Below are 56,738 nucleotides of genomic sequence, written 5' to 3'. Positions count from 1 at the left end.
TGATCGTAAGATGTACACCGTTACGGACAAAAACAGTAAGACCGCGGTAACGCATTTCGTCGTTATTGAACGGTTTGGTGATTTTACATTAGTGGAGTTAAAGTTAGAAACAGGCCGCACCCATCAAATTCGTGTGCACATGAAGTTCATCGGGCATCCGTTGGTTGGAGATCCGATGTACGGTAAAAGTAAAGGCATGCTGATGGATGGCCAGGCATTGCATGCGGCGATTCTAGGCTTTAAGCATCCGAGAACGGGAGAATGGATGCAGTTTGAAGCACCTATTCCACCTGATATGGAAAATCTAATACAAACGATACGGACAACATAGTTCTTGTTCAAGGGAGGGGAGAGCTACTTATGTTGGAGCATTTGGTAAACCCACAAGTAAAAGATATTCAAATTTCCGGTATTCGCAAAATATCCAATCTGGTCAGCACGATTCCTGGTGCATTGACTTTAACGATTGGACAGCCTGACTTCCCGACGCCGCGGCATATTATTGAAGCGGGCCAAAGGGCATTGGATCACAACAAAACCGTTTACACTCAAAACCCTGGCTTAATTGAGCTTAGAGAAGCTGTCTCCAATTTCGTAAAGGTCAAATATGGCCAAGAATATCGCGCGGCAGATGAGATTATCGTCACAGCTGGTGCTAGTCAAGCTGTGGATATCACGCTACGAACGATCCTAACGCCAGGTGCTGAGGTTATCATCCCAGCTCCGATCTATCCGGGTTATGAGCCGTTAATTCAGCTAGCAGGTGGAGTACCTGTGTACGTAGATACGCGTGAGAATGGCTTGAAACTAACAGCAGAGCTGTTGAAGCCTTATCTTACTGAGAAGACACGCTGTGTTATTCTATGTTACCCATCGAATCCCACAGGTCAAGTGCTTACGGAGCAGGAAATCGCAGATTTGGCTGCATTATTGGCGGATCGAGAGCTTTTTATTTTATCCGATGAAATCTATAGTGAGCTGGTTTATGGTGTTCATCATCATTCTATTGCTACTGTTGGCAACTTGCGTGAGAAGACAATTGTGATAAACGGTTTGTCCAAATCACATGCCATGACAGGCTGGCGCATTGGTTTCACATTGGCGCCTGCGTACCTCACCGCGCACATGGTGAAGGTTCACCAGTACAATGTGACCTGCGCGAGCTCCGTGAGCCAATATGCGGCATTAGAAGCTTTGACAGTAGGCATCGATGACGCGCTTCCAATGCGTGAAGCTTATGTAGCACGTAGGGATTATGTCTACGATCGCTTGATTGCAATGGGATTTGAGCTTGAAAAGCCGGATGGCGCCTTCTACTTGTTCCCTTCCATTACGAAGTTCGGTTTATCCTCGCAAGAGTTCGCGATGCGACTGTTGCAGGAGGAACATGTAGCCGTCGTGCCGGGGGATGCCTTCACTTCCTATGGCGAAGGGTATATTCGTATTTCATACGCCTATGCACAGGAAGTGCTGGAGCAATCGTTGGATCGGTTGCAGCGGTTCGTGAGCAAGCTTTAATACAAACAAAACGCACCTAATCGGTAATCGATAGGTGCGTTTTTTATTTATTTTATAACCAGCTTGAAAAAGGAAGGTAAATAGTTTGTTTATGTCGAAAAGTGTATGAAATATCTCGAAAAATGTCGATTATTATTGCATCATCTAAGAAGAGGGAAGGGGAAATATAAACATGAAAATTCGCATGAAGCTATTTTTGTCTTTTACGGTTATCGTAATATTGTTAATTGCACTTTCCCTGTTCACGACAAATTACTTGAATAAGACATTATCTTCTTACGAGGAAATGTTGCAGGATGGTGATTTTCATTACGATTTACGAACGATACAGTTTAGTCTCACTGGTAGGTCTAACGATGAGCGTGCTTATTTGTTGAATAAGGACGAACAATTCCCACTAGCAATGGGAGATAAAGATAAGCAAATCAGACAGCTATTTACAAAAATAAAATCATATCCGACACTCGACTCTGAAGATATTGACCAAGTAAATACCATTATTAAGCTCTATGAAGATTACTTTGGCTTGAGCCAGCAGGTGATTGCAGCTGTAAAGGCAGGGAAAGCGGATGTTGCCTTGAAGCTTCACTTCAATGAAGAAAGAGGCGTCCGTAATCAGCTTGATACCTTAACCCTGCAGGTGCTTCAGAAGCTGGAAGATGAGATACATAGTGACAAGGTTGACCGAAAAGTAGAAGCAGGAGATCAAAATATGCTTATGCTAATGATCGTCATAGCTGCGGTCATTATCGCGGTGGTGATTGGGATGGTGCTCATTCGTTCCATTACTCGTCCACTTAAAGCTATTCATCGACAGATGCAGGAGATTGCCAAAGGTGACGGTGATTTAAGCCGCGAAATCGTTATTACCTCTCGAGATGAAATAGCTGAGGTAGCGACTTCATTTAATCAAATGGTAAGCAAGCTGCGCCAGATTCTTTCACAGGCGATGGATACGGCGGTTCAAGTGGCAGCATCTTCTGAACAGCTCAGCGCAAGCAGCGAACAGACGACGAAGGCAACAGAGCAAATTGTTGAGGCCACATTGGTTATTTCGGCAAGTGCAGAAAAAGAACAACAGCATATGGAGGAAGCGATTGAGGCTATCCAGCAGATGACAGCAGGCATCGAGCAAGTAACTGTTGGCAATGAGGAAGTATCTAGACTCACGCAATCGGCTGCTGATGCATCAAAGCAAGGCGCTATCGCGGTAAATGCCGTTCTGGGCGAGATGAACGAGATAAACGAAACGGTACAGCACGCGTCTGCGAACATTCAATCGCTTGGTGAACAGTCCCAGCAAATAAGCGGTATTATTAGCATGATTAAAGACTTGGCGAGCCGTACGAACATGCTTGCGCTTAACGCTTCCATTGAAGCAGCGCGGGCAGGTGAACACGGCAGAGGATTCGCTGTCGTTGCGCAGGAAGTACGTAAACTGGCGGAACAATCGGGGCAATCCGCGCTTCAAATTGCTGAATTAATTGAAGAGATTGTATTAAGAACGAATAATGCTGTAGTTTCGATGGATACAGTATCCAATAAAGTGAGTACAGGTTTGGTGAAAACAACACAGGTTGACGAAGTCTTTCACACGATCGAAGCTACGGTTTCTGCTGTCTTCTCGCAAGTAAAGCAAACTACGATTACGACCGAGGAGCTTGCTTCTTCCAGTAAACAAGTGGTTGCACTAGCCGAAACGGTATCCGTAGCAAGCGATCAAGTTGTGGCATTCTGTCAGAACAATGCAGCTTCGACAGAAGAGCAATTGGCGACAATGGAGGAGATTACTTCTTCTTCCGTCGCATTGTCCAGATTAGCTGATGATCTGCATAGTGTGTTGAGTCGGTTTAAATTGAATTAGACGTTGTCCTTTAGAGCTTGAACCCCGCAGCGTGTTGCTGCGGGGTTCTTTTGTATATGACAAGAAAAAACCTCATCTCCAACTACAAGAAGTAGTGGATAAGAGGTTCATTTCATTAATTGGATTTATATCGTAGGTATGCCGTGATCGTATCAATGGCTACATCAATGGCACCCTCATCTGGATCAAGCTTGGCATTATGCAGTCCATGAGGGGTATCCACCCCTAACCAGAACATAAAGCCAGGTATTTTCTCTAAAAAGTAACCAAAGTCTTCGCCAGTCATGGCTTCTGTACACTCGAACAGCGTAACATTATCGCGTCCACGAAGCCAGTCCATGAATTCTACGGTCAAAGCAGGATCGTTATACACTTGTCGATAATTCGAGCCCCAGTCTATAGTGACTTGGCATTCGAAGGAAGCTTCAATACCCGCGGCAACCGCTTCAATACGACCTTTGATCTTGTTCATAGATGCAGCAGATAAAGTGCGAATGGTACCCTCTAAGCGAGCCTTCTCCGCGATAATATTCTGCTTCGTCCCAGCTTCCATTTTGCCAATCGTAATCACTGCGGAATCCAGCGGGTTCACGTTACGGGATACGATGGTTTGAAGCTGACCAACCATCTGCGTTGCTGCAATGATCATATCATTGGCTTGATGCGGGTAGGCCGCATGACCACCTTTACCAAGCAGATCAATGAACAGCTCTGACGTGTTGGCGAACAAGATTTCAGGTCTGACAGCAATCGTACCAACAGGATACTCTGGCGCAATATGGAGCGCGACCATTTGGTCAGGCATCCAATCTTGCAATTCCTCGGCAGCCAACATCGGTAACGCGCCGCCAGGACCTTCTTCCGCCGGTTGGAAGAGCACGACAAGATCATCCTGCATTGGATTTTCTGTGAAGTGCGTTACTACCCCCATGCCAATCGACATGTGAAAATCATGCCCGCATGCGTGCATATAGCCCGGATGCTGAGAAGGGAAGGGGAGAGTGGTCTCCTCCGTAATCGGAAGCCCATCCATATCTGCGCGATAACCAAATCGTTTAGATGGATTTAAGCCTTTGATATAGACCAGAATGCCTGTACGCCATGTGCGGATCGTGAGACGATCTTGCGGCAGCTTGGCCAATTGCTCGAGCAAGAGCTGCTGCGTTTTGAATTCTTGGAATCCCGGCTCAGGGATTTGATGAAGCTGACGTCGCAGCTCTACGAAAGGACTAAGCATAAGGATTCCTCCAGATCAGATCTAGATTACCTTATAGGGTACGTAGGTCTGCTAGAATTTCGGTTTTGGATTTCGTTTTGTCGTCTACTTTTTTGATAACACGTGCTGGTGCACCTGCTACAACAGTGTACTCTTCAACATCTTGAGTTACGATAGCTCCCGCTGCAACAACGGAACCTTTACCAATGCGTACGCCTTCTAGGATAACCGCGTTAGCGCCTACTAGAACGTCATCTTCGATCACACATGGTTGTGCAGAAGGTGGCTCGATAACGCCTGCTACAACGGCACCAGCACCGATGTGACACATTTTACCTACTTGAGCACGACCGCCTAGTACTGCGTTCATGTCGATCATTGTGCCATCACCTACGGAAGCGCCAATGTTGATTAGTGCACCCATCATGATAATCGCGTTATCGCCGATATGTACTTTATCGCGAATAACTGCGCCTGGCTCGATACGAGCATTAATGTGTTTCAAATCTAGCATTGGAATAGCAGAGTTGCGACGATCGTTTTCAACGACGAAGTCAACAACTTTATCTTTGTTCGCTTCTAGAATAGGTTGAAGAACACTCCACTCACCGAAAACAACACCGCTCCCACCAGTAATAAAGGATTGGCTGCCTTCGCCGAATTCAAGACCATCAAGGTTTCCTTTTACATATACTTTCACCGGAGTTTTCTTTTTGCTTTCTTTAATAAACTGGATAATTTCTAGGGTATTCATTTCTGACATGGTGACATCTCCTTCAAATTTATGATTGACTCTCCTATATTAGCAGAAAGGAGGCGATTGAGCCAATCTGTTTTAGACAGCTTTTTGTGCAAATTGACTCTGATAGAGGTCAGCATAGAAGCCTTGCAGTTCAAGCAACTCGCTATGAGTACCTTGTTCAATGACACTACCTTGATTCATAACTAGAATTATATCTGCTTCTCGGATCGTAGATAACCGATGAGCAATGACGAAACTTGTACGATTCGCCATCAAATTGTTCATTGCACGTTGGATAGAAACTTCTGTCCGTGTATCCACACTGCTCGTCGCTTCATCCAGAATCAAGATAGCTGGGTCTGCTAGAATCGCACGCGCAATGGTAAGCAATTGTTTTTGACCATGGGACAGGTTGGAGGCTTCTTCATTCAAAATCGTATCATACCCATCCGGGAGTGTTCGTATGAAATGATCTGCGTATGCCGCACGCGCTGCATCAACAATTTCATCTTCCGTGACACCATGGCGTCCGTAGGCAATATTGTCGCGAATTGTACCATTAAAGAGCCAAGTATCCTGCAACACCATACCGAATAATCCACGAAGATGACTTCTCGACATCTCGCGTGAATCCACGCCATCAATCGAGATTCGGCCGTTTTTTAATTCGTAAAAGCGCATGAGCAAATTGACGATGGTTGTTTTGCCTGCACCAGTTGGCCCTACGATAGCTACGGTCTGTCCTGGCTTTACATCAATATTCATATGCTCAATAAGAGTAGTATCTGATTTGTAAGCGAAAGAGACATCTTCAAATTGCACGTGCCCATGCACCTTTGGTACGAACTGTGACTCTTTTTTCTCCAAAACTTCTTCTGTTTCATCCAATAATTCGAAAATACGCTCCGCCGCTGCGATTGTAGATTGAATGACATTCGCGATATTTGCCACTTGTGTAATCGGCATGCCGAATTGTCCAGAGTATTGAATAAACGCGAGAATATCCCCAATTTTAATAGCGTTATGCGTAACCATGATACCACCGATGACACTCACGAGCACATAACCAATATTCCCGATAAAAGACATCAGAGGAAAGATAAGCCCCGAGATAAACTGTGCTTTCCAACCCGAATGATACAAGCGATCATTAATCTCATTGAACTTCTCAACCGAATGTCTTTCTCGGCCAAAAGCTTTTACAATGGCATGACCTGTATACATTTCCTCAACATGTCCGTTGAGCTCGCCTAAAGTACGTTGCTGCCCTTTGAAATATTTTTGGGAGCGGGAAGCGATCATTTTCGTTCCCCAAATACTAAGCGGCAGCGTAACAATGGTTGCAAGTGTTAACAAAGGTGAGATGGTCAGCATCATAATAATGATTCCGAGTAATGTAACAACGGAAGTAATGAGCTGTGTTAAGCTTTGCTGCATCGTGGAACTAATCGTATCCACATCATTCGTTGCTCGGCTCATCGTGTCGCCATGGCTTCTTGCATCAAAGAAGGAGAGAGGCACGCGCGTTAGTTTCTCACTGATATCTCTTCGTAAGTTGAAGACGATACGTTGCGTAACGCCAACCATGATCTTTTGCTGAATATACAAAAGAACTGCGCTGAAGATGTAGAGTAAAGCCAATGTAAGTACAATTTTTAAAATAGCATCAAAATCAATTGCGGCACCTGCGACGCCTTTAAGTTTAGCCATAGAGCCTTCGAAAAGAATCGTTGTCGCATTTCCCATTAGTTTGGGACTAACAATACTAAATACTGTGCTTAATATTGAGGCTAACAGTACGCCAAAGATTCGGACGCGAAATGGCTGCATATACGCAAGTAGTCGTTTTAATGTGCCTTTAAAATCTTTGGCTTTCTGGACAGGCATCCCCATGCCAGCCATCCCGCCACGGCCAAAATGTCCTGGGTTAATACCAGCTGCGGGACGCCCCGGTTCTTTAGGTTTCTCACTCATGCACTTTCCTCCTCTGATAGCTGAGAAGCAACAATTTCTTGATAGACGTCACACGTTCTCATAAGTTCAGTATGCGTACCGATTCCAGCGATTCTGCCTTCGTCCAAAACGATAATTTGGTTCGCGTCCATAATTGTACTCACACGCTGTGCGACGATGATCATGGTTGCTCGTGCGGTTTCTGATTGGAGAGCGGCGCGAAGCTTGGCATCAGTTTTGAAATCAAGCGCTGAGAAACTGTCATCGAACACATAAATACTTGGCTTACGTGCGAGTGCCCGCCCAATGGCAAGCCGTTGCTTTTGACCGCCGGATAGGTTGGTGCCGCCTTGTGCAAGTGATGCTTGGAAGTTATCTTTCATGCCGCTGATAAAGTCAGCTGCTTGGGCTGTAGAAGCAGCCGAGTTCAGTTCCTCATCGGTTGCTTGATCGTTGCCGAATCGCAGGTTATCTGCAACTGTACCTGAGAAGAGGATAGCTTTCTGTGGAACATAGCCGATGCGATTCCGCACGCTTTCCAATGAAAGAGAAGGTAACGACTGACCATTCAACGTAATCGAACCGGAATCCACATCATAAAACCGCAGTAACAAATTGATGAGTGTCGTTTTGCCTGAACCTGTGCCTCCAATAATCGCAGTAACTTCGCCAGGCTTAGCACGGAAGGAGATATCTTGAATAGCAGGCTGTTCGGCACCTGGATAACTGAAGCTCACCTGATTAAAGGCCACAATGGTTTGATCATCTTGATAAGTTTGGGCGTTAGCTGAGTTGTGAATGTTGGACTGAATGTCAAATACTTCATTAATACGCACGGCAGAAGCGGATGCACGAGGAATCATCATGAAGATCATGGTCATCATGAACATGCTGAACATAATTTGCATCGCATATTGTATGAAAGCCATCAAATCGCCAATTTGCATTTGGTTGCTGTCAATCCGAATACCGCCATACCAAAGGATGACGACGATCCCAAGATTGAAGACAAGCATCATGATCGGCATCATTGTCGCCATAATCGTATTGACTTTGATCGCAGTTTGCGTAAAATCGTGATTCGCACTTTCGAATTTCAGCTTCTCATGGTTCGAGCGGTTGAAAGCACGGATTACGCGAATACCCGTCAAATTCTCCCGCAAAACAAGATTGATGCCATCGATTTTCAATTGTAAGGTTTTAAAGAGAGGAAGACTTTTGCGCATAATAACGGCAATGACAAGTACGAGGATAGGAATGACAGCATATAGCACAGTTGCGAGATGAGTATCCTTGTAAGAGGCCATGATGACGCCGCCTACGAGCATAGTTGGAACACCGATAAACATGCGCATCATCACAATCAATTGTTGAACTTGTGCAATATCATTCGTCGTTCTAGTAATGAGGGAAGAAGTTCCGAGTTTATCAAATTCATGCAACGAAAAGCTCTCAACATGCGTAAAGAGGTTACGGCGTAAATCACGCCCGAAGCCAGTAGCTGTCTTTGCGAGCAAGTAACTTGCCACCATGACACAAGCCATCGCTCCCATTGCGACGATGAGCATATAAGCCCCATATCGGATAATGTAACCAACGTCCCCCTTCACAACGCCGACATCCACAATGTCAGAGAGAAGAGTTGGCAAATACAATTGAGCTAGTGATTGCAGGAGCATCAACGTAATGATGACAACCACTGAAGCTCGGTAGGGCTTCAAAAACCTAAACAATTTGAACATAGTTTCCTCCTTAACCTTTTGGCCACAACGATACTAAATAATTGGAAATAAAGATAGTTTTATATGTAAATTATAACACATGGTTCAAATCTTGCCCAAAGAATGATGCATGTAAGATGCCAAAAAAACATTGACATATCATGTCGAAAGTGGCATAATTCTTTTAATTACATATGTGCCTTTAAAAACAGTCCAGAGAGGCTGGCAAGGTAAAACGATAAGAAAAGTCGGGTAATACTGAATCGAGTATTCAGTAAGCTTACGGATGTGCGCATCCAACAGCCCCGCTCTATCTCTTTATGCACTCGTAAACTCCTTGCCAAGAATTGGGCAAGGAGTTTTTTGGTTTTACCACCAGAAAACGTATGTGAATGCTGACGAAGATAGTTTTGCCAGGAGGCGAAAACGATGAATGAGACCACCGAACACACCATTATTGATGAAATGGGAATTCGTAGAGCACTTACGCGGATTGCACACGAGATACTGGAAAAGAATAAAGGTGTAGAGAATTGTACCTTGATTGGTATTCGGACCCGAGGCATTTACTTAGCGAAGCGAGTAGCAGAACGGATTTTAGAAATTGAAGGCGTACCGATTCCAGTAGGAGAGATTGACATTACGTCGTATCGCGATGATCGCGTGAAAGTCAGATCGGTAGAGAACGTGCAAGAAGGCGGCAAAATGCAAATTCAAGATCGCAAAATCATCCTTTTCGATGATGTGCTCTATACCGGAAGAACGGTAAGGGCCGCGATGGATGCGCTCATTGATTTAGGCAGACCGCAAATGATTCAACTGGCTGTACTTGTGGACAGAGGGCATCGGGAGCTTCCCATTCGGCCTGATTATGTGGGCAAAAATGTGCCGACGTCCAAGAGTGAGAGCATTGAAGTGATGTTAACGGAAATTGATGATAAGGATGAAGTTATTATCCAAAGGGGGAAACAGGAGTGAGTAGCGTGAGTACATATACAACTAGACATTTCTTGGGACTGAAAGGCGTAAGTGCAGAGGAGATCACAAGCATTCTTGATCGTGCAGCCTATTGGGAACAAAGCCCTAACAAAGTAAATAACCAATTCAATGGGAAATTCGTATCTAACTTATTTTTTGAAAATAGTACAAGAACCCGGTTCTCCTTCGAGCTAGCGCAAAAGCGCTTAGGTGCAGATGTGCTGAACTTCTCGTCAGCTGAATCCAGTGTGCAAAAAGGCGAGTCCATCTACGATACAGTTCGCACGCTTGAATCCATGGGGATTGACGCAGGTGTGATTCGACTAAAGCCTAATGGCGTGCTGCAAGAGCTCGCTGAGAAAATCAAAATCCCGCTCATCAACGCAGGGGATGGCAACAACGAGCATCCAACGCAAGCGCTGCTTGATTTCTATACGATGCGCAAGCAGTTCGGCGCTATCAAAGGTTTGACTGTCTCCATTATCGGAGACATCCTGCACAGCCGAGTAGCACGCTCGAACCTATGGGGTCTCATCGCGCTAGGAGCGAAAGTTCAATTCTGTGCTCCTGCTAGTATGCAAGCTCCTGAGTTGGCACAATTCGCACCTTATGTATCTTTCGAAGAGGCATTGAAAGCTGATGTCGTAATGATGCTTCGTGTGCAGTTAGAGCGCCATGACACAGGATTGTTGAACTCAGCCGAAGAATACCGCGCACAATATGGATTAACTGTAGAACGTGCAAGCCGCATGGCACCACATGCGATTATCATGCATCCTGCACCTGTTAATCGCAACGTTGAATTGGATGATGAGCTTGTTGAACATGAGAAGTCTAAAATCTTCACCCAAATCGCTCACGGTGTGCCGATTCGCATGGCTGTCATCGAACGAGCATTATCATAAAACCTGAGGAGGATTTTCACAGCATGGGAATTTGGATTCTGAACGGACTTACCGTTGATGTTAATAATGTAGAGACGAAGAAACACATTTTAGTAGAGAATGATAAAATCGCACAGGTTATAGATGCTACGAACGGCGAGACACTACAAACAGACCATCATGAAGTCATTGATGCTGGAGGTAAGCTTGTATCACCGGGATTCGTTGATATGCACGTACATTTGAGAGAGCCTGGCTTTGAACATAAAGAAAACATTGCTACGGGTACTCGTTCTGCTGCAAGAGGTGGTTTTACAACAATCGCTTGTATGCCGAATACACGCCCGGTTATTGATACGGTAGACACCGTTAACTACATATTGGATAAAGCGGCTACAGAAGGTGTCGTTCGTGTCATTCCTTACGGAACGATCACGAAAAACGAGCTGGGCCGTGAATTAACTGACTTCGCAGCATTGAAAGAAGCAGGCGTTATCGGTTATACCGATGATGGCGTAGGCGTTCAAAGCGCGCAAATGATGAAAGATGCGATGGCACTAGCTGCATCACTCGGCATGCCGATTATCGCACATTGCGAAGATGACACGTTGGTTGTAGGAGCTCCGGTGAACGAAGGGACTTTCGCGACAAAGCATGGTCTGAAAGGTATCCCGAATGAATCCGAAGCGATTCATGTTGGCCGCGACGTACTTCTTGCGGAAGCAACTGGGGTACACTACCACGTTTGTCACGTCAGCACAGAGCAATCCGTTCGCTTGATCCGTCACGCCAAACAGTTCGGCATTAAAGTTACTGCTGAAGTGTGCCCGCATCATCTGCTTCTCTCTGAAGAAGACATCCCGGGGATGGACGCAAACTGGAAGATGAACCCGCCACTTCGTACACCACGTGACGTACAGGCTGTTATTGAAGCGCTAGAAGATGGCACCATCGACATTATCGTGACAGATCATGCGCCGCATACCGAAGAAGAGAAGGCGAAAGGCATGTTGTTGGCGCCATTCGGAATCCTCGGTTTCGAAACAGCATTCTCCTTGCTTTATACAAAATTCGTGCTTACAGGCAAATGGACACTTGGGTTCCTTGTAGATCGTATGACGAAAAAGCCAGCTGATGTATTCGGACTTCCGTACGGGACTTTGGAAGTGGGCAGCGCGGCTGACATTACGATCGTTGATTTGGATACAACACGCGCGGTTGTGAAGGAAGAAATCGTTTCTCGCAGTAAGAACACCCCGTTCATCGGTTGGGAGCTGCAAGGTTGGCCGGTTGTCACGATTGCTTCGGGTAAAGTTGTTTACTCCTAAGTTCAAGAAATAGCCTTAAATTTAAAGCCCAAATCATGAGAAGCATCTATACGATGAATGAAAAATCGTGTATATTTATACAAGAAGATTTATGTTTATGCAAGTCCGTGACATGTAGTATCGTAAACATGACATCTGCGGTTCGTGAGAACCGCCTGACAATAGCGAAGGAGTTGAAAGAACATGCAGGCAAGATTGTTGCTGGAAGACGGCACTCTTTTTACAGGAAAATCGTTCGGTAGTGAAGGTGAATCCGTCGGCGAGGTTGTATTCAATACAGGGATGACAGGTTATCAAGAGGTACTTTCGGATCCTTCATACTGTGGACAAATCGTCACGATGACTTATCCACTACAAGGGAACTACGGTGTCATTCGTGATGACTTCGAGTCCGTACGTCCATTCATCCACGGTTTCGTTGTACGTGAGCATGAAGAGATTCCAAGTAACTGGAGAGCGCAATACACACTAGGCAGCCTGTTGAAAGAATACGGCATCGTTGGTATCAGCGGCATCGATACGCGTATGTTGACTCGCAAAATCCGTCACTATGGCGTAATGAAAAGTATCATTACAACTTCCAATAAATCCGTAGAAGAATTGATGGCTACACTTAAAAATACACCGCTTATGACGGATCAAGTTTCCCGTGTTTCAACGAAAAGCGTGTTCGGTGCACCTGGCCACAAAGAGCGCATTGTCCTTGTTGACTTCGGCGCAAAAAGCGGTATTATCCGCGATCTAAGCAAGCGCGATTGTGATGTTGTGGTTGTTCCTCAAAACGCAACAGCTGAACAAATTCGTCGCTTAGCTCCAGACGGCGTATTGCTTTCCAACGGCCCTGGGGATCCGAAAGATGTTCCTCATGCAGTTGAAATGATTAAAGGCTTGCTTGGCGACATTCCACTATTCGGAATTTGCTTAGGACACCAATTGTTCGCACTCGCTTGCGGCGCTGATACAGATAAATTGAAATTCGGTCACCGCGGCGGTAACCACCCGGTTAAAGATTTGATCTCCGGACGTTGCTACATTACATCGCAAAACCATGGCTACACGGTGAAGGAAGATTCCGTTCAAGGAACTAACCTTGAAGTGACGCACATTAACAATAACGATCGCACGATCGAAGGCTTACGCCATAAGCAATACCCAGCATTCTCGGTTCAATATCACCCAGAGGCAGCACCTGGACCATTCGACTCCAGCTACTTGTTCGATGATTTCATCTCGCTGATTCGTCAGCACAAACTAGATAACCCACAGCAGCCGCGCCAAGCGCAAATGCTTGCTCAGTGGAATGCTTCCACGGCATCGACATCTGTGAAGGAGGAACTGCAAAATGCCTAAAAATAATACACTCAAAAAGATTCTCGTTATCGGTTCCGGACCGATCGTTATTGGTCAAGCGGCGGAGTTCGACTACGCGGGAACACAAGCTTGCCAAGCGTTGAAAGAAGAAGGCATGGAAGTTATCTTGATCAACAGCAACCCAGCTACGATCATGACAGATACGAACATGGCTGACAAAGTATACATCGAACCCATTACGCTTGAGTTTGTGACGCAAATCATTCGTCAAGAACGTCCAGACGGATTGCTTCCTACCCTTGGTGGTCAAACGGGTCTGAACATGGCTGTTGAGCTTGCACGTGCAGGCGTACTAGAGAGCGAGAACGTTAAACTACTAGGTACACAGCTGACAGCGATTGAGAAAGCGGAAGATCGTGATCTTTTCAGAGACTTGATGAGAGAACTAGAGCAACCGGTACCAGATAGTGTTATCGTAACGACAGTAGCACAAGCGGTTGATTTTGCTAATGAAATCGGCTTCCCAATCATTATTCGTCCTGCTTACACACTAGGTGGTACAGGCGGCGGTATCTGTAACACAATGGAAGAGCTAGTGGAAATCGTTGCTTCCGGTATTCGTTACAGCCCAATCGGTCAGTGTCTCGTAGAGCGCAGTATCGCGGGTATGAAAGAAGTCGAGTATGAAGTTATGCGTGATGCGAACGATAACTGTATCGTTGTGTGTAACATGGAGAACTTTGACCCAGTTGGCGTACATACAGGCGATAGCATCGTTGTAGCACCTAGCCAAACGTTGTCAGACCGTGAGTACCAAATGCTGCGTTCCGCGTCCTTGAAAATCATTCGTGCCTTGAACATCGAAGGCGGTTGTAACGTACAGTACGCGCTTGATCCGCACAGCTTCCAATATTACGTAATCGAAGTTAACCCGCGTGTTAGCCGTTCATCCGCGCTTGCTTCCAAAGCAACAGGATATCCGATTGCGAAAATGGCTGCGAAAATTGCGATTGGCTACACGCTTGATGAGCTTGTCAATCCAGTAACAGGTCAAACGTATGCTTGTTTCGAGCCTGCGCTAGATTACATCGTATCCAAAATCCCACGCTGGCCGTTTGATAAATTCACTGCGGCTAACCGTAAACTAGGTACACAAATGAAAGCGACTGGCGAAGTGATGGCGATTGGCCGTACGTTCGAAGAGTCCATTCAAAAAGCTGTTCGTTCCCTTGAAATCGGTGTTCACCGCCTGTTCTTGAAAGAAACGGACTTACTGGATACAGCAACATTAGAGCTTCGTCTTCAAAAACCAGATGATGAGCGTCTGTTCTTACTAGCAGAAGCGTTCCGCAGAGGTTATACTGTGGAGCAACTGCAAAATTTGACGAAAATTGACTGGTGGTTCCTAAACAAATTAAGTGGACTTATTGCCTATGAAACTGAAATTGCAGCGAAAGAGTTGACAGCTGAGCTTATTTTCGAAATTAAGCGTAAAGGCTTCACAGACCGTGCTGTAGCAGAAATTCGTACATTGGCAGGTTGCACGACCTATACGAAAGAAGCCGATGTAAGAACATTCCGTTTGCAAAACAACATTAAACCTGTTTACAAAATGGTTGATACTTGCGCAGCTGAGTTCGAAGCTTCAACACCTTACTACTACTCAACTTACGAGCAAGAAGATGAAGTGACTGAAACGACGAAACAGAAAGTTGTTGTTCTAGGATCGGGTCCAATTCGTATCGGTCAAGGGATCGAGTTCGATTACTCCACCGTTCACGCGGTATGGGCGATCCAAGCTGCTGGCTATGAAGCGGTTATTATCAACAACAATCCAGAGACAGTATCCACGGACTTCAATACATCGGATCGCTTGTACTTCGAGCCATTGTTCTTCGAAGATGTTATGAACGTAATCGAGCGTGAGCAACCGATCGGTGTTATCGTTCAGTTCGGTGGACAAACAGCAATCAACTTGGCTGCACCACTACACAAAGCTGGCGTTCGCATCCTTGGTTCTGACCTTGAAAGTATCGATACAGCGGAAGATCGTAAGAAATTCGAAGCTTTGCTTAGCAAAATTTCGGTTGCACAACCTCCAGGCGGTACAGTAACTTCTGTTGATCAAGCGGTAGGTACAGCAGCGAAATTCGGTTATCCGGTTATCGTTCGTCCTTCTTACGTACTTGGTGGACGTGCTATGGAAATCGTCTACTCGGATGAAGAGCTTTTGAGCTACATGGAGTATGCGGTGAAAATTAACCCAGAACATCCGGTTCTAATTGACCGCTACATGCTTGGTAAAGAGGTAGAGGTTGACGCGATTTGCGATAGAGAAACGGTTCTAATCCCAGGGATCATGGAACACGTGGAACGCGCAGGGGTTCACTCTGGTGACTCCATTGCGGTATATCCACCACAATCCATCTCGGATGAGATTAAGCAACAAATCATTGATATCACGACGAAAATCGGTCTTGAGCTGAATGTCGTTGGTCTTGTGAACATCCAGTTCGTTATTCATAACGATCAAGTGTATGTGATCGAGGTTAACCCACGTTCATCCAGAACAGTACCTTTCTTGAGCAAAGTGACGAACATCCCGATGGCGAACGTGGCAACACGCGTAATCATGGGTCAATCGCTTGCTGATATGGGTTACCAAAGTGGTCTATGGCCAGAAGATAAATACGTTTCTGTCAAAGTTCCTGTATTCTCCTTCGCGAAGCTGCGCCGTGTAGATACAACACTCGGACCTGAAATGAAATCAACTGGTGAAGTGATGGGCCGTGATGTTAACTTTGCAAAAGCGCTATACAAAGGTCTAATCGGCGCTGGTATGAAGATCCCTGCTGCAGGTTCCGTCGTGGTAACCGTAGCGGATAAAGATAAAGATGAAGCGATTGAAATCTTGAAAGGCTTCTACCGCCTGGGCTACAAAATTATCGCAACAGGTGGAACTGCTGAGGCGATTGCTCAAGCTGGCCTTCCAGTTACAACCGTCAACAAACTTAGTGAAGGTTCACCAAACATTCTTGACCTCATCCGCAGCGGTGATGCTCAGTTCGTGGTGAATACGTTGACTAAGGGCAAAACGCCTGAGCGTGACGGCTTCCGTATTCGTCGTGAAGCAGTAGAGAACGGTGTTGTGTGTATGACATCCCTTGATACTGTAAGAGCGCTAGTGAATATGCTTGAAGCCATTAACTTCTCCTCACGTGCAATGCCAATACATGTCTAAAGGACGGTGCCAAAGATGAGTACGTTAACTTGCAACGATGTTACCGGACGCATTATGGTCGCCTTGGACTACGCGAACGCGGAAAGTGCTGAAGGGCTGCTTAAGCAGCTCGAAGGCATTCCGTGTTATGTAAAGGTAGGAATGCAGCTGTTTTATGCTGCAGGTCCTACCTTTGTCGCGAGTCTGAAGGATCGCGGCTATAAGGTGTTCCTCGACGTGAAGATGCATGACATTCCGAACACGGTCAAGGGCGGCGCGGAGAGCGTGACGCGCCTTGGGGTTGATGTGTTCAATGTGCATGCAGCCGGAGGCAAGTACATGATGGAAGCCGCCTTGGAGGGTGTCGACAAGGGGCTGGCTGTTGGGGCAACACGCCCGATCGTGATCGGCGTGACGCAATTGACCAGCACCTCGCAGCAGGTGCTGAATGACGAGATCGGCCTTGCCGGTACAACCGAGCAGGCCGTCATTCGGTATGCCCGCTTGGCGCAAGCCGCGGGACTGCAAGGGGTCGTCGCGTCACCGCTTGAGGTGACGGCGATTAAGGCGGCGTGCGGTGACGGCTTCGTCACCGTGACGCCAGGCATCCGCCCGGCGGGAGCGGACGTGGGCGACCAGTCGCGCATCATGACGCCGGCTGAGGCGTTCGCGCAGGGGACGGACTACGTCGTGATCGGGCGTCCGATCACAGGCGCAGCGGACCCGAGAGCAGCGATTGAAGCGATTATCGCTTCCGTCGTGTAGTAGTGAAGTGGAAGCTAGTTGAATTGAACATCGAAAGGAACGGTGAGGTATGAGTAAGCTCGAAACCATCGCGCAGCATATTGCAGCGTCGTTATTAGATATTGAAGCGGTAGCGCTTCGTCCGCAACAACCTTTTACATGGACATCTGGCTTGAAATCACCGATTTATTGTGATAACCGTTTGACGATGTCCCACCCAGCGATTCGCGAAGCGATTGCTGATGGCTTCGTCGCGTTGATCAAAGAGAAGTTTCCAGAGACTGAAGTTGTTGCAGGAACAGCTACGGCTGGTATCCCTCACGCCGCTTGGGTAGCTCAAAAGCTAGGCCTTCCGATGATCTACATTCGCGATAAAGCGAAAGGGCATGGCAAAGAGAACTTGATCGAAGGTTCTGTGAAACCAGGTCAAAAAGTCATCGTCATCGAAGATCTGATTTCTACAGGCGGAAGCTCGTTGAAAGCAGCAGTTGCGGTAAAAGATGCAGGAGCTGAGGCACTCGGTGTCCTTGCGATTTTCTCCTATCAGCTGGATAAAGCGACAGATGCTTTCGCGGCAGCAGATATGCCACTTCAGACGCTTTCCAACTATTCGACTTTGCTTGAGGTTGCTTTGGAAAAAGGAGCCATCCAGCAATCCGATATGGAGCTTTTGCGTTCGTGGCGAGTTAATCCATCTGCTTACGGTGCTTAATTAGGCAGATCTGTGACGCGAATTGACGAAGTGTACGGATTCACCTATACTAGAAGAGTCTTAAACCAGACGACAAGATCTTGCCGAAACCAAGTTAAGTTACCGTTCCAGCGGCGCCGCACTTGGGGCTAATCTGGCAACTTGCGTTTATACATTAGAAGAAGCTCTACCTTTTCGCAAAGGAGAGCTTCTTTTTTTACGTTTATTTCGACAGTTGTGATTTCGTAAGCAATTGGAGGAATGTGTGCAGGGGTTGTGACATCCATTTTTTCGGATGAAGAATGACCTGTAAGTCCACAGAAAGCTGTGTATGGGAGAAAGGGAGCTGTACGAGTGTGCCGCTAGCCAGCTCACTCGCAACGGTGATATGGGGTAATAGCGCGAGCCCTAAGCCGCTCATGACACAGTGTTTGATTGTTTCGATATTGCCTAACTCAAAGCCGATCTGTAAAGCGACGGCGTTGTCCTTCAGCAACCGTTCGAACCTCCCACGATAGATACAACCATTTTCAGTAACGATAAATTCGGTATGACCAAGATCCGCAAGTTCGATCTGCGGTTGTTTCGCCAAAGGGTGATCCAGAGGCGCTATAATTACGAGTTGTTCTTCTCGGATGCGTGTACACGCGAGTGCAGGGTCTGCAGGATATTGATCCAATAGAAGTCCAATATCATAGTCTCCTTCTTTTACCTTGGTGAGGATAGAGGATTCACTGTCAGGGAATAGCTGGATATTCAGTCCAGGGTAGAGTTGTTTAAGCTCATGTAAAAAAGGAGGCAAATAATACGCAGCTAACGAGTTAATCGTCCCGATCGTCAAAGTTCCACTGACTTGATTGGCTATCATTTCTTTGGATTGATCATAAAGCTCCAGCATTTGTTGGGTTAGCACAAGTAAGCTTTCACCAGGAGGCGTAAGGCGCAACTGTCGGCCATACCTTTCGAATAAAGGGACACCATATTCACGTTCTAGCTTTTGAATTTGCATCGTTATGCTTGATTGCGCATAGCCCAATTCCTCTGCAGCACGTGTAAAGCTTTTCCTGCGGGCAACTTCCCGAAAGGTGCGGAAATAGGTCAGATCCATGATTGGCCTCACTTTATTATCAATATTTTTGATGAGTTCTATCATTTATTATAGCTAACTGTGATGGTAAGTTCCATGCTAAAGTAAATGTACAAACAAACGATGCAGGGAGATGGTTATTTTGCTAAAAGAAAAAAAACTACAGGGGATTTACGTACCCATCGTTACCCCCTTTGATGAAGAATTTGAAGTGGATGCCGCATCCTTTTATAATCAAGCGTATAACTTGTTTCAAGATGAAATAGATGGGTTGGTAGTCAACGGGACAACAGGAGAATCACCGACCATTTCGCAAGACGAGTTGGGTGTTCTATTTGCTACCGCACAAGCCGCTCGTGATGCCGCTCATGCTGATGTGCCTATCGTCGTAGGAACAGGAACGAACGATACACGTTCAACGGTTCGAAAAACAGAGGAAGCAGGCAAACTAGGTGCGGAAGCCGTATTAGTTGTGGTTCCATATTATAACAAGCCAAGTCAGCAGGGGATTATTGAACATTTTCGCCGGGTAGCGGAGGTTGGTGTACCTGTGATTTTGTATGAAGTGCCGCATCGCACAGGTGTGACACTTGAGCTTGATACCGTGCGTTCTATCCTGGATATCAATGGTGTCATTGGGATGAAGGATAGCACACCGAACATTGGGCTTGTCACGGAGTTGACTAGACTAGGGTCAAAACCAGTTCTGTGCGGCGAAGACACCTTGCTATATGCTGCGCTACAAGCTGGTGCCAAGGGTGTAATGAGTGCGTCAGCGAATGTGGAGACAGAGAAGTTTGTATCTTTTATCCGCAGCTTTGTGGAGGGGGCACATGCCCAGAGCCATCGGGAATTTGCGGAGTTGTTACCGCTGATTCGTCTTCTCTTTCAAGAGCCGAATCCAGCTCCGATCAAATGGTTGCTTCAACAACAAGGCGTCATCGCGTCTGGCGCGTTACGGTTACCCCTTTTGCCTGTGACAGAGGGTTTACAAGCGAAATTAGCAGCTTACTTATAACGTAGGGGGCATCACAAGAGATGAATCGAACTAGAGTGTTTACGGGCTCGCCTTGGGAACCTGTGGTCGGCTATTGCCGGGCCATTCGTGTAGGTGAACGAATTGAAGTAGCGGGCACAACGGCGATGAAGGATGGCGAGGTAGTTGGTGTAGGCAACCCCTATGAGCAAGCTCGATTCATTCTTCAAACGATTGAACAGGCGTTGCAGGAGTTAGGTGGTCAGCTTTCCGATGTGGTGCGTACCCGGATGTTCGTAACGGATATTTCGTTATGGGAAGAGTTCGGCAAGGCGCATGGGGAATATTTCCGCGAAGTGCAGCCAGTGGCCACGATGGTTGAAGTGAAGGCGCTGATTGACCCACAATTGTTGATTGAGATCGAGGTAGAGGCGATTGTGACGAAAGGATAGATGGATTTCCTCCATTTAATTTCGCTGAATTCATGTGTTTGAATTGAATAGATGGAAAATGTACAGGTAATTTCGATTGATTTGAGTAAATTCCTCGTTTTCGACTAGATTAGCTGTAGAAAATCCATTTATTTCAAATCATGAAGAAGAAAAGCTCGTATTAGCTGTAGTTTTTACATCAAAATGGAAACAGAACTCTGGATTAGAGCAAGTTTTCCCTGAGGATCAGCAAATAAGCGCCACAACTCCCCATCACCGAAATGTTTTTCGCATTTCGCAGGTAGGGAGGAGTAGCGCTTCTTATCATAAACGCTCCCGTCCCCGAAGGACGGTGTAGGCGTTTATTTATTTTGTTTACGAGTATCGTTTAACCTACGCGCTTACCGAGAATAATCAGATCCCGCTCAACGCCATCTAACTCAGCGACGCCAGGCAAATGCGCCCAATTGGTGAAGCCGAATTTGCGGAAAAGCTGGAGGCTTGGCTCATTGTGCCCGAAAATAAAACCAAGCAAGGATTTGAGCCCAAGTCTTGGACTAGCTTCAAGCGCATGCTCCATCAAGTAACGACCAATACCTTGACCACGAGAGGCTTCGTCTACGTAAATGCTTACTTCCGCTGTTGCGTTATAGGCGGGACGCCCATAGAAGGACTGAAAACTCAGCCAGCCACAGATGCCTTTCTCATTTTCAAGTACCCATAGTGGGCGGAAGTCAGCAGAGTGTTCATGAAACCAGTGCTCACGTGAAGCTGTTGTAACAGGCTCTGTATCTGCAGTAACCATGCGTCCCGCAATCGTTGAATTGTAGATACGTACGATTTCTTCTAAATCATCTAATTGTGCATCACGCAAATGTAATTGCTTCCCCATAGAGTTACTCCTTTGCCCCTGGCTTTGTTGGCGTTAGTTAGATTCTGTTGTAGTTGCAGCCAAACCAGCAAGCTTCAACCAGTAACGACTAATCGTCTCTGTCCCATTGTCCCAATTCATGAGATGGAAATGCTCATTCGGCGCATGCAGATTTTCCCCTGGCAACCCGAAGCCCATAAGCACCACAGGTGCATCTAATACACGTCCTAACACTTCAACAATCGGAATCGACCCTCCACTACGTGTATACACTGGCCATTCACCGAACGTCTCTTGATAAGCTTCCGCTGCGGCTACCATTACTGGCTCATCAATAGGTGTAATGAAAGGATTTCCTCGCAATTGGCGATCTAATGTAATGGTCACACCTGGAAGCGTTTGGGCATGAATATGAGATTCGACCAAATCCATGATTTCCTCTGGAACCTGTGCAGCGACTAAGCGACAGGCAATTTTAGCTGTTGCACGATTAGGGATGATGGGTTTAATTCCCTCGCCCTGAAAGCCGCCGCTCACGGATGTGATTTCAAGCGTAGGTCGGGAGGTCGTTTGTTCGTAAAAGGAGAAGCCTTGCTCCCCATAGAGTTCTGTAACGCTCAAATTCGACTTAACCTTGTTCTCATCAGGCTCAACCAGCTTGAACGCTTCACGTTCTTTATCCGAAAGTTCAATGACTCGGTCATAAAAACCTTCTACAGCCACACGGCCATTCTCGTCATGAAAAGAACTGAGAAGCTTGGACATAGCATGAATCGGGTTTTGTACCGCACCGCCGAAAAGGCCGGAATGTAAATCACTGTTGGCACCATCCATCGTGATTTCGAATCCCGCTAAGCCGCGAAGTCCATACATCAGGGCTGGTTTGCCAGGGCCGTGCATTTGTGTGTCCGAAAGTACAATGGAGTCAGCTTGCAATTTGGCGGCATGTTCTTCTACAAATGCAGGAAGATTCTTACTCGCAATTTCCTCTTCACCTTCGATGCAGAATTTCACGTTAACCGGAAGTGAGCCATGTGTTTGTAAGAAGGCTTCAACAACTTTTACATAGAGGAGAAGTTGGCCTTTGTCGTCTGTACTGCCACGACCGAACAATTTATTATCACGGATAATCGGTTCAAAAGGAGGTGTTTCCCACAGCTCTAATGGCTCAGCGGGTTGTACATCATAATGCCCATAGATTAAAACCGTCGGTTTGCCTGGGGCATGCAACCAATCTGCATAAACGACAGGGTGACCTTTTGTCGGCATAATTTCAATATTTTCAAGGCCTGCTTTTTTCAAGGAGTCAGCGGTCCATTCCGCGCAACGGACGATATCTGGTTGGTGCTGGGCAACTGCACTAATGCTTGGAATACGCAAAAACGCCAAGAGTTGATCTATATGTTCGTCCCTATGCGTTTGTAGGTAGCTTTTGATTGTTTCGATCATGGGTGTCTTCTCCTTTTTCTAATGCCAAATAGTCTACATCACTTAACTTCCCCAAAAACAAGGAAATTCCTGCTATTCCAGCAAACCGTCACATTTTATTTATCAACTGGTCAAATAAGTTGGCTTTTCGTTCTTCAAGATCATGTCTAAACATTGAATGCTAATAAGAGAACCTTTTTATGGATAAGCTAAATGTAACGAACTGACTACAATGGAGTGATGAAGATGAACTGGATCTATTGGGCAAAATTATACGATTCGAAGTTTCAAGCAGGTTGTTTAGCGAAACGAATGGAAGAAGATTGGTGGATTTATGGGTACGAATGCCCGCAAGAAGTAGAGGTGTATAAGTCGAAAAAAGGACGCTTTGGCGTCAGATACAATACCTAAATGAATTTGAATATGCATAAAATTAACGCTTGACTAAGTCTGCGCCGTTAGTGTATATTTATTTTTGTCGCTGTTGAGCGGCATACATGACGCGGGGTGGAGCAGCTCGGTAGCTCGTCGGGCTCATAACCCGAAGGCCGCAGGTTCAAATCCTGCCCCCGCAACCAAATTTCATTAGGGCCTATAGCTCAGTTGGTTAGAGCGGTCGGCTCATAACCGATTGGTCGGGGGTTCGAGTCCCTCTGGGCCCATAGTACGGAAACCCTTGGTAGATAAGGGTTTTTATTTATTTAAAAACATAACAAGCCTCTCGTTTTCATCATGCTGTTGATGGGAATGAGGGGCTTGTTTCTTTTTGTGCATACGAGTGTACACACGGCGTTACTCCTTATTGCTTCAACTTTTTTACCGTAGTTACCCAGATTCTAACCCCTGTAACCCATAAGGTCACTGCAGACCCGAAACCGATAAAAGTAGACATCACAACAATAGATACGCTGCCGATCGTGGCGTCGAGGGGGAGGAAGAAAGAAATAATGCCTAATATACAAAGAACCGTACCTGTACCATAATAAAAATTTTCATGAAACAAACGTGCTAAAGGAAAGAAATGAATACCTACAATCATAGCCATGATGGGGAAAAAGAGTTCAAAATGATTGAGCTTGCTGCAGATTACACTTGCTAGAAAGATCGCAAGACCTTCCAACCCAAATATCAAACCGAATTTCCGATTAACTCGTTTCCAGTCTTCTTTTTCCTTCGGCGTTACAGTATGATTTATGCTACGAGATTTAACAAATAGTGAAATGGCTCCACTCAATAAGATGACTGTCACCATAGCGGAGAGAACAAGTGGCCATGGAGCTCCAAATTGATGGGAGCCAACAATACCTATGGAAGCCCATAGTGCTCCAAAAATAGTCATGAACATTACGCCATTTGCAGCCCCCAAAACAGCAGCTTTAGGCAACTTCACCAAATTACTCATCCAGAATCAGTCTCCTACCATTTTAAATTTGGCAGCTACGCCATTTCATAAAAAGAGTTAATACTTTGTTAATAATCCATTTAGATGGATTCAATAAGCGTATAATAAAATAACTAGTAAGGAAACGTTTCCCGCAAATTATTTTTATAAAGGAGAAAAGAGATGAAACTTAGCAAAAAATCAGTTACTGTTCTTTCATTCACGATTGGAGCTTGTCTGTTTGTTTCTACAGCATTCGCTGATGCGTTGCTTGGATCCGGATATGACCGTTTGAAGGATTCAGTGAAAAATACGGCTTCTGTGATGGAAAAGGGTCTTAATAACTACACGGTTGAGACGATGTATACGTTGAAAGATAATGATCAAATTTTACTGCAATCCTCAAATTTCCAGAAGATGGATACGGCTAACCAAGTCAAAGAGAATAAAGAGGTAACGAAAAACGCTAAAGGTGAAACGACCTCCAGATATACGTATTCCGACAAGAAGCAAACGATAGACAAAAACGAATTGGACAATACATATTATGTATTTGATCATTCGGGAGAAATGAACCAAAACCGTAGAGGACCTGCCGATTTCGATAACCCTTTTAATCAAAAAGGTGCAAGTGAGGTAGAGAAAATCGTCGATGCCGTAGTTGGCTCCTTGAAAGATTATGTACAAGTTGAAGAAGGAGCAGACGGCGGTAAAGTGTTTTCCGGAAGTTTGTCCGAGGCACAAGTACCGGCACTCGTGAATGCAGTATCCTCCTTCGGTATTAAACAGATGCTGGATAATGAAAGAGATTTACCAGCTATAGAGAGCGATATTTTCGTGAAAAAGGTTATAGGTACGGCAAATGAAAGTAAGGATGGCTATCTAGAAAATCTAACGGGTGAGATCACGCTGTCAGGTAAAGATAAAAATGGGGTTCAGCATGACTTAAACCTCAATGTTATGCTAAAGCTGTCTGAGATTGGCAGTACGAAGATTAACAAGCCTGATCTTAGCACGGCTAAAGTTGAGAAGGTTAGTCAGAATAGTGGGTTCAGCACTAAATATGTGGGAACCTATCAAAACGATATTATTATGGACAAAAACGGTAAATTCACGAAGATTGGTGAGAGAACAGTTAAAATCACAAGCGTAGAAGGCGATAAAATTTCAGGATCGTATTCCGAAACTGTCATTCCTGGTTTTGAGAGCGAGTATCCAAACAAGGATGCATTTAATTTTGAATACAACCTAGCGACGTCTCCTATGTTTACTTACACGGATTCAAAAGGTGAACAGAAACAAGGAATGGTACATCCTAACCAGCCAGGTAAGATTTATTTTGATATGAATCTTGCAATTAGAGATAAAAATGATTACAAACAAAGCAACAGCATGAAGCCATTCTATGATGGAGAGTTTAGACGGATATTTGAATAGGAATGATTCTCAGGAGGCTGCTTATGCGGCTTCCTGAGCATTTTTAGGGAGATGAGATGAATTGACAGTCAAGGCGATTGAAATAACGGGCTTAACCAAGTCATTTACGAATGGCCGGGGAATTAGCGAGTTGAACTTAGATGTCGATCAAGGGGATATCTTTGGTTTTCTCGGACCTAACGGCGCAGGGAAAACAACGGCAATGAAGATGATAACAGGTCTTATGAAGCCCGACCGAGGCGATGTGAAGATTTTCGGAGCGAGCGTGGCAGAAGATTATGTGAATGCTATGAAACATGTAGGCTGTATTATTGAAACAGCGGAGTCGTATCCCTATTTGACAGCAAATGAAAATCTAAAGCTGTTTGCTAGATTCTATCCAGATGTCGATCAGCGAAGAATTGATGAATGTCTTGAAATCACGGGGATGTTGAAATATAAAAATGAAAAATCACAAAAATTTTCACTCGGGATGAAACAAAGACTCGGTATAGCGGCGGCGATTTTATCTAGACCGAAATTGTTAATTTTGGACGAGCCCCTGAACGGGTTGGATGTAGAAGGCATGCTGGAGATGAGGAAGTTGATTAAACAACTCTCCCAAAAAGGCACGACTTTCTTTATTTCCAGTCACTTGATTCACGATGTGGAATTAACATGTACGAGAATTGGTATTATTTATGGCGGCAAGCTGGTGAATGTAGAATATACCCAAAATATTCTTTCCTTCTATTCATCGCTTGAGAATTATTTTGTTAGTGAGGTGGACAGGAATGGAAGGGTTTAAAGCTGCGTTTATCAACGAGACCGTGAAGCTGCTCAAAAAGAAAAAAATAATGGCAGCCGCGATATTGTCCATTCTTGCCGTACTGATCGGTCAAATTGCTGTCACGACGATTAAGCATGGTTTTGGATTACGAGTGGTAGGGAGTGTTGAATTTCCTATAGCTGTATTAACGTTTATTTCTTACACGCTATTACCACTGTTTGCTGTTTTTGTGGCGATTGATATGTTTAATGGTGAGTCCTCATCGAATACGATGAAAATAACACTTTTGAGACCCGTTTCCAGATTCGGTGTGTTTAGCGCAAAGGTATTGAATTTAGCTCTTTTTATTGCTGGTAACCTTTTGTTTATCATGGTGCTTTCGCTTCTAGCTGGTTTTATTTTTAATCCTTCGTCTGCCAGTATGGTTGGAATTTTTAAAGTGATCGTGGCCTATGGCTTAACTTTTTTCCCTGTATTTGTGTTTGCACTGATCGTTGTGCTGTTATCCAACTTAATTCAGGGAGGACTAGCTGTATTTTTCCTCGCCATCCTTGTGTTTATTGGATTTAATTTTCTTGGCATTGTATTCTCATCGTATTCGAGCTTTTTTATCACGTCGATGTTTGATTGGTATACGCTCTGGATCTCTGAATCGATCAATTTCTTCAAAATAATCCGCCAGATTCTAATCATGTCCGGTTGTGGTATTATGTTATTTACGACGGGCTATTATTTGTTTGACCGGAAGGATATTTAAGAAGGACGTCTAGAAAGGAATCTACATGCACTTAACGAAACGTTTTTTCACGATGAATACACTGGCTGTGCTGCTATCGATTGGTTTGACGATTCTGGCTGTCATTATTTTTGTTGCTGCGTATGCGAAAGTTTTTGGTCGCGAAGCCAGTATAAAAGAATTTCAACATACGTTCGAGGTCCGGGCAGCCATCAGTGAAATCAAAAGAGAAGCGCAGACCTTTAAATTCGAGGAACTTTTGGATAAGAAATATCAACAAGAGTTGTCTGATCGTGTGAACGTTTTGGATGCCCATGCAATCATTATCCTTAATCGAGAGGTTTTGTTTGCCACTCATAATTTTAATAAGATAGAAATAGAGAAAAGCTTAATGCTGACCAGCGAGTCTAATCGGGATGAGTTAGAGCTTGATGGCAGCATGTATATGTTTAATCGAGCGGATTACAATCTCCCTTCTGGCGACAGAGGTGTTCTGTTGCTGCTTGCGCCAATCAAGATAAAGACCAACTTATATTGGTCGCTTGGTATCTTTACGGTCAGCTTTTTCACAGTTGTTTTTATGCTGATGAATTTTTGGATTTCCTATAAGTTCTCCCGCGGAATTATTATTCCGATCTCCAGATTGAAGGATGCTGCGATAAAAATAAGGGACGGCGATCTGAGCGGAGAGATCGCGGAAGATGGCGAAGGTGAGATTCGGGAATTGGGCCAAACTTTGGAATTAATGCGGATTAAGTTGAAGGAGTCTGTTCACTTACAACAAAAATATGATGATAATCGGAAGTTTCTTGTTTCAAGTATTTCGCATGACTTAAAGACTCCTGTGACTTCCATTAAAGGATATATTGAAGGTATTATTGATGGGGTAGCCAAGACGCCTGAGAAAATGGAGGAATATCTGGAAACAGCGCGATCCAAAGCCATTTTGGTCAATGCGATGATTGATGATCTTCTTTTATATTCTAAGCTCGACTTGAACCAGCTTCCGTATCATTTTGAAAAGAGTGATCTGGCCAGTTATTTCGAGGATTGCGTGGCAGACCATAAATATGAATGTGAAAAAGCTAATGTGTCGATTGCCTTAGTGAATGAACTCAAGGAGCCTGTCAAAGTATTAATTGATGGTGAACGATTAAAGAGGGTCGTACAAAACATTATTGACAATGCCATGACCTATGCTGGAAAAGAAAATGGCAAGATTGACATTATCCTTAGGGAAACTAGAACTTCTGCTATTATTGAAATCAAGGATAATGGAAACGGGATACCGGAGGATAAGCTTCCCTTCATTTTCGAGAGATTTTATCAAGTGGATCCATCAAGAAAGAGCGGTAGTGGTTTGGGTCTAGCGATCGCCAAGCAAATCGTTGAAGGACATGACGGAAAAATATGGGCTAAAAGCACGGTGGGTGAGGGTACCGGGATTATGATATCACTGAAAAAGTTCTAAATAGGTTTGGAGGTTATGATGAACAGAATTTTAATTGTTGAAGATGATCAAAGTATTGCTAATCTACAAAGGGACTACCTTGAACTGAGTGGTTACTCGGTTAAGATGGTGAACAACGGGGCAGCTGGTTTGAGAGCGCTCAAAGAGGAAGAGTTTAAGCTTGTTATCTTAGATATCATGCTGCCTGATATGGATGGATTTGAAGTGCTGAGAACGATCCGCGAGCAGGATGATATTCCGGTGCTGCTGGTATCTGCGAGAGCAGAGGAAATCTATAAGGTTAATGGCTTAGGACTAGGTGCGGACGATTATATTACAAAGCCTTTCAGCTCTGGTGAGCTCGTTGCACGTGTAGGTGCCCATCTAAAGAAGTTTGAGCGTATGAAAGAGCGATTTGGTAAAGGGAACGAAGGGACAACGATCCAAATTAGGGGACTTGAGCTTCAAAAGGATGCTCGAAGAGTTTTTGTGAACGGTGATGAAGTGGTTCTTGCCCAAAAAGAGTTTGACCTGCTTCTGTTTCTAGTACAATACCCGAATCGCGTATTTGGCAAGGAAGAGCTATTCGAGCGGATATGGGGAATGGATGCGATGAGTGATGCTTCTACGGTAACGGTTCATATCGCCAGAATTAGAGAAAAGATTGAGGAAATTCCCTCTAAACCACAATACATAGGTACGGTTTGGGGTTCGGGATATCGGTTTATGGTATAAGAGAAAAAAGCCTGGGGATACGTATCCTCAGGCTTTCTTTTTATTCAACAGTCAACGGCAGTCTGACTTCAATCAAGGTTCCTTCATTTATCTTGCTTTGATACGTAATTTGGCCATGGTGATGCTTAATTATCTTATGACTGATCATGAGGCCAAGCCCTGTGCCCTTTTCTTTCAAGCTATAAAAAGGCTCACCTAGACGGGGAAGCATTTCCTCAGGTATACCACTGCCCTGATCTTTAAACATAATTACGCACTTATTCTCCGCATCCTTGTGCAAGCTAATGTGAATCTCACCGCCATTAGGCATCGACTCTATAGCGTTCTTTATAATATTTAAAAAGACTTGTTTGATTTGATTTTTTTCACAGGTAATCAGGAGAAGGGATTCTTCGCAAAAAAGCTTGATTTCAATATTGCGCAAAAGTGCCTGTGGAGAGAAAAACTCGATCGTAAAAACAATTAATTCTTTAATATCCGTCGGAATAAGTTGAATAGCTTGGGGTTTGGCCAATGAGAGAAGCTCACTTGTAATGGTTTCAATACGCTCTAGCTCACTAAGGAGTAAATCATTATATTTAATCGCTGGGTTTTCCTTTTTGTAAATTTGAATAAATCCTTTAATGGTTGTAAGGGGGTTACGAATTTCATGTGCCACACCTGCGGCCATTTCTCCAACGATGGATAGCTTCTCAGACTGCAAAAGGAACTCTTCCGCTTTTTTGCGTTCGGAAATATCTCGACTAATAATCACGATATGGGCAATATTCCCACAATCTGCTTTGACCGGCATGCAACGCGATTCAAATTCGATCCAATGACCATCATTGTGTTTAAATCGAAATTCCATCGAGTGCGACTCGAATTGTTCGAACATGTTTTTTATTCTAGTCAGGAACATCAACACATCATCAGGGTGTACGAACTTACATAATTCTGTACCTTCCAATACAGATTCCTTATAGCCCAGTACAGTCTCATGGGAAGGCGAAAAGTAACTGATGGAGAGATCTTTATCCATAATCATGATCAAGTCCGATGTATTCTCAGCGATAAGTCGATATTTGGATTTACTTGCTTCTAGGGTTTGCTCGATGTGTTTTTTCTCTGTAAACATTCTACGGACTCTCTCATTGGATTCAATGAGTAGGCTTCCTAGGATGACACCTAACATCACAAACAAGAGATATTGCCCATGAAACAGTGGTTGATCTGTTAAAATATGGAAAGTAAATACAGTGAATATATAGAGTGCAATATAGGCACCGAATAGCGTAATGCTTTTTTTCAGTGGTGAAAGATTGGAGATATAGGCATGTATGAGCGAAAAAGCAACCATGATCAATGCCCAGCCGACGAGGGCTGGCGTCCAATTCCCACCCGTATACAGCCTTACAAGTAAAGAGAATAAACCAGTTATTAACCCTGGGACTGGCCCCAGATAAGCAAATACGAGAATGACAGGGGCGTATCGGATGTCGTAAGTAAATCCTTGTTGTTTGACTGCTAAGATCACGAGAACAATCGAAACAAGTCCCCCATAAATGCCTACCCAAAGGCGAAGTTGTTTAAGAGGCCGATGGTTAATGTAGGAACGTATGACTAATGGCGTGCTGACAAAGAGTGAAAAAATAGATAGATTAACAATGTAGTCATAAAGAAACAATATACTCACCCGTATCTAGTTATTATGAATACTCCTATCTATCATAAACCCGTCTGGTCATGATTTCCATATAATTCTTCTTGTGCGCATTCTTGTAAAAATACATAGCATCTATTATATTGGATGAAAAGCCCTGAAGGAGTCAGTTATGTGCCGAAATATTAAGCCGCTTTTCAATTATGAACCAGCAGTAACGGAGGATGAAATTCGTGCTGCGTCTTTGCAATTTGTACGCAAAATTTCAGGATTCACAGAACCTTCGAAAGCGAATGAGGCAGCATTCCAGTTGGCCATTCAAGAAGTAGCGCAAGCTGCACAGAAATTAATGGAATCTCTGGTGACGCATGCAGAGCCCCGTAATCGTGAAGTGGAAGCACAGCGAGCGAAAGAACGAAATGCTATCCGATTTGGTACGAAAGAGGACTAACGGATAGAGGCGTTGCAAATCGAGGCACATGAGATAGTCGCCTAGCGGATAGAAGCAACAGATTGCGTTTAAATAGAAAAATAATGCGGGCTTTTCTCCATGGAGAGGAGCCTTTTTTCGTGCCCGAAAATGGGACGTTAGTTGCATGTAGGTGTCGTGAGTCGCACTTTTGGCATATGCTAAGAATACCAATTGGAAAGTAGGTGATTGCAAGTGACGAAAGGGTTTGATTGTTCAACACCGCTTACGGCACAAAAAGCGGCTGCTTTCGTCGGACAAGGATTCAAATTTGTCGCCAGATATTTGGTGCCAAGTGGTGCGAAGGCATTAAAAAAAGCAGAGGCTGATGCCGTTAGCGCAGCTGGTTTACAGTTGGTTTCCGTGTATGAGACTACTGCAAATCGTGCGTTAGGTGGGAGAAGTGCTGGTTTGGCAGACGGAGCAACTGCTTTACAAGTTGCCGCACAAGTGGGCCAACCGGCGGGGAGTTGTATTTATTTTGCCGTTGATTTTGATGTATCTGCAGCCCAAATGCCAACGGTCATTGCTTATATTAAAGCAGCGAGTGAGGCGACGCCCGCATACACGACAGGTGTTTATGGTTCTTATGCCGTGATGGAGGCTGTGTATGCCGCGGGTGCTTGCTCACGATTCTGGCAGACCTATGCTTGGAGTGCAGGGAAGAAATCGACGTTTATTCATATTTATCAATATCTCAATGATGTCATGGCGAATGGAATTGCTATTGATTATGATGAATCTTACGGAAATGAAGGCTGGTGGAATACACGCATTACGCCGGAACCTCCTAGCTATCCGATGAGTGCGAAAGATGCTAATGCGATCATTCCTTTTCTTTCAGCAGGGTATGGCGCTACATCTTCTGTCCCCGCACAGAATGAGTTCCATCGACTTGCGAATGAATTACGTAAGGTTTCGGGTCAAAGTTTGCAATAATATTCGAAAGAAAAGCCCGACTGCTTTGGAACTTCCAAAGTGGCCGGGCTTTCGTCATTGGATGACTGCACTGCGTATGTACCATCGATCTTGCACCGAGGCACGTTCAAGATGAAAGAGGACGCGGCGACTCGACACCGCGGAAGCTCTAGCTCCGGTCATCGTGACATCGACCGCGGTGTCTAGTTGCAGGAGCTGGGATACATCCTGCTCCGTGAACTTGGACAGGCGGCGCATGCTTCGCACATGCATCGCCTGTTCTTGCCCGGTGGTGACCTGCAGCAGCTGCAGATCACCTTGATGTGCGGCGCTGATCCATACGTCGATCAGCGCCCAGGGCGAGAGCTTGCTGACGTAGTCCTGCAGCAAGCCTGCAGCTCGGTGCACCATGACCTGGTGCGCCGGGTCAACGGAGCGGGAGCCGTGTGTTACGCTCCCGAGGAAGTGAATGCAGAAATGACCGTTGAAGTCATTTCCCGGTATACCATCACCGCCATGCGGCATGCCATGCATGGAGGCGGCGAGCGTGCGGCCGTTCAGCTTCACTAGGACCGCGCGGCGGTCCCAGCTCCATTGGCCGCCATAAATGCTTTTGAGCGTCGCGGAGTCGGCTTTCGTGAGTGGTTGCACATCCGCATGGTGGGAGCCCGCGCGACGTTGTCCGTCGAAGCTAAGGCCGCTTTCCACGTCGAGGATGGAAAAAGAACTAAATTTGGGCAGCACGAGGCTTGCTTCCTCCCATGTGAGCAGTTCGCCATAGTGCTTGGCGCGAAGAGCTTGGACGTGTGCCTTAAGTGTCTCCTGTGCTTTACTGGGTAGCTTGATGATTTGCCTCGCTGCCAAGTCAATTACCTCTCCAGAGGGAGTCACGCCAAACTGTACAGTTTGATTCTTAGTGTTGTAGCGCAGCGTTGTGTCCGGGAGGAGTGGTTCTCCATATGGATCTCCGCTGAGACCGGACTCAAGAGCACGCCTTAACGCTTTATCTACAATCGTCGTCTCCGTCTGATAGACAGCGCGAGGTGATGATGCGACAAGTAATGCTATCGAGTCGGTATCAGCAACGGGCTCGTTTTTTACTGGTGCGCTAACATTTGCTAGGGCTCTAGGACTTACCCATTGAGTCAAAAGGAGCGCAAGAAGGAAGGTGACAAATAGGGTGCGATGCCGGTTTGTAGAGCGGACTGAAGACATGTGAGTGCTTCCTCCTTATTCGTATAAGTTTGCCATAGTTAAGTGTTTACTTCTTAGTATTATTTTATAAAAACGAATCCTAGATGAAACGTGTTCCTTGAACGAATTCATTTATGATAAAATTACAAAAGTAAACAATTGAACGAGTAACTAGAATGAATTAAAGATTAGTAAGAATGAGAGGAAGGAGATTTGTATGGAAGTAACTGAAAGCATACCATTTGAATTACATATGGCAGATCAGCGGGTCGTGCGAGGCGATATTTACAGAGCCAAAAGCGAATCAAGTAAAGGGACATTACTCCTTTGTCACGGTTACAAAGGTTTCAAGAATTGGGGTATGTTCCCTCATGTAGCGAATGAAATAGCTGAAGATGTGGATGTGGTTGCATTGAATTTTTCCCATAATGGTGTGGGTGAAAATTTAATGGATTTTACAGAGCTTGAGAAATTCGCAGGGGACACCTACTCCAAAGATTTAGAGGACATCCAGGCTGTTATTGCAGAAATTCATAAGCATGCAGGGACAACGAAACCGATCCTTTTACTGGGGCATAGCAGAGGAGCTGCGGTGAGCTTGATCTATGCCTTAGATCATCCGGAGGACATCGCAGGTGTGATTAGCTGGAATGGCACTTCGAATGTTGATTTACTTACACCAGAGAATAAGGCAGAGATGAGAGCCACAGGAAGATCCTACACCATGAATGGGCGAACAAAGCAGATGATGCCTCTTGATCTCGAGATTCTAGAAGATATGGAACGCAATGCAGAGAGATTTGATATTATCGGTAGAATCAACGGTGCTACTTTTCCAATCACGCTTATTCAAGGAACAGCGGATGGCGAGCGAGGGATTCGTGGCTCTGAGCAGTTAGTTGCGAATCATGCCGACATCGAGTGGGTGAGGATTCCTGAGGGGAACCATACTTTTGGATGTGTTCATCCTTTTCAGGGCGAAACCCAGCCATTAAGAGAGGCAATTGTTGAGACGAAGCGAGCGATCCGGGGGATGTTGGGGTTGTAGTTAGGGGTATTTTGAAAACGAGACTCTGAAAAGGAAAACCCGTGAAGCTATAGGCTTTACGGGGTTCTTTTGGTTGTTGGGTAAAGTGTAAATAATTAGGTAACGAATTCTGTTATATCTACAATATATTCGTTTGCAATCGCAAGTATTTTTAGAACTGAACGGGGCTCATGGCGGTTACATCTTTAAAATGCAAAAAGTCAGATCAATTGATATGATCCGACTTGTACGGCGGCTTGTAATTGGCGGATTCTTAGAATGGTTTCAAACCAAACCTAGTGCCAATCTAGATCATTTCCTCTTGTCAATGTAGGTTAACAATGTGAGTATAAACAACCCAAAAGCAAACATGATTGAAAGAGATTGAAATATATCCATGTTCACAGCTCCACCTTTCCAATAAGGTGTCCGCCTTGTACAAGTCGTCCTATTGTAAAGTTTATATTGAAATGGATAAATGTGGTAGTGTCAAAGGAACCATATATCTTTCTACATATTTCGATTAGATTGGATAGTTTATTTTAAGAGGAGTACAACTGTGGATATTCGAAAAAAGTGAAATCGTTGGAAGTGGGTAAAAATTCATTATTAAGTGGTAATTATTTGGTTACGAAAAACAAAAAAAGCCTTGTTTAATAAGCTGAATTTTAAAATCAATGATGATCTATCAAGAGGTAGAACGAACAAATAATAACGGTTTGGTTCTTTTGGGATCGAACTTATCGAACCCTTGCGCTGTAACGTCCTTCACGTATTCGCTTACATGTGAGTAAATATCAGTAGTTGTTTGAAGCTTTGAGTGTCCTAGTTGCTTCTGTAAAATCTTAAGTAGCGAATCATGATCGGCCCCAGTAATTGCTCCATCCTCAAGCAATAATGAAGCATACGTATGCCTTAGCTCATGAAAGATTAAGTACCTGATATTGTTCTTCTTACAAAATTTTCTCCACCACTTCGAAATGTACTGGTAATAAAAAGGCTCCCCGAATCCGTTATGAAATACAAATTTCCTCTCGCCGCCTAACCAAACATTTCTCGCCATCATTTGTTGTGCTTTCCAATCTAAATAGAAACTTTTCAATTCCCGAATGTACCAAGTTGGCATCTTTACTTATCGAATGGAACTTTTCGAATAATACTGCATCCCATTCTAAACCGTTCATTTCTCCGTGGCGAAATCCACTTAAAATAGCACCTAAACACATAATCCGTTTTTGTCTAGGTGCTCTGAATAGAGCTTCGATCGTTGAATGAGTTTCCACTTCAGTGTAGGATTGTTTTTCCTTGGTATCTATTGTTGGGCGCTTGACATTGTCCATAGGATTGGACTTTATGAATCGCCATTCTTTAGCTCGCTCAAACAAATTATTGAAAGCTTTATGCACGTTATCAATCGTACTGGTAGCGAGTTTACCATCTTTGCCGTCTAGTCTCTGACCCGGCTCTTCCAAATTTGTTCATGTATTTCACAAGCTCAATAACCTTGATCTCGTCAAGATGACGATGGCCGTATGCAGGGAGAATGCGCGAAGTCGAAATGATTTTTTGCTGCATCTCATGCTCCTGGTAGTAAACTGAAACATTCATAAGTATGCATTTTGCCTTTCTCTTTGTTTACGACCAAATTCCTCCATTACTCGGCGAACGTGCGCCATATTCAACTTTGATGGGGTTTCGCTTACTCTCTATTCTTTTGCTGTATTGGAGACCTGATTCAATACGTCTCTTAATCTGATCTAAACGCCGCTCAACGAATCTTTCAGGAAGCATAAACTCTTCAGTCATGATCTTGATTAGTAGAGTAGGGGAGACATTTTTAAACTCCTCTAGCATGTAGATTGGTATGGCAGCGTAATACTGGAACTGAGTTGCTTGTATCTCCTGTAGCTCTATGAACGCTTTGTTCATCCCGCCTTGGTTTCCAGTATGCCGAAGAGGATGGCAGAGTTCATGAAAGAACTCCGCGCGACGTTTCATTTCATCGTGATTACCGTTCAGGAGTATAAATTGGTGGGATTCATCCGACCAGCCAGCAAGGGATTTTCCATTGTAAATGTGAAGTTCAATATCGAACAATTCTGCTATGCGGTGAATATTCAAATCCGAAGCATAGTGAATTCCAGCGGATTGATAATTTTTATTGATCCAAATTTCAATATCGGTAGGATTTTATAGATTCAGGTTCATGAGGTACCTCCTAGTTGTTGGTTGTTATAAGAATGTATGTTCGATTAATATTTGAAAATAAAAGCCCATCTTTGGGCTTCATTCTTAAAATTGGAAAACTGTATATGGTATTGGAATATAATGAGCTCTGAGATTATTAAAAACAAGCTTGCGTTGGAGTATACTCCAACGTGTATTCTTCAAGGAGTATTCTTATAAAGGAGAGGAATACTGAGATAGGGAGTAGGAAAATATGCAAGAAAGTGAAGGGCTAAATTCAGATATGCAAAATAACGAAAAATATACTATCTCTGAAACCACTGCTCTTACCGGACTTTCCGCAGATACGCTGCGTTATTATGAGAAAATTGGTCTTATTGTTTCGCCGGAGCGCGGTTCTGGTGGACAGCGTATGTACAATGAACAGGATATCGGTAGAGTTCAATTCCTGACCCACCTTAAGCGAACAAACATGCCCTTAAAAAAAATTCGAGATTATGTAATCAGCTACGAAGAGCAGGATGAAGAGCGATGCTACAACCTGCTCTATGAACATCAACAAGCGGTTGAGATTCAGGTAACTGAATTGACGGTAACTCTGCAGTTGATACAATACAAACTTGAACATTTTCAAGATATTAAAGATGGAAAAAGCAAAGGAGAAATTGTCATGACTTCAAGACCAAATGCAGAACAAACACCGCAACAACCACTTCATTCCGGTTATGGGCCGAGGACAACTGCAGAGGAAGTAATTAGGGGAGTTGATTTGAGTGGAAAAACTGCAATTGTTACTGGCGGATATTCTGGCCTTGGTTTAGAGGTTTCCAGAGTACTCGCGGAGGCGGGAGCTCATGTTGTCATTCCTGTGCGAACACCGGAAAAAGCAAAGACTGCTATAGCTTCTATTCCTGGTGCGGAAATGGAGATACTGAATTTATCAGACCCGGCTTCAATTGACGCATTTGCTATACGATTTGAGGAGTCCGGACGGCCACTCCACTTGCTGATCAATTGCGCTGGTATCATGGCCACTCCAGAACAACGTGATAGGAGAGGCTACGAGCTCCAGTTCGCCACCAATCATCTAGGGCATTTCCAACTCGCCTCGCGACTTTGGCAGGCCTTAAAGCGTGCTAACAATGCCCGAGTTGTCTCCGTTTCTTCGGGTGGGCACCGAATTAGCCCGGTTCACTTCGAAGATCCGAATTATCTGATTCGTCCCTATAGTAAATGGGAGGCGTATGGACAATCTAAAACGGCGAACGCGCTATTTGCTGTGCAGCTAGACATCTTGGGAAAAGCACATGGTGTGCGAGCATTCTCGGTGCATCCAGGAACAGTTGTAACGGATCTTTCGCGTCATTTATCTGACGAGGAAATGCGGGCAGCAGGAGCTTTAGATGAGCAAGGCATCCGCAAGTTTTCTGGAACAACAGAGGAAAATAAAACAGTTCCAGAAGGAGCAGCTACCATCATCTGGTGTGCGGTGAGTAATCAACTTGATGGCAAGGGTGGCGTCTACTGTCAGAATTCAGACATATCACCACTAATGTCAGCGGATGGCAACCTAGACCCTAATGTCCCTGGAGTAAGTCCTTGGGCAGCAGATGAGCAAGCCGCCGCTAAGCTTTGGAAACTTAGCGAAGAGTTAACTGGAGTACCTTTCATTACTTAACTTTTCATCACTGGTGCTTAATAATTAGATGAATGGCTCACGGAGTGCTTATTAGCACATACTCCTATCTCTTTCGTACCTACAATCAGTTGAGATATGAGATTATACTTGCAGTTCCTCCTCTGCTATTGTGTAAATAACCCATTTAAACACACCATACAAGAGTGAAAAACAAATCTTATCTCTACAGGAATAATAGCTTAATAACATTTGTATCCCTGAGGAAAAGTTTATCCTTAGGTTTTTTTTGTTATTGAACATATATCCAAATAGATTCGCTTTCATATCGAATGCGTGTTCGGTATATAATAAATAACACAAATATACGTTCGTGTGTGGTGGTGATAAATTTGAGCTTATTATAAAGAGTTGAGAACGAAGAGGATTGAATTGTTGTAATCTATTTGGTACCCAACTTGTACCCATACGAGGCTAGAATATTCGCCTGTTATATATATTTATCATCGCTGTACTAATGCAGAAAACCCATGAAGCACAAGGCTTCACGGGTTTTCTGTTATATATGACCTGTAGTGGGCTCGAACCACTGACCCCTACCCTGTCAAGATAGTGCTCTCCCAGCTGAGCTAACAAGTCGTTTATGGATACAGGTTATAATATACCAAGAATTCGAGAGATTGTCAATTGTTGGAGAGCTTACTTCCGCCAGAAAAAGAGTAGTTTTTTTAAGTTTGAATCAACTTTTCTCTTCTTTTTGGACCGAGGGAGAAAAGCAGTAGGATCACTTTCTGCTGTAGGTGAATCGGTGGTTTTTCCGAGTAAAAGGGATCGCTCTTCTTCCGTAACACCAAGAGTTGTCATTGCGCGTTGTCAGCCTTTCTGGTAATGATTATGAAGTAAATGTAACATATCTATCCGATGTTTCCTAGTATAGCTTTCTTCTTGCGTGAATTTATGGTAACTTGAGATCATTAGAGTTTGGGAGGACTAAGGTTATGACGAAACAACAGCATCGTTGGAATTTACGTTTGAAGAGTAGTAATGTTTATCTAGGTACTGTGTATTTGGGGGATCCGCTGCCGGAAGTGGAAGATGTGATCATGATTGGCGAGAAGAAATATACAATTCTTGAGCTGGGAAGTACACGAGATGCAAGTGACGTATTTGTAGAGGAAGTTAAGAAGAAATAAGAAAGACATGAAGGAAATAATGAAGGAGCTGATCTTTAATGATCGGCTCCTTCGTTTGTTAGGTGTGAATAGTTATGTAAGATGATACAAAGACGCTAGGCAGTCCACAAACATTTTATTGTACTCTTCACGTGTAAGGTCCTTGCTGCAAGCGATGTCTCTTCCTAAAAATTGAAACCAGGTAATTTCAGTACCATTTTTCTTATACACAAACTTGTCTTGTTGAATAAGGAATGTTTCATTTTCAAAAAAGGGGACATTGTCAAATTGAAGGGCAGGTTCGTTTTGCTTTTCGCTGACTAAAGTGGCCAGTAAAATCAACATACGGTAAGGATCGCGGAAAATTTCATATTGCGTGGTCATCGGTTCAACACTCCTTTTTCGGGTATCCGAGCAAGGTAATCATACTAAAACGATAGGATCAATCATAGATGTTTGCAGGAAGTAGTGAGGAAATTGAAGGAAAATCGGAGGAATTTGAAGGGAATAGAAAAAAGACTGAGGTTCACTCTAAGGAGGATCGAGTGAATCAGTCTTTTTTGAGCTTGCTCCTACATCAAAGGATTAGCGTTTGTAGCCGCCGAGAGATTGTTCAGCCATTTGCACTAATCTTTTTGTGATGTTGCCACCGATTGAGCCAGCATCACGGGATAACAAATTACCGTTGTAACCAGAAGGGGAGAGAGGGACACCAATTTCCTGAGCGACTTCATACTTCATTTGATCAAGTGCTGCCTTTGCTTGTTGTACGACTAAAGTGTTAGATCTAGCCATTCAAAATCATCTCCTTTTTTTTGGTACACCAGTATTATTTGAATGTTCAGAATATTTATTCGCGAAATTTTAAAAAAACAAAGAAATTTTTAATGCCAATATTTTCTATATAAAATTAGTCATAATAAAATCAATAAACCCCCAACGGTTAAGTTGAGGGTGATATGTGATCATTTATGATAACGGTTTCATTATTCTTCGGATTGTTCAGCTTCTTCAGCTTGTTCCTCTGCAGCAGCTGCTTCTTCAATCGCTTCAGCGATTACTTCTTCAGCTTCAGCCTCTTGACTCACCACTTCTTCAGTGGATTCAGCAGAGATTTCTTCTTCATTTTGTGAAACTACTTCTTCTTCTTCTTGGCTCATTTTTTGTCACCTCCTCTGATACGTATAGTAACATTGTAGCACTTCTAATAGGTTATACAAGTAGCTTGGACACCTAACTATCAGATTTAATGTAGAATTGATGGGTTTGTCACTTTTTAGGGAAAACGCCATGCGAAACACGTCGAATATGGGGGGGGAAAACCACTGTTTTCGCGGCTTTCAGCGATTGTGCATGTTTTATTTTTCTATGAATATAAATGAGCCTAAGCAACAATATTTGTTGAATTACTATGCTGAGTTTCTATGAAAACTCATAGGAGGAATCCGAATGAATCGGTCGGATGTAATTTTGGAGCTACAACTTGTACCAGAGTTATTGAAACAAGCGGAAGCGATTTATGTGGATGCCGTGTCTGAATTGAATTGGGCAAAACATATGCTTCTAACAAAAGAGTATGAAATAATCGGTGAAGGTCTCGTAACAGGCAAGAATGAGCTTCAACGGCAAGCAGAATTGTGGCCACATACGAAGGACTTGCAGAAGCAGGTATTACAAATGGAAGACGCGGTTGAACATACGAAAGTTGAGTTTCACTTTTACAAACGTAAATTAGAAAACCTTCAAATTATTGCAAAGCTCATGACTATTTTATAACCCTAAGGGAAGATGATGAAAATGCCTGCGATCGAAAGATTGCAGGTTTTTCTATGTTGAAACGGAAGTTTTTGAAAATTTAATAGCTGTCACGTGGTTATCAGTAAGGTCAGTTGTGCATCCTATGGGTAGAATATACCAATGTGTGGTTTTACAGGAGGATTGTACAGGATGAAATCAATTCAAATTATGGTGACCGCGAGCGTGGGGCTAATGCTATTGTCTGGTTGCCAAGCGGTCAGAAGTACGTCAGTCGCTGAACCCACTGCACCCACTGAAACGGTCCGTGTTACGCTCATTGGAGCCGACAATCAATCTGTTGGTTCAGCGCAATTAACCGCTGTCAGTGAAGGTGTACAGATGGATGTGCAGGTTAGTGGGCTTTCACCTGGCGTTCATGGTCTGCACATTCATGAGAAAGCGATATGTGAAGCACCGACGTTTGATTCTGCTGGCAGTCATTTCAATCCCCATCAGAAGGAGCATGGCTTTTTAAATCCAAAAGGAGCTCATGCAGGGGATTTGCCTAATCTCGTTGTAGATGCACAAGGCAATGGGCGATTCAGTGCGGTTACAAAGGCAGTAGTCCTAGAAAGAGGAAAGCCTAATTCGCTGTTTAAGCCTGACGGGACAAGCTTAGTCATTCATGAGAAGGCAGATGATTTAAAGACGGATCCATCAGGCAACTCGGGTAAACGGATTGCTTGCGGTGCTGTGAAATAAAGGAAGGGGTTTCGAGAACATGATTAAAACACAGGATCTCAAGCTGCAAATGGATGAATTAACGAAACAAAACGATATGGTACTCATTGAATTAGAATCGGTAAAGAAAATGTTGATGTCAAGTAGCCAAGGTTCTCAAGACACTCAGGGGCAGCAACAGGCTTCTTCGAGCAGCGGGGGTAACGCACAACAGGAATCAACAATGAATAGTTCGCAAAGTCAAGGTCAAGATCAAGATCAAGGTCAAAATCAATCACAAGCTCAAAGTCAAAATCAAGATCAGGGACAGAATGCAAGTAATGGTCAAAATAATAATCAAGATCAATCACAGCAAACGAAATCAGGTCAAGGAAATGCTGGGAATTCGAATAACCAGCAAGTAACAGACTTAGCGAATGAGCTTTTGAAAATTAAAGATTTAGTTGTTAAACTGGAGCAAAAGACGTCGCAGTACGTCAGCAGCCAGTCAAATGGTTCATTAACAGAAAAAGATGCCGTTAATCTGATTCTGACGTTAATGAACGGGATGGTAGACTGGGCAAGTGAATTTGTCTCATCCAAGGCTTCCTCTAATGGTCAAGTGCAATAACGCCGCTCCTATAAAAAAAAGCAAAAAGGCTGATTGAAATCAGCCTTTTTGCTTTTTATTAAAAGATATACCTATTAGGGCTGTACCGCTTCGGTTTTAAAATTCATTTGCTTTGCACAATATTCAATGATTTCACTCCGCCGCACGATCCCAATAAATTTATCTGAATCATCCACGACAGGTACGAAGTTTTGTACTTTTGCTAAATCAATGAGATCGATCATATCTGCATGAATATGAACGGGTTTATTTTTAACACGGAGAGGGACCTCTTCAAGCACATGCCGGTGGGCATTCTCGAAGCCGATATGTTCGGAATTTTTAAGGAACCACAAGAGGTCACCTTCCGTTACAGTTCCAACATAATGGCCATCATCCGAAAGAATTGGGACAGCCGTATATCGATGATACTCCATTCGTTCCAGTGTTTGACGAAGGGTAGCTTGTGGAGTCGCGGTAATAACTTCGGATTTAGGTAAAAGGAAAAAAGCGATATTCATCAGTTACACTCCTTACATAAGAATCAATGTGTCTAGTATAACAAACTTTACGCATAGAATCTAAACTTGTGTTAGATGCTAGTAGTGAGGTGAACGGAAATGAATCGAGCATTGACTACGGCGTTGGTTGGTATCGGCGCTGCTCAAGCCATCAAATTACCATTAACATATGTGTTCAGTAAAAAATGGGACTGGTCGCAATTGGTCCAAACAGGTGGGATGCCAAGTTCCCATTCTTCCGGTGTTACAGCATTAGCTACCTATATCGGAATGAAAAGAGGTTTTTCGGCCATTGATTTTGCTGTAAGCTCCGTATTTGGGGCTGTCGTCATGTATGATGCGATGGGTATTCGAAGATCAGCTGGCGAAATTGCAGTGGAAGTGAATGATTTAGACGAGCAGGTCGAACGAATAGCTAGAGAGCACCCCGGACTCTACCATGCCAGAAGAAGGAAGGCCTTGAAAGAACGATTAGGTCATTTGCCTCGTGAAGTTGCTGCCGGCGCATTGTTAGGGCTTGCCATTGGTACATGCAGTTATTTACTTGAAAGAAAATAAAGACGTGGTCACTGTACATGTGGACAACATTTCCGGAATGGGATAAGATCAAGAAACGATCTTAGAGAGGAAGAAGCCCACATGGAAACTATTCGTGTTACAACAATGGATCAATTGAAATCTTGTTTTGCTGTGCGATTTAACGTATTTGTTGATGAACAACAAGTCCCCGCACACCTGGAGATGGATGAGAAGGATGAGTCCCCAGAAGCCTGTCATCATTTTCTCATCATGGATGGTGATGTACCCATCGCTACATCCAGATGGTATGAATATCAAGAAGCAACTGCTAAACTACAGCGTGTTGCTGTCTTAAAAGACTATAGAGGGCGTTCGTTAGGGAAACAGCTTATACTTGCGATGGAACAACAGGCGCTCGAACTAGGTTGCAAATATGCCATTCTAGACGCACAATGTCAAGCAGAAGGTTTTTATAGTCAGTTAGATTACAAAGTGATTTCCGATGAGCCGTTCTACGACGCTGGCATTTTACATGTGAGAATGAAGAAAACACTTTAACTAACAGAGACATTGTCATTTGCAGTAGTCACTGCTGCGGTAAGTGGGAAGGTAAGAATAAATCGGGTGCCGATCCCGAGCTCGCTTTCGACTTCTAGTGTACCATGATGATCCTGTACAATTTTATAGCAAATGGATAATCCCAGACCTGTACCGGTTTCTTTGGTAGTGAAGAATGGATGGAAAATCTTGTCCAACTGATCACTCGGAATACCAGGTCCATTATCCGCAATGATTAAAGTCGCGCTCTTCTGATCGCGGCTTAATTTCATGTGGAGAGAACCGTTTGCTTCCATCGCCTCGCAAGCATTTTTCATCATGTTAAGCAAGAGCTGAATCATCTTATCTTGATCCATTAGCATATGAACCCCATAGTTCGCCTCATGAAAATGGATCTCATGCCCAGAGCTGGTGGCTTCGGATTCAATGAGAGAAATCACTTTGAGAACGCATTCATTTAATGAGTGCGTTTGAAAGACGGTTTGGTGCGGCTTAGAGAATTGAAGAAATTCACCGGTCAAATCACTCATCCGACCAATTTCATCCATAATTAATCCATACCAATTTTCAATGTTGTAATCGTTTGCTTTTGATAATTGCAAAAAACCTTTTACAGTTGTTAAAGGATTGCGAATTTCATGAGCCATGCCAGAAGCAAGTTCACCGACCACACGGAGTTTCTCTGACCGTTGCATTTGTTCCTCGCGTTTTAACCAGGATTCACGTTTCTTCATAAATAAGTTATGCTCCGCGTGCAAAATAAGATCATCTTTCGTCAAAGCATCTTGTGGAAATATCGCTATGCCATATGTATTTTGTATACCAGTCAACTTGGGAAGTTCAGAATCGAGCTTTTGTTGATACGACGCAGTAGTTAGAAAATCTTTGTGAAGCGGCATGACGACTGCGAATTCATCACCTCCATATCGTGCTATGAATAGTGCATCTTTGAAAAGGATTTGAAGGAGATCCGCCATTTGCTTGAGTACGAAATTACCTGCTTGGAATCCCCCAGAGGTATTCATTGCCTTCAGATCCGTACAGTCGATTAGAAACAGCACAAGGGGCTGATGATGTTTGATTTGTTGTTCGAGTCTGCGATGACATTCTTCATAATTATAAAGGCCAGTAAGGGAGTCTTTTTGCGTTATTAAGTGGCGTTCATTGCGAATGCGATCCAGTTTACCAGTACGGAGATGGGCAGTTCTCGTAAGCCAAGTAACAGCAGCGAAGTCGAGGATACTCATAAAACCAAACATGGTGTTTTGAGAGGCAGAATGGGTTATGAAATTAACCGTTGTCACATAAGTAATCATGCATGCTAAAGCCATGGCCCATGCTTTTAACTTGTTTTCTTCCTTGTAAGAATGGTGTGAGAGTGTTAATAAATATAAGGGATAGCAGAGACTAGATTGTCCAAGTGCATGAAGCGAAGCAATGAGGAGAAGTTGAACCCAAGGCATAGCAGGATGAAGATTGGAAAAGCGAACAGCTAAAGCAAAAAGAATAATGGCTAGAACGAATGAAGGGATGTTCAATACTGAATGCAGATAAATTGTATATAGGCCATACAATAGTACATAAACATAATAAACCCCATTAATAATCACCGTATCAGCTCCCGATTGGAATTTCCGCCGTTCACCTACTCATGTGACAATTTCTATACTTGTCATAAAATCCCTGCTGTTCATCAAAAAAAATGAGAAAAATAGAGGTTTTTTATGAAAAAAAGCCTTGAGAAGGAGCACTCTAAGGCTTCAGATTAACAGATAGATTAATCGGGGATTTCGATGATATCATGTTTATGGATAAAGGTCATCTGACCTGTTTGACCGATGTAATCAGGCATGTGATCGTCATAATGCATCAGATAGACGAGTTTCTGAATAGGCTCGGGCAATGTAAGAAGTTCATCTAATGTGGTATGCACATATCCCTGACCACTTAATTGACAATCGTGGAAAATGGTGTGACAATTTCTTGTATCTATAACTTCATGAAGGAGCAAGTCCTTATTAAATTGCAAATCTGCACTATAAAACGTTCTGTGGTTAATAAAAATAGAATAGTTGAGCTTGTGAGCAATATGTAGGGTTGGGATAATTTCAAGCGTTAACTTAGGTGAAACGGCATAGGGTTGTCTTTCTTGGAGAAAGACAATTTCGAAGTAATCTTGGAGTTGATGGAAGCTTTCATCAGGATTATAGAGACCGCCTTTAAGACTGTTCTCCCAAAGCGTATCAGCTAATGCCTCCGTCACATAAAGTTTTACGCGCTTGCGGTTATATTGATAAAATAGACGAAAGGCTAGTTCTTCAAGCCCACCTACATGATCAGCATGAATATGTGAAATGAGAATACCATCGATTTGATCGAGTTCTATACCGAGTTCATGAAGTGATTTAGGCGTTGTAGGTCCACAATCAATTAGTATATTGGCATCCGTTGATAGGACTAATGCACTTGTATTGTAATATAATTTGGAAAAGGCACTGCCGGTTCCCAACATTTGAATTTGCAAACTCATTCAGTTGCCTCCATTTTTCGACAAATTCCATCTTTTTCTAATGTAACATGGAGGTTGCCGACTTTCAACCACTATATGTGGAATTAAAGATCTAGCAAGCTTAAAGTATCGAATAAGAAGGTGTTGATTTCACAATGAATTGGTTAGTAGCAGGTATCATTGTTTTGCTTATTTTGTTTGGTTTAGTTGGGATTTCGACCTATGTTGGTTGGCAATTAACACATCCAGAACGGAAATTAGTCGATGACGCTCCAGAGAATTATCAGCTTGAGCATTTGGATGTGATGTTCCCAAGTCGAACAGCGGGAGTGCTGTTAGATGGTTGGTACTTGAAGTCGCCTAACGCGCCATCCACATCTATGGCAACGACGATTATTATGTCCCATGGCTATGCGGGCACCAGGCTGGAAAAGGGACTCCCCGCGCTATCATTAGCTCAGCAACTCGTGCAGGCTGGTCATCATGTTCTTATGTACGACTTTCGTAATTCAGGGCGTTCAGAAGGGAATACAACAACGATAGGATTCCTGGAAAAGGAAGACATCCTTGGTGCAATTGATTGGGTGAAGTCATCAACTAGTTATCCGACGAAGATCATATTACTAGGATTCTCAATGGGAGGCACTTCATCCCTCTTAGCGGCTGCAGAAGAGAAAGAGGTGGCTGGCGTCATCACAGACAGTGCGTTTGGACAATTGATTCCTTATCTGAAGGAAAATCTGCCTGTGTGGTCTAAATTGCCTCGAATTCCTTTTACGCCACTGATTCTATCTATTTTGCCAAAGCTAATAGGTGTAAATCCTTATGCGGTTGATGCGTTAGCTGCTGTCGATCGGATTGCACCAAGGCCAATTTTGTTCATCCACAGTAAAGCTGATCAAGCCATCCCCTATACCAATAGTATAGCAATGTATGAGCGGCATCCGGAACAATTTGACATATGGATAACAGAAAAGGGGGGGCATGTCGGCTCCTATCAGTTGGAACAAGATGCGTATATTCAGCGTGTTCTAAAATTTATTGCAAAAAGTTAAATTCATCGCAACTCTTCTAAACCAACGGCGTATAATGATGCAGACAAACAGATGACTAACGAGGTTGGAGGCTAAGAGAGATGAAAGTTCAGCGCATTTTTATGTTGATGGTGATGTTTTTTGTTTTAAGTACGGCTGCGGTGGTAGCCTCTTCGATATGGGGGGAATATAAAGGATTTAATATCGCTAGATTGGTCGTAAATAATGAAACGAAGGAATTCCCTGATTCAGAAGTACCACCACTTATTGTGGATGGCAAGACAGTGCTGCCTTTACGTGCAATGAGCGATGCTTTACAGGCATTACTGAAGTGGGATGATGCAAGTAAAACTGCCTACTTGTTCAAGCCAAATGTACATATGTTTTTTACATCGGAAGTTCGTAAAGATTCGTCTATTGTTCCTTTCAGCGTTGTAGCACGCGGGGATGAAGTGAACTTTACTGTATTCACCCAAGTGGATAATTTGAAAACGAGCATTAATTCGGTTCGCGTGTCCGTTGTTTCTCCAAGCGGGCGCAATGTGATCACACCAATTGAGAAATCAATTGCAGATTCCAAAGAATCGTTTTGGTTAAAAGTACCTTTATATGGCGTGTCATTTTCAGAATCAGGTACATATGTCGTGAAATTTGCGATGCAGCAAAGTGGCAGCGGTGACTATACGGTTGTTTCGGAGAAACAAATTCAAGCGGAATAAGCCATGTGGTAATGAACTGGTTTGACCTCTTATAATGAAAATGTTAGGATATTCAAGTAACTTATTACTTTATGAAATGAGGTTCTGCCTGTGAGCGATGAGAAGCATGATCATGTGCACGGCCCGGACTGTGACCACGATCACGACGAGCAAGGGGAAGACGTTTTTATCGTAACGGACGAGAACGGTGTAGAACATGAAATGGTCATGGTATATACCTTCCAATCTCAGGAGCAAGCTTACGCTGTTCTACTAGATCGAAATGATCCTGAAGCAGACGGTGTCATTTTCCGTGTTGAAGAAGAGGACGAAGATGCATTCCTTGTCAACATTGAAGATGAGGAAGAGTGGGAACGTGTCGTAACGATTTACAATGAAATCGTGGCTCAAGAAGGCGAAGAATAAGAGCTATACATAAGAACCCCCTAGCAGAGTGATCTGTTAGGGGGTTTCTGTTTGTGTTGATTCATTTTCTAGGATTGAAATACATGATTCTACCGTTAAATAGATGAAGTTCAGCTTTCAGAAGTTTGCCCAAATATTTGCAGAATTCATTGCCTTTGCTCTTGTCACCATGTGTGGCATTGTCAGGTAATACGAATTGTACGAACTGGCGTTCTTGCTCTTGGTTTTGTTCAGAACCGACCCCAACGACGATCGTATGATATAAAGCGTTGGTGCCTTTCAGATAAAACCATTTGCCTTCGCCTTCCGGTTTCGTCTCAATCGTATAAGGGAATCCGGCTTCATCATACTCCCAACCAAGTTGTTTGGCTGTTTGGCTGAGTTGATCGCGATAATGCAACAGCTTGTCCTTGATTTCATCCAAGGTAAGTGAGGCAACAGCCGATCCTGTTACGAATTTAATATAAGCGCTTTGAGCCATTCCTTGATCACCTCATTCGCAAAACATCACCCATATCATAGCATCATGTAAACGGTTTTACAATATATCCCTACGGGTGAAACTACTAGAAGATAGCTTGTGTTTCTACGATGACTTTCACTTGTTGGACACTACGATCCTCAGGTCCTTTGACAGGCAATCCAACTTCCACATGCTCAACAATATAGTCGATTAATTCTTGTGTGATGACTTCGCCAGGGAGCAAAATAGGAATGCCAGGCGGGTAAACATAAATGAACTCAGCAATAATTCGATCAGCGGAGTCTTTAAACGGCAGAATTTCCGTTTCTCCGTAGAAAGCGTCACGCGGTGTTAACGTTAATTGCGGTATCGCCGGAACCTTGATGACTACTTCTTTAACCTCTACAACATCATCATTGATGTGGGATAGTTCTCGCAACGCTGTCAGCAAGATCTCCACATTCTCTGGCGTATCTCCTGGTGTGAAGAGACAGAGGATGTTGTACATGTCACTCATCTCGACTTCGATATTGTAGTGATCACGCAGCCAGTTCTCTACTTCAAAGCCCGTGACACCTAGCTTACGTACGTGAACGCAGATTTTGGTAGGATCATAGGCGTAAGTAGCTTCATCCCCGAGAATTTCTTCGCCGAAACAGTACAGGTTAGGGATCTCGTTGATTTGCTTTCTCGCATAGTGAGCAAGCTCAATTGTGCGTTCAGCCATCTCACGTCCATTCAAAGCGAGATGGCGACGAGATGTATCCAAGGAGCCGAGTAAAATATACGAAGTCGACGTCGTAGTCAGCATCGAAATAATCGTCTGAATACGTTTCGGATTAACACGATTTCCTTTGACATTGAGGACCGAACTTTGCGTCATGGAACCGCCAAGCTTATGTACACTCGTAGCCGCCATATCAGCGCCAGCTTCCATCGCAGACATCGGCAGCTTCTCGTGGAAATGGATGAGCACACCATGCGCTTCATCAACAAGCACTGGCATGTTGTAGCTATGAACCAGATCGACGATTTCTTTGAGGTTCGTACATACGCCATAATACGTAGGGTTGATGACAAGAACGGCTTTCGCATCAGGATGCTTTTCAAGTGCTCGACGAACGGAGCGGGTAGGGATGCCGTGGTCAATTCCCAGATTTTTATCACGAGCAGGTTGGATAAAGACGGGCTTAGCTCCAACGAAAATAATCGCGGCTAGAACGGATTTATGAACATTCCGCGGCACGATAATTTTGTCACCTTCGGAACAGACAGTCATTATCATCGTCATAATGGCGCCACTGGTGCCTTGTACGGAGAAGAATGTATGATCCGCGCCAAACGCATGTGCAGCCAGCTTCTGGGCTTCTTCGATGACCCCCATCGGTTGGTGGAGATCATCTAGCGGTGCTATATTGATGAGATCGATGGACAGGGCGTTGTCGCCAATGAAAGCACGAAACTCCGGGTCCATGCCGACTCCTTTTTTATGGCCAGGAATATGAAACTGAATAGGATTTCTTTCCGCATGCGCTAGCAATGCAGAGAACAGGGGTGTACGGGTATGATCCACCTGATTATCGCTTCCCTTCTATCGTGGATTGCTTGTTCTTTAGTTGCAACAAACAAAATGAGTATATCAAACTAGAGATTTGATGCAAGTTAATTTTTTCAAAATAGTTTGCACAAAATGGGGTCAAACTAACACTACGATGTATAAATAGGCAAAATAAAGGAGAAATCGGATGATTTGGCTGCAAAAATGGCGGAAAAATAGGTTGTTTTCCCCATTTGTGATGGAACTGTTAATTATTATGTTTGTTGTTGAATTTGTAAAGGGCGCGTTGCTTTTAACCATTTTACCTGTGTATATGACAACAGCGTTAGGAGCTTCTGCTTTTGTTATCGGATGGACACTAGCTGCTCAATATATTGGCGATAATGTATTACGTACACCTGTTGGGTGGATTATTGATCGGCTCGGTTATCGTGTGACGATGCTAACTGGGGTATTGCTAACGTTCCTATCGGTTATCATTATGGCGATTACAACGCAATACCTCTGGATGATAGTCGGGTGTGCACTGCTTGGATTTGGGACAGCACCTTTGTGGCCTTGTGTCATTACGGGAACGACAGAGGTAGCAGGCGATGAGGGTAAAGCAACAATCATGAGTGTTGTGTATATGGCTTGGCTGTCAGGGGTAGGATTAGGTCCTGTTGTGATTAATTTTTTCGTTGGTGAAGATAGTTATACTTTCGCTTTCAGATTGCTAATCGGCTGTATGACCGTAGTCGTGCTCGTGGCGCTCATGCTTCCACGTAAAGAAAAGGTGAGCATATCTAAGCATGATGGAGAAGTGGACAGAGTGGCTGTTAAGTCGCAATCGCAGCAAATAAAAGGGCGCACATGGTTGCAGAGTGTCTCTACCTATTTAAGCGAAGTTCGGAAATCGATGTCCGTAAGTCCATTGATGTTTCCAGCTATGTTCGCGCAAACATTTGCGCTTGGTATATTAACGCCGATTCTAACGCTTTATGCCAAAGAGGTCTTGTTGCTATCTTCTTTTCAATATAGCCTCTTTTTGGTCGCTGGAGGAGCGGTTACGGTGCTGTTTCTGGTTCCCATGGGCAAAATGGTGGACCGCCTCGGGATTCGCCCGTTCCTGTTCATCGGGTTTTCACTTAGCGCAGCATCACTGCTTCTCTTTACTTTTGTGAAATCAATGGGCTTACTGTATATCTTGGTCGCGGTTCTTGGCGTGGGCTATGCGTTTATTATCCCTTCGTGGAATGCGTTAATTGCTTCAGCGATTCCACCGGAGAAAAGAGGGGCAGTCTGGGGGTTTTTCCTCACGATTGAAGGGTTTGGGATGATTGTTGGCCCAATTGTTTCTGGGAAGCTCTGGGATGTATATGGGTATCACGCGCCATTCTTGACGAGTGGATTCGTACTTGTCTGTCTACTTGTTCTTCAAATGTTCATTTCCATCCCCAAAAAAGGTATGGTACGATAAGGAAAAAGAATTGGTTTGGAGGCTTAACGCATCATGAATAAACAGATTGGAATCATCATGTTGTTGCTGATGACGATCTTTATCGGATTCGGAATTATCATTCCCGTGCTGCCCGAAGTAGTGAATGGAGCAGGAGCGAAGTTTCATAACGCCTTACTATTGTCGGTGTATTCCGCCGCTTCCTTCTTGATGTCTCCCATTTGGGGAGGCTTATCGGATCGCATCGGTCGTAGACCGATTATCCTAATCGGACTGCTGGGATTTAGTATAAGCTTCTTGATCTTCGGCTTTGCTAATGATGAATTATGGATCATGTATGTATCCCGTATCCTAGGCGGCTTATTCTCAGGAGCAGCAACGGCATGTGCTGTCGCTTATGTTGCGGATATTACAACCGCAGAGAATCGAACGAAGGGCATGGGGATGGTCGGGATGTCCATTGGCCTAGGTTTTATCTTCGGACCCGCAGTTGGCGGAATTGTTAGCAAATGGGGAACGTACACGCCATTCTTCGTAGCTGCGGCAATATCCTTTGCATCGTTCTTACTTGCTGCTGCGATTCTTAAAGAATCCTTAACAGCGGACAAGCGCAGATCCTCGAAAGAAAAAGCGCCTTCGCGTTGGAGCGCTTTCGATGGAGCTTCGAAGTATTTGTACGTGTTATCGTTTTTCGTCTCGTTCACGTTGGCAGGACTTGAGGCCACGCTGCAGTATTATCAAATGGACAAAATTGGCGCAACGCCCTTTGATATTGGCATGATGTTCCTCGCGAGCGGCATCGTCGGGGCTTTGATCCAAGGCGGCGTAGTACGCCGCCTAGTGAAACAAGGTGCCGAACAGTTCGTCATCGGCATCGGTTTATTGCTCTCAGCAGCTGGCTTCTTCTTGCTGCTGTACTCCAGCAGCGTCGTAACCGCTGCGATTTACTTATCGGTCTTCGGCGCAGGGAACGCGCTGATCAGACCGTGTGTGACGTCGCTGATTACGCAGCGCACGAAGGTTGGACAAGGCGTCGCGACAGGACTCAGCTCCTCCATGGACAGCTTGGGCCGCATCGCAGGCCCATTGCTTGGTGGAGCGGTGTTCGCGATCGCGCACTCGCTGCCGTTCATCATCGGCGGCGTGCTTTGCCTAGCTGCGATCTTGCTGCTGCAGCGCTTCATTTTGGTTGATCGTCAAACTACCGCCCAACGAGCGGCTTAGGATTATGTAGAAAAGCTGCACATCCATTTCTCCAGAAGGAGAAGGATGTGCAGCTTTTTGTTTGTTACGACTTATGGACGAGGCGTTAGGCCGTACAAGATGAAATTGATCGTGTAGTCGATTTCTTTCTCTTCAAGCCATTCGCCATCGGGAATAAGCAGAAATCGGGTGATAAGAAACCCCATAATGGTGGAAATGATCATCCGTAATGCTGCGGGAGGAGGGAGGTCAATAATCTGACCTTGCTCTTGGAAATGTCGTATGGCTTTATAAGCTTTTTCCAACACTTGAGCGGCAACCTTCTCTTTAAATTGTTCCCGTAGCTCGTTGTGAAAAGGGATCTCGTGTATGAAGATTTTAATGATAGGAAAGTGCTTGCGAGCAAATTCCAAGCGGTTCAAAGTAACCGCGCGTAAGAAGGACTCCACACTGGGGTAATCAGCTTCCAATACCTTAGTAAAATCTTTGACCGCGAACGGAGCAATGAGTTTGGTCATCATGGGTGCTACGATCGAGAGGAGGAGCTCTTTTTTCGTTTTGTAATGACGAAAGATCGTACCCTCGGCTACGCCAGCTTTCTGCGCAATCTCACTCGTTGAGGAGCCTGCAAAACCTTTCTCAGAGAAAATCTCCACAGCGGCCTGAACAATCTTTATCTGTTTATCGGTCATTTTCTCTTCTTCGTCATTCAGACGCAGCAGCTCAGTTAACCATGGCTCGATCTCGGACATTGCATTCACCTCTTTATCAGTTCCTAAACATCCATCCATTATAACTTACGATGCTTCTTCAATGCCACAATATTCAAGAACATAAAGACGATTGTAAATGACGCTAATACGAGCACATCAAGCCAGATACGATCCCAATCAGCGCCGCGAATCATAATATTTCGCAAGGCGTCAGCTCCGTAATATAGCGGCATCAAATGGCCGATCCAGCGAAGATAAACCGACATCGTATCCAAGCTGAACAATCCTGAGAAGAATACTTGCGGCACGATGATGAGAGGGATGAACTGAATCATTTGGAACTCATTATTGGCGAAGGCAGAAATGAGCGTCCCTAAGGATAGGGCAGCAAGCGCCAGCAATAAGGTTATGAGCAGGACATACCAGAAGGATCCGACCATCATCAGACCAAGGACACTCGTTGCGAACCAAGCAATGAGCGTAGCTTGCAAGGTAGTGAAAATCCCAAAGCCGAGGATGTAGCCAACGACGATCTCCCAACGGCGAAGCGGTGTCGCAAGTAAGCGTTCCAAAGTTCCTCCCGTCCGTTCTCTGAGGAAAGAAACCCCTGAAAGCAGAAAGACGAAAAAGAAGACAAAAAATCCGATGAGGACCGGTCCGAAATTATCAAAAGCAGCCATGTCAGCTGCGCCGTGTAAATACGTGATGGCAGGTGTTTGAGCAGGTGCAGTGCCTGCGGGGGCGGCACTTTGTAATGCCTTTTGTAATAAGAAGAGGACAGCTTTATTCTTACTTGGATCACTGCCTTCTAATGTCAATTGCGGTGTGGTTCCATTCATCACGAGTACAGCATCTAATTGTACATTGTCTAGCTTTGCCTGAGCTTCTTCAGCAGTGTATATCGTGACCTCTGCATCTAAATCCTGTAATTTCTGAATGAGTGGGGCAGGGACATTGACAGCTCCTAGCTTTGGAACGTAGGTGTTGCCATTGAATACTAAGGACATCATGAACAAGATGAGCATTGGGGCTACAAGCATCATCATGAGTGTACGTTTATCATGGAAAAATTGACGGAGTATACGAATGACTATAGCTCGAATTCTCATGATTGAGCACCTCCATAGGATAGGAATGCTTCTTCAATTGTGGAGGAGGAGGTTGCATGCTTTAACTCCTCTGGCGTTCCCATAGCGGTGAGTTGGCCATCACGAATCATGCCAAGCTGATGACATTTGTCTGCTTCGTCCATGACATGTGTCGTCAGAAGAATGGTGGTTCCCTTAAGGCTCAGATTGGTCAGTTCCTGCCATATGGATTTGCGTAAGACAGGATCAATTCCGACTGTAGGCTCATCGAGAATGAGGATGCTTGGTTCATGCAGCAAGGAGATGGCCAACGATAATCGCCGTTTCATTCCTCCTGAATAATTGCTAACTTGCTTTTTCAAATGGTCAGTTAAATCAACGAGTTCCATAACGGCCTGAATACGCTGCTTGCATTTGGCTCCTTGGAGACCATACAAGGCCGCGAAGAATGCCAGGTTCTCGTATGCAGTTAATTCGGTGTATAAGGCGTCTGATTGTGCCATATAGCCGATCTGAGAGAGCATCGCAAGCTGTGGCATCTTTTGGCCAAGTACGTGCACCTGACCGGTTGTAGGGACTTCAATGCCTGCGATCAAGCGAACTAGAGTTGTCTTACCCGAGCCGGATGGACCTAGCAGACCGAATATCTTTGCGCTAGGTACAGCAAGCGTAATGTCTTTCAATACTGTTTTATCACCAAATTGTTTACTGACCCCTTGCACGTGAATCGATGTGTTGGACGTCATAGCTTGCACCTCTTTCTAAATAATAAAGTGAGTAATCACTCATTATTGGATCTAGACTTATCATACGTCATATGTATGAGATTGAGAAGTGAGTAATCACTCATTTCAAAAAAACAACAAAAAGAGGCATTCAAACGAATGCCCCTATTGTTATTTCACATCATTACTTCTTAGCTTTCGGTTCCATTTTGTGATCTACCCATTTCTCGATGGATGGGGTCAACTGATCCTTAATGGATACCACAAGCTTGTCTTTGGAAATACCTTTTGCTTGGGCAATTTCAGTGAGTGACTTCCCTGCATGCAGTTGCGTGCGAAGCTCGTCTTTACTCATGCCTAGCGATTTTGCGAGTTTTTCGGTATCGGGTTTTAGACCGAATTTGTGTTTGCCGTGACCACCAGGGTGGTGAGCCAGTAGGTTCTTCTCATTGAGGATGAACTTGAGATGCTCGCCAAGCTTTTGCTTCATGTGATCGCCTTG

At 44.2% G+C, this 56,738-nt stretch carries 60 protein-coding genes and 3 tRNA genes (2 of these 63 running past the window's edge); 36 read left to right on the top strand and 27 right to left on the bottom strand.

The window, feature by feature from the left end; genetic code table 11:
* From AC58QM_RS19915 to AC58QM_RS19905, 3 genes are all read left to right on the top strand, one after another.
* A protein-coding gene (locus AC58QM_RS19915) for an RluA family pseudouridine synthase (protein WP_497286584.1) crosses the window boundary here: on the top strand, positions 1-331 show its 3' portion. It extends 620 nt beyond the left edge of the window; only the last 331 of its 951 coding nucleotides appear in the window; its start codon lies beyond the left edge, outside the window; its stop codon occupies positions 329-331.
* A 32-nt stretch (positions 332-363) separates the two neighbouring features.
* Entirely contained in the window at positions 364-1,518 is a 1,155-nt protein-coding gene (locus AC58QM_RS19910; RefSeq protein WP_497286618.1) for an aminotransferase A, read from the top strand.
* A 172-nt stretch (positions 1,519-1,690) separates the two neighbouring features.
* On the top strand, positions 1,691-3,382 hold the full coding sequence (locus AC58QM_RS19905) for a methyl-accepting chemotaxis protein (RefSeq protein ID WP_497286583.1): 1,692 nt from the start codon (positions 1,691-1,693) through the stop codon (positions 3,380-3,382).
* Positions 3,383-3,497: 115 nt separating this feature from the next.
* Here AC58QM_RS19905 and AC58QM_RS19900 read toward each other — a convergent pair whose 3' ends face one another.
* The 4 genes from AC58QM_RS19900 to AC58QM_RS19885 form a co-directional block, all read right to left on the bottom strand.
* Positions 3,498-4,619: an N-acetyldiaminopimelate deacetylase gene (locus tag AC58QM_RS19900; RefSeq protein ID WP_497286582.1), complete on the bottom strand. Its 1,122-nt coding sequence runs from the start codon at positions 4,617-4,619 to the stop codon at positions 3,498-3,500.
* Positions 4,620-4,650: 31 nt separating this feature from the next.
* Positions 4,651-5,361 (bottom strand): 2,3,4,5-tetrahydropyridine-2,6-dicarboxylate N-acetyltransferase, encoded by a 711-nt coding sequence (gene dapD / locus AC58QM_RS19895; protein WP_056612620.1) that lies wholly within the window; start codon positions 5,359-5,361, stop codon positions 4,651-4,653.
* A 72-nt stretch (positions 5,362-5,433) separates the two neighbouring features.
* Entirely contained in the window at positions 5,434-7,314 is a 1,881-nt protein-coding gene (locus AC58QM_RS19890; RefSeq protein ID WP_497286581.1) for an ABC transporter ATP-binding protein, read from the bottom strand.
* Positions 7,311-9,035 carry an ABC transporter ATP-binding protein gene (locus AC58QM_RS19885; protein ID WP_497286580.1) on the bottom strand — a complete coding sequence of 575 codons (1,725 nt, stop codon included), beginning with the start codon at positions 9,033-9,035 and terminating at the stop codon, positions 7,311-7,313. Before AC58QM_RS19885 ends, AC58QM_RS19890 begins: the two co-directional genes overlap by 4 nt.
* Before the next feature lie 408 nt (positions 9,036-9,443).
* Between AC58QM_RS19885 and pyrR the strand changes: the two genes are divergently transcribed.
* From pyrR to pyrE, 7 genes are all read left to right on the top strand, one after another.
* A complete protein-coding gene (gene pyrR / locus AC58QM_RS19880) occupies positions 9,444-9,992 on the top strand; it encodes a bifunctional pyr operon transcriptional regulator/uracil phosphoribosyltransferase PyrR (RefSeq protein WP_056612614.1) in 549 nt (182 codons plus the stop codon).
* 5 nt (positions 9,993-9,997) lie between these two features.
* Positions 9,998-10,897 carry an aspartate carbamoyltransferase catalytic subunit gene (locus AC58QM_RS19875; RefSeq protein WP_497286579.1) on the top strand — a complete coding sequence of 300 codons (900 nt, stop codon included), beginning with the start codon at positions 9,998-10,000 and terminating at the stop codon, positions 10,895-10,897.
* A 23-nt stretch (positions 10,898-10,920) separates the two neighbouring features.
* Positions 10,921-12,204, top strand: coding sequence for a dihydroorotase (pyrC, locus tag AC58QM_RS19870; protein ID WP_497286578.1), 1,284 nt, complete (start codon positions 10,921-10,923; stop codon positions 12,202-12,204).
* Positions 12,205-12,387: 183 nt separating this feature from the next.
* Positions 12,388-13,554 (top strand): glutamine-hydrolyzing carbamoyl-phosphate synthase small subunit, encoded by a 1,167-nt coding sequence (carA, locus tag AC58QM_RS19865; protein WP_310227087.1) that lies wholly within the window; start codon positions 12,388-12,390, stop codon positions 13,552-13,554.
* Positions 13,547-16,756 carry a carbamoyl-phosphate synthase large subunit gene (gene carB / locus AC58QM_RS19860; RefSeq protein ID WP_497286577.1) on the top strand — a complete coding sequence of 1,070 codons (3,210 nt, stop codon included), beginning with the start codon at positions 13,547-13,549 and terminating at the stop codon, positions 16,754-16,756. The genes carA and carB overlap by 8 nt, the downstream gene beginning before the upstream one ends.
* Positions 16,757-16,771: 15 nt before the next feature.
* Positions 16,772-17,500, top strand: a complete 729-nt coding sequence (pyrF, locus tag AC58QM_RS19855; protein ID WP_497286576.1) for an orotidine-5'-phosphate decarboxylase — start codon at positions 16,772-16,774, stop codon at positions 17,498-17,500.
* A 49-nt stretch (positions 17,501-17,549) separates the two neighbouring features.
* Positions 17,550-18,191: an orotate phosphoribosyltransferase gene (gene pyrE, locus AC58QM_RS19850; protein WP_497286575.1), complete on the top strand. Its 642-nt coding sequence runs from the start codon at positions 17,550-17,552 to the stop codon at positions 18,189-18,191.
* A gap of 202 nt (positions 18,192-18,393) precedes the next feature.
* On the opposite strand, the gene AC58QM_RS19845 is transcribed toward pyrE, so the two are convergent.
* A complete protein-coding gene (locus AC58QM_RS19845; RefSeq protein WP_497286574.1) occupies positions 18,394-19,278 on the bottom strand; it encodes a LysR family transcriptional regulator in 885 nt (294 codons plus the stop codon).
* A gap of 112 nt (positions 19,279-19,390) precedes the next feature.
* Here AC58QM_RS19845 and dapA point away from each other — a divergent pair, with 112 nt between their 5' ends.
* The gene (gene dapA / locus AC58QM_RS19840; protein ID WP_497286573.1) at positions 19,391-20,275 is read left to right on the top strand and encodes a 4-hydroxy-tetrahydrodipicolinate synthase; all 885 of its coding nucleotides are present in this window, start codon (positions 19,391-19,393) and stop codon (positions 20,273-20,275) included.
* Between the two features lie 20 nt (positions 20,276-20,295).
* The gene (locus AC58QM_RS19835; protein WP_497286572.1) at positions 20,296-20,685 is read left to right on the top strand and encodes a RidA family protein; all 390 of its coding nucleotides are present in this window, start codon (positions 20,296-20,298) and stop codon (positions 20,683-20,685) included.
* Between the two features lie 367 nt (positions 20,686-21,052).
* Here the strand turns inward: AC58QM_RS19835 and AC58QM_RS19830 are convergent, their stop codons facing one another.
* Together AC58QM_RS19830 and AC58QM_RS19825 are read right to left on the bottom strand one after the other, a co-directional pair.
* Positions 21,053-21,556 (bottom strand): GNAT family N-acetyltransferase, encoded by a 504-nt coding sequence (locus AC58QM_RS19830; RefSeq protein WP_497286571.1) that lies wholly within the window; start codon positions 21,554-21,556, stop codon positions 21,053-21,055.
* A 33-nt stretch (positions 21,557-21,589) separates the two neighbouring features.
* Positions 21,590-22,984, bottom strand: a complete 1,395-nt coding sequence (locus AC58QM_RS19825; protein ID WP_497286570.1) for a dipeptidase — start codon at positions 22,982-22,984, stop codon at positions 21,590-21,592.
* Between the two features lie 225 nt (positions 22,985-23,209).
* Here AC58QM_RS19825 and AC58QM_RS19820 point away from each other — a divergent pair, with 225 nt between their 5' ends.
* The 3 genes from AC58QM_RS19820 (at position 23,210) to AC58QM_RS19810 (ending at position 23,625) form a co-directional block, all read left to right on the top strand.
* The gene (locus AC58QM_RS19820) at positions 23,210-23,374 is read left to right on the top strand and encodes a hypothetical protein (protein WP_167356966.1); all 165 of its coding nucleotides are present in this window, start codon (positions 23,210-23,212) and stop codon (positions 23,372-23,374) included.
* Between the two features lie 90 nt (positions 23,375-23,464).
* Positions 23,465-23,541 (top strand) — tRNA-Met (locus AC58QM_RS19815).
* Between the two features lie 10 nt (positions 23,542-23,551).
* Positions 23,552-23,625: transfer RNA gene (locus AC58QM_RS19810), tRNA-Ile, on the top strand.
* Positions 23,626-23,762: 137 nt separating this feature from the next.
* On the opposite strand, the gene AC58QM_RS19805 is transcribed toward AC58QM_RS19810, so the two are convergent.
* Positions 23,763-24,365 (bottom strand): hypothetical protein, encoded by a 603-nt coding sequence (locus AC58QM_RS19805; protein ID WP_497286569.1) that lies wholly within the window; start codon positions 24,363-24,365, stop codon positions 23,763-23,765.
* Positions 24,366-24,527: 162 nt separating this feature from the next.
* Between AC58QM_RS19805 and AC58QM_RS19800 the strand changes: the two genes are divergently transcribed.
* From AC58QM_RS19800 to AC58QM_RS19780, 5 genes are all read left to right on the top strand, one after another.
* On the top strand, positions 24,528-25,781 hold the full coding sequence (locus AC58QM_RS19800; protein WP_497286568.1) for a hypothetical protein: 1,254 nt from the start codon (positions 24,528-24,530) through the stop codon (positions 25,779-25,781).
* A gap of 61 nt (positions 25,782-25,842) precedes the next feature.
* Positions 25,843-26,568 carry an ABC transporter ATP-binding protein gene (locus AC58QM_RS19795; RefSeq protein WP_497286567.1) on the top strand — a complete coding sequence of 242 codons (726 nt, stop codon included), beginning with the start codon at positions 25,843-25,845 and terminating at the stop codon, positions 26,566-26,568.
* Complete coding sequence (locus AC58QM_RS19790; protein ID WP_497286566.1) at positions 26,555-27,307, top strand: ABC transporter permease; 753 nt, start codon at positions 26,555-26,557, stop codon at positions 27,305-27,307. Before AC58QM_RS19795 ends, AC58QM_RS19790 begins: the two co-directional genes overlap by 14 nt.
* 25 nt (positions 27,308-27,332) lie before the next feature.
* Entirely contained in the window at positions 27,333-28,757 is a 1,425-nt protein-coding gene (locus AC58QM_RS19785) for a sensor histidine kinase (RefSeq protein ID WP_497286565.1), read from the top strand.
* Between the two features lie 18 nt (positions 28,758-28,775).
* The gene (locus AC58QM_RS19780) at positions 28,776-29,471 is read left to right on the top strand and encodes a response regulator transcription factor (RefSeq protein ID WP_497286617.1); all 696 of its coding nucleotides are present in this window, start codon (positions 28,776-28,778) and stop codon (positions 29,469-29,471) included.
* 40 nt (positions 29,472-29,511) lie between these two features.
* Here the strand turns inward: AC58QM_RS19780 and AC58QM_RS19775 are convergent, their stop codons facing one another.
* Positions 29,512-31,137, bottom strand: a complete 1,626-nt coding sequence (locus AC58QM_RS19775; RefSeq protein WP_497286564.1) for an ATP-binding protein — start codon at positions 31,135-31,137, stop codon at positions 29,512-29,514.
* A gap of 148 nt (positions 31,138-31,285) precedes the next feature.
* Here AC58QM_RS19775 and AC58QM_RS19770 point away from each other — a divergent pair, with 148 nt between their 5' ends.
* Entirely contained in the window at positions 31,286-31,564 is a 279-nt protein-coding gene (locus tag AC58QM_RS19770; protein WP_497286563.1) for a DUF2277 domain-containing protein, read from the top strand.
* A gap of 213 nt (positions 31,565-31,777) precedes the next feature.
* On the top strand, positions 31,778-32,521 hold the full coding sequence (locus AC58QM_RS19765) for a DUF1906 domain-containing protein (protein ID WP_497286562.1): 744 nt from the start codon (positions 31,778-31,780) through the stop codon (positions 32,519-32,521).
* A 54-nt stretch (positions 32,522-32,575) separates the two neighbouring features.
* Here AC58QM_RS19765 and AC58QM_RS19760 read toward each other — a convergent pair whose 3' ends face one another.
* Positions 32,576-33,715, bottom strand: coding sequence for a hypothetical protein (locus tag AC58QM_RS19760; protein WP_497286561.1), 1,140 nt, complete (start codon positions 33,713-33,715; stop codon positions 32,576-32,578).
* 196 nt (positions 33,716-33,911) lie between these two features.
* On the opposite strand from AC58QM_RS19760, the gene AC58QM_RS19755 reads away from it, so the two are divergent.
* The gene (locus tag AC58QM_RS19755; protein ID WP_497286560.1) at positions 33,912-34,742 is read left to right on the top strand and encodes an alpha/beta hydrolase family protein; all 831 of its coding nucleotides are present in this window, start codon (positions 33,912-33,914) and stop codon (positions 34,740-34,742) included.
* Positions 34,743-35,033: 291 nt separating this feature from the next.
* On the opposite strand, the gene AC58QM_RS19750 is transcribed toward AC58QM_RS19755, so the two are convergent.
* The 4 genes from AC58QM_RS19750 to AC58QM_RS19735 form a co-directional block, all read right to left on the bottom strand.
* Positions 35,034-35,120, bottom strand: a complete 87-nt coding sequence (locus tag AC58QM_RS19750; RefSeq protein ID WP_379304201.1) for a putative holin-like toxin — start codon at positions 35,118-35,120, stop codon at positions 35,034-35,036.
* Between the two features lie 289 nt (positions 35,121-35,409).
* Positions 35,410-35,784 carry a tyrosine-type recombinase/integrase gene (locus AC58QM_RS19745; RefSeq protein ID WP_497286616.1) on the bottom strand — a complete coding sequence of 125 codons (375 nt, stop codon included), beginning with the start codon at positions 35,782-35,784 and terminating at the stop codon, positions 35,410-35,412.
* Positions 35,735-36,193: a hypothetical protein gene (locus tag AC58QM_RS19740; protein ID WP_497286624.1), complete on the bottom strand. Its 459-nt coding sequence runs from the start codon at positions 36,191-36,193 to the stop codon at positions 35,735-35,737. Before AC58QM_RS19740 ends, AC58QM_RS19745 begins: the two co-directional genes overlap by 50 nt.
* A 163-nt stretch (positions 36,194-36,356) precedes the next feature.
* Positions 36,357-36,740 (bottom strand): ImmA/IrrE family metallo-endopeptidase, encoded by a 384-nt coding sequence (locus tag AC58QM_RS19735; RefSeq protein WP_497286615.1) that lies wholly within the window; start codon positions 36,738-36,740, stop codon positions 36,357-36,359.
* Between AC58QM_RS19735 and AC58QM_RS19730 the strand changes: the two genes are divergently transcribed.
* On the top strand, positions 36,693-36,917 hold the full coding sequence (locus tag AC58QM_RS19730) for a hypothetical protein (RefSeq protein WP_497286623.1): 225 nt from the start codon (positions 36,693-36,695) through the stop codon (positions 36,915-36,917). The genes AC58QM_RS19735 and AC58QM_RS19730 overlap by 48 nt on opposite strands.
* Before the next feature lie 244 nt (positions 36,918-37,161).
* Positions 37,162-38,586 (top strand): oxidoreductase, encoded by a 1,425-nt coding sequence (locus tag AC58QM_RS19725; RefSeq protein ID WP_497286559.1) that lies wholly within the window; start codon positions 37,162-37,164, stop codon positions 38,584-38,586.
* Positions 38,587-39,110: 524 nt separating this feature from the next.
* Here AC58QM_RS19725 and AC58QM_RS19720 read toward each other — a convergent pair.
* Positions 39,111-39,183, bottom strand: a tRNA-Val gene (locus tag AC58QM_RS19720).
* Positions 39,184-39,542: 359 nt separating this feature from the next.
* Between AC58QM_RS19720 and AC58QM_RS19715 the strand changes: the two genes are divergently transcribed.
* Positions 39,543-39,737 carry a hypothetical protein gene (locus AC58QM_RS19715; RefSeq protein WP_028558119.1) on the top strand — a complete coding sequence of 65 codons (195 nt, stop codon included), beginning with the start codon at positions 39,543-39,545 and terminating at the stop codon, positions 39,735-39,737.
* A 72-nt stretch (positions 39,738-39,809) separates the two neighbouring features.
* Here AC58QM_RS19715 and AC58QM_RS19710 read toward each other — a convergent pair whose 3' ends face one another.
* From AC58QM_RS19710 to AC58QM_RS19700, 3 genes are all read right to left on the bottom strand, one after another.
* Complete coding sequence (locus AC58QM_RS19710; protein ID WP_310227125.1) at positions 39,810-40,100, bottom strand: hypothetical protein; 291 nt, start codon at positions 40,098-40,100, stop codon at positions 39,810-39,812.
* A gap of 201 nt (positions 40,101-40,301) precedes the next feature.
* On the bottom strand, positions 40,302-40,511 hold the full coding sequence (locus AC58QM_RS19705; protein WP_314804561.1) for an alpha/beta-type small acid-soluble spore protein: 210 nt from the start codon (positions 40,509-40,511) through the stop codon (positions 40,302-40,304).
* A gap of 191 nt (positions 40,512-40,702) precedes the next feature.
* Positions 40,703-40,876: a hypothetical protein gene (locus AC58QM_RS19700; RefSeq protein ID WP_497286558.1), complete on the bottom strand. Its 174-nt coding sequence runs from the start codon at positions 40,874-40,876 to the stop codon at positions 40,703-40,705.
* 289 nt (positions 40,877-41,165) lie between these two features.
* Between AC58QM_RS19700 and AC58QM_RS19695 the strand changes: the two genes are divergently transcribed.
* The 3 genes from AC58QM_RS19695 (at position 41,166) to AC58QM_RS19685 (ending at position 42,804) form a co-directional block, all read left to right on the top strand.
* A complete protein-coding gene (locus AC58QM_RS19695; RefSeq protein WP_497286557.1) occupies positions 41,166-41,492 on the top strand; it encodes a hypothetical protein in 327 nt (108 codons plus the stop codon).
* A gap of 171 nt (positions 41,493-41,663) precedes the next feature.
* Positions 41,664-42,215 carry a superoxide dismutase family protein gene (locus tag AC58QM_RS19690; RefSeq protein WP_497286556.1) on the top strand — a complete coding sequence of 184 codons (552 nt, stop codon included), beginning with the start codon at positions 41,664-41,666 and terminating at the stop codon, positions 42,213-42,215.
* 19 nt (positions 42,216-42,234) lie between these two features.
* A complete protein-coding gene (locus AC58QM_RS19685; protein WP_497286555.1) occupies positions 42,235-42,804 on the top strand; it encodes a hypothetical protein in 570 nt (189 codons plus the stop codon).
* Positions 42,805-42,878: 74 nt separating this feature from the next.
* Here the strand turns inward: AC58QM_RS19685 and AC58QM_RS19680 are convergent, their stop codons facing one another.
* A complete protein-coding gene (locus AC58QM_RS19680; protein ID WP_497286554.1) occupies positions 42,879-43,304 on the bottom strand; it encodes a CBS domain-containing protein in 426 nt (141 codons plus the stop codon).
* Between the two features lie 99 nt (positions 43,305-43,403).
* Between AC58QM_RS19680 and AC58QM_RS19675 the strand changes: the two genes are divergently transcribed.
* Together AC58QM_RS19675 and AC58QM_RS19670 are read left to right on the top strand one after the other, a co-directional pair.
* Positions 43,404-43,862, top strand: a complete 459-nt coding sequence (locus AC58QM_RS19675) for a divergent PAP2 family protein (protein WP_497286553.1) — start codon at positions 43,404-43,406, stop codon at positions 43,860-43,862.
* An 81-nt stretch (positions 43,863-43,943) separates the two neighbouring features.
* A complete protein-coding gene (locus AC58QM_RS19670) occupies positions 43,944-44,381 on the top strand; it encodes a GNAT family N-acetyltransferase (RefSeq protein WP_497286552.1) in 438 nt (145 codons plus the stop codon).
* Here AC58QM_RS19670 and AC58QM_RS19665 read toward each other — a convergent pair.
* Together AC58QM_RS19665 and AC58QM_RS19660 are read right to left on the bottom strand one after the other, a co-directional pair.
* Positions 44,378-45,991 (bottom strand): ATP-binding protein, encoded by a 1,614-nt coding sequence (locus AC58QM_RS19665; RefSeq protein ID WP_497286551.1) that lies wholly within the window; start codon positions 45,989-45,991, stop codon positions 44,378-44,380. The genes AC58QM_RS19670 and AC58QM_RS19665 overlap by 4 nt on opposite strands.
* 167 nt (positions 45,992-46,158) lie before the next feature.
* Positions 46,159-46,911: an MBL fold metallo-hydrolase gene (locus AC58QM_RS19660; protein ID WP_497286550.1), complete on the bottom strand. Its 753-nt coding sequence runs from the start codon at positions 46,909-46,911 to the stop codon at positions 46,159-46,161.
* A gap of 134 nt (positions 46,912-47,045) precedes the next feature.
* On the opposite strand from AC58QM_RS19660, the gene AC58QM_RS19655 reads away from it, so the two are divergent.
* The 3 genes from AC58QM_RS19655 to AC58QM_RS19645 all read left to right on the top strand — a co-directional run bounded on the left by AC58QM_RS19655 (position 47,046) and on the right by AC58QM_RS19645 (position 49,048).
* Positions 47,046-47,945 (top strand): alpha/beta hydrolase, encoded by a 900-nt coding sequence (locus tag AC58QM_RS19655; RefSeq protein ID WP_497286549.1) that lies wholly within the window; start codon positions 47,046-47,048, stop codon positions 47,943-47,945.
* An 80-nt stretch (positions 47,946-48,025) separates the two neighbouring features.
* Positions 48,026-48,643 (top strand): stalk domain-containing protein, encoded by a 618-nt coding sequence (locus AC58QM_RS19650; protein ID WP_497286548.1) that lies wholly within the window; start codon positions 48,026-48,028, stop codon positions 48,641-48,643.
* Positions 48,644-48,733: 90 nt separating this feature from the next.
* Positions 48,734-49,048: a DUF1292 domain-containing protein gene (locus tag AC58QM_RS19645; RefSeq protein WP_056612546.1), complete on the top strand. Its 315-nt coding sequence runs from the start codon at positions 48,734-48,736 to the stop codon at positions 49,046-49,048.
* A 61-nt stretch (positions 49,049-49,109) separates the two neighbouring features.
* On the opposite strand, the gene AC58QM_RS19640 is transcribed toward AC58QM_RS19645, so the two are convergent.
* The gene (locus tag AC58QM_RS19640; protein WP_497286547.1) at positions 49,110-49,529 is read right to left on the bottom strand and encodes a DUF1885 family protein; all 420 of its coding nucleotides are present in this window, start codon (positions 49,527-49,529) and stop codon (positions 49,110-49,112) included.
* Positions 49,530-49,614: 85 nt separating this feature from the next.
* The gene (locus tag AC58QM_RS19635; RefSeq protein ID WP_497286546.1) at positions 49,615-51,084 is read right to left on the bottom strand and encodes an aminotransferase class I/II-fold pyridoxal phosphate-dependent enzyme; all 1,470 of its coding nucleotides are present in this window, start codon (positions 51,082-51,084) and stop codon (positions 49,615-49,617) included.
* Positions 51,085-51,256: 172 nt separating this feature from the next.
* Between AC58QM_RS19635 and AC58QM_RS19630 the strand changes: the two genes are divergently transcribed.
* Both AC58QM_RS19630 and AC58QM_RS19625 read left to right on the top strand, forming a co-directional pair.
* Positions 51,257-52,528, top strand: a complete 1,272-nt coding sequence (locus tag AC58QM_RS19630) for an MFS transporter (protein ID WP_497286545.1) — start codon at positions 51,257-51,259, stop codon at positions 52,526-52,528.
* Between the two features lie 33 nt (positions 52,529-52,561).
* Positions 52,562-53,731, top strand: a complete 1,170-nt coding sequence (locus AC58QM_RS19625) for an MFS transporter (RefSeq protein WP_497286544.1) — start codon at positions 52,562-52,564, stop codon at positions 53,729-53,731.
* Positions 53,732-53,802: 71 nt separating this feature from the next.
* Here the strand turns inward: AC58QM_RS19625 and AC58QM_RS19620 are convergent, their stop codons facing one another.
* The 4 genes from AC58QM_RS19620 to AC58QM_RS19605 all read right to left on the bottom strand — a co-directional run.
* On the bottom strand, positions 53,803-54,462 hold the full coding sequence (locus AC58QM_RS19620; protein WP_497286543.1) for a TetR/AcrR family transcriptional regulator: 660 nt from the start codon (positions 54,460-54,462) through the stop codon (positions 53,803-53,805).
* Between the two features lie 38 nt (positions 54,463-54,500).
* Positions 54,501-55,532, bottom strand: coding sequence for an ABC transporter permease (locus tag AC58QM_RS19615; protein WP_497286542.1), 1,032 nt, complete (start codon positions 55,530-55,532; stop codon positions 54,501-54,503).
* Entirely contained in the window at positions 55,529-56,257 is a 729-nt protein-coding gene (locus AC58QM_RS19610) for an ABC transporter ATP-binding protein (protein WP_497286541.1), read from the bottom strand. The genes AC58QM_RS19615 and AC58QM_RS19610 overlap by 4 nt, the downstream gene beginning before the upstream one ends.
* Before the next feature lie 163 nt (positions 56,258-56,420).
* Positions 56,421-56,738 carry the 3' portion of a hypothetical protein gene (locus AC58QM_RS19605; protein ID WP_497286540.1) on the bottom strand. It continues 366 nt past the right edge of the window, so 318 of the gene's 684 nt are visible here — the last part of the coding sequence; its start codon lies beyond the right edge, outside the window — the gene reads right to left on this strand; it ends in the stop codon at positions 56,421-56,423.

This window comes from Paenibacillus sp. J22P165 (assembly GCF_059692015.1).
This window is presented reverse-complemented; position numbering and strand designations above follow the sequence as displayed.

Bases quoted from the DNA above. Each gene is read 5' to 3' on its own strand.
- AC58QM_RS19905 (WP_497286583.1), top strand. From the start codon at position 1,691: ATGAAAATTCGCATGAAGCTATTTTTGTCTTTTACGGTTATCGTAATA.
- AC58QM_RS19900 (WP_497286582.1), bottom strand. From the start codon at position 4,619: ATGCTTAGTCCTTTCGTAGAGCTGCGACGTCAGCTTCATCAAATCCCT.
- dapD (WP_056612620.1), bottom strand. From the start codon at position 5,361: ATGTCAGAAATGAATACCCTAGAAATTATCCAGTTTATTAAAGAAAGC.
- AC58QM_RS19890 (WP_497286581.1), bottom strand. From the start codon at position 7,314: ATGAGTGAGAAACCTAAAGAACCGGGGCGTCCCGCAGCTGGTATTAAC.
- AC58QM_RS19885 (WP_497286580.1), bottom strand. From the start codon at position 9,035: ATGTTCAAATTGTTTAGGTTTTTGAAGCCCTACCGAGCTTCAGTGGTT.
- pyrR (WP_056612614.1), top strand. From the start codon at position 9,444: ATGAATGAGACCACCGAACACACCATTATTGATGAAATGGGAATTCGT.
- pyrC (WP_497286578.1), top strand. From the start codon at position 10,921: ATGGGAATTTGGATTCTGAACGGACTTACCGTTGATGTTAATAATGTA.
- carA (WP_310227087.1), top strand. From the start codon at position 12,388: ATGCAGGCAAGATTGTTGCTGGAAGACGGCACTCTTTTTACAGGAAAA.
- carB (WP_497286577.1), top strand. From the start codon at position 13,547: ATGCCTAAAAATAATACACTCAAAAAGATTCTCGTTATCGGTTCCGGA.
- pyrF (WP_497286576.1), top strand. From the start codon at position 16,772: ATGAGTACGTTAACTTGCAACGATGTTACCGGACGCATTATGGTCGCC.
- pyrE (WP_497286575.1), top strand. From the start codon at position 17,550: ATGAGTAAGCTCGAAACCATCGCGCAGCATATTGCAGCGTCGTTATTA.
- AC58QM_RS19845 (WP_497286574.1), bottom strand. From the start codon at position 19,278: ATGGATCTGACCTATTTCCGCACCTTTCGGGAAGTTGCCCGCAGGAAA.
- dapA (WP_497286573.1), top strand. From the start codon at position 19,391: ATGGTTATTTTGCTAAAAGAAAAAAAACTACAGGGGATTTACGTACCC.
- AC58QM_RS19835 (WP_497286572.1), top strand. From the start codon at position 20,296: ATGAATCGAACTAGAGTGTTTACGGGCTCGCCTTGGGAACCTGTGGTC.
- AC58QM_RS19830 (WP_497286571.1), bottom strand. From the start codon at position 21,556: ATGGGGAAGCAATTACATTTGCGTGATGCACAATTAGATGATTTAGAA.
- AC58QM_RS19825 (WP_497286570.1), bottom strand. From the start codon at position 22,984: ATGATCGAAACAATCAAAAGCTACCTACAAACGCATAGGGACGAACAT.
- AC58QM_RS19820 (WP_167356966.1), top strand. From the start codon at position 23,210: ATGAACTGGATCTATTGGGCAAAATTATACGATTCGAAGTTTCAAGCA.
- AC58QM_RS19805 (WP_497286569.1), bottom strand. From the start codon at position 24,365: ATGAGTAATTTGGTGAAGTTGCCTAAAGCTGCTGTTTTGGGGGCTGCA.
- AC58QM_RS19800 (WP_497286568.1), top strand. From the start codon at position 24,528: ATGAAACTTAGCAAAAAATCAGTTACTGTTCTTTCATTCACGATTGGA.
- AC58QM_RS19790 (WP_497286566.1), top strand. From the start codon at position 26,555: ATGGAAGGGTTTAAAGCTGCGTTTATCAACGAGACCGTGAAGCTGCTC.
- AC58QM_RS19785 (WP_497286565.1), top strand. From the start codon at position 27,333: ATGCACTTAACGAAACGTTTTTTCACGATGAATACACTGGCTGTGCTG.
- AC58QM_RS19780 (WP_497286617.1), top strand. From the start codon at position 28,776: ATGAACAGAATTTTAATTGTTGAAGATGATCAAAGTATTGCTAATCTA.
- AC58QM_RS19770 (WP_497286563.1), top strand. From the start codon at position 31,286: ATGTGCCGAAATATTAAGCCGCTTTTCAATTATGAACCAGCAGTAACG.
- AC58QM_RS19760 (WP_497286561.1), bottom strand. From the start codon at position 33,715: ATGTCTTCAGTCCGCTCTACAAACCGGCATCGCACCCTATTTGTCACC.
- AC58QM_RS19755 (WP_497286560.1), top strand. From the start codon at position 33,912: ATGGAAGTAACTGAAAGCATACCATTTGAATTACATATGGCAGATCAG.
- AC58QM_RS19750 (WP_379304201.1), bottom strand. From the start codon at position 35,120: ATGGATATATTTCAATCTCTTTCAATCATGTTTGCTTTTGGGTTGTTT.
- AC58QM_RS19745 (WP_497286616.1), bottom strand. From the start codon at position 35,784: ATGGCGAGAAATGTTTGGTTAGGCGGCGAGAGGAAATTTGTATTTCAT.
- AC58QM_RS19730 (WP_497286623.1), top strand. From the start codon at position 36,693: ATGAAAGAACTCCGCGCGACGTTTCATTTCATCGTGATTACCGTTCAG.
- AC58QM_RS19725 (WP_497286559.1), top strand. From the start codon at position 37,162: ATGCAAGAAAGTGAAGGGCTAAATTCAGATATGCAAAATAACGAAAAA.
- AC58QM_RS19715 (WP_028558119.1), top strand. From the start codon at position 39,543: ATGACGAAACAACAGCATCGTTGGAATTTACGTTTGAAGAGTAGTAAT.
- AC58QM_RS19710 (WP_310227125.1), bottom strand. From the start codon at position 40,100: ATGACCACGCAATATGAAATTTTCCGCGATCCTTACCGTATGTTGATT.
- AC58QM_RS19705 (WP_314804561.1), bottom strand. From the start codon at position 40,511: ATGGCTAGATCTAACACTTTAGTCGTACAACAAGCAAAGGCAGCACTT.
- AC58QM_RS19700 (WP_497286558.1), bottom strand. From the start codon at position 40,876: ATGAGCCAAGAAGAAGAAGAAGTAGTTTCACAAAATGAAGAAGAAATC.
- AC58QM_RS19695 (WP_497286557.1), top strand. From the start codon at position 41,166: ATGAATCGGTCGGATGTAATTTTGGAGCTACAACTTGTACCAGAGTTA.
- AC58QM_RS19690 (WP_497286556.1), top strand. From the start codon at position 41,664: ATGAAATCAATTCAAATTATGGTGACCGCGAGCGTGGGGCTAATGCTA.
- AC58QM_RS19685 (WP_497286555.1), top strand. From the start codon at position 42,235: ATGATTAAAACACAGGATCTCAAGCTGCAAATGGATGAATTAACGAAA.
- AC58QM_RS19680 (WP_497286554.1), bottom strand. From the start codon at position 43,304: ATGAATATCGCTTTTTTCCTTTTACCTAAATCCGAAGTTATTACCGCG.
- AC58QM_RS19675 (WP_497286553.1), top strand. From the start codon at position 43,404: ATGAATCGAGCATTGACTACGGCGTTGGTTGGTATCGGCGCTGCTCAA.
- AC58QM_RS19670 (WP_497286552.1), top strand. From the start codon at position 43,944: ATGGAAACTATTCGTGTTACAACAATGGATCAATTGAAATCTTGTTTT.
- AC58QM_RS19660 (WP_497286550.1), bottom strand. From the start codon at position 46,911: ATGAGTTTGCAAATTCAAATGTTGGGAACCGGCAGTGCCTTTTCCAAA.
- AC58QM_RS19655 (WP_497286549.1), top strand. From the start codon at position 47,046: ATGAATTGGTTAGTAGCAGGTATCATTGTTTTGCTTATTTTGTTTGGT.
- AC58QM_RS19650 (WP_497286548.1), top strand. From the start codon at position 48,026: ATGAAAGTTCAGCGCATTTTTATGTTGATGGTGATGTTTTTTGTTTTA.
- AC58QM_RS19640 (WP_497286547.1), bottom strand. From the start codon at position 49,529: ATGGCTCAAAGCGCTTATATTAAATTCGTAACAGGATCGGCTGTTGCC.
- AC58QM_RS19630 (WP_497286545.1), top strand. From the start codon at position 51,257: ATGATTTGGCTGCAAAAATGGCGGAAAAATAGGTTGTTTTCCCCATTT.
- AC58QM_RS19625 (WP_497286544.1), top strand. From the start codon at position 52,562: ATGAATAAACAGATTGGAATCATCATGTTGTTGCTGATGACGATCTTT.
- AC58QM_RS19620 (WP_497286543.1), bottom strand. From the start codon at position 54,462: ATGTCCGAGATCGAGCCATGGTTAACTGAGCTGCTGCGTCTGAATGAC.
- AC58QM_RS19615 (WP_497286542.1), bottom strand. From the start codon at position 55,532: ATGAGAATTCGAGCTATAGTCATTCGTATACTCCGTCAATTTTTCCAT.
- AC58QM_RS19610 (WP_497286541.1), bottom strand. From the start codon at position 56,257: ATGACGTCCAACACATCGATTCACGTGCAAGGGGTCAGTAAACAATTT.